General features: G+C 72.1%; 52 protein-coding genes and 2 pseudogenes (1 of these 54 only partly in view). 35 read left to right on the forward strand and 19 right to left on the reverse strand.

Going from position 1 to position 57,126, the window contains the following annotated elements:
- The 12 genes from ACFYMU_RS31465 to ACFYMU_RS31520 form a co-directional block, all read left to right on the forward strand.
- The coding region (locus ACFYMU_RS31465; RefSeq protein ID WP_388380596.1) for a phage tail tube protein at positions 1–508 on the forward strand (508 nt) is incomplete at its 5' end.
- A complete protein-coding gene (locus ACFYMU_RS31470) occupies positions 508–993 on the forward strand; it encodes a hypothetical protein (protein ID WP_388380599.1) in 486 nt (161 codons plus the stop codon). The genes ACFYMU_RS31465 and ACFYMU_RS31470, both read left to right, overlap by 1 nt.
- A 71-nt stretch (positions 994–1,064) precedes the next feature.
- On the forward strand, positions 1,065–1,202 hold the full coding sequence (locus tag ACFYMU_RS31475) for a hypothetical protein (protein WP_318319413.1): 138 nt from the start codon (positions 1,065–1,067) through the stop codon (positions 1,200–1,202).
- A gap of 49 nt (positions 1,203–1,251) precedes the next feature.
- Positions 1,252–3,480 carry a phage tail tape measure protein gene (locus ACFYMU_RS31480; protein ID WP_388380602.1) on the forward strand — a complete coding sequence of 743 codons (2,229 nt, stop codon included), beginning with the start codon at positions 1,252–1,254 and terminating at the stop codon, positions 3,478–3,480.
- A 2-nt stretch (positions 3,481–3,482) separates the two neighbouring features.
- Entirely contained in the window at positions 3,483–4,820 is a 1,338-nt protein-coding gene (locus tag ACFYMU_RS31485; protein ID WP_388380605.1) for a phage distal tail protein, read from the forward strand.
- 13 nt (positions 4,821–4,833) lie between these two features.
- Entirely contained in the window at positions 4,834–5,841 is a 1,008-nt protein-coding gene (locus ACFYMU_RS31490) for a hypothetical protein (protein WP_388380608.1), read from the forward strand.
- An 11-nt stretch (positions 5,842–5,852) separates the two neighbouring features.
- Positions 5,853–6,950, forward strand: coding sequence for a hypothetical protein (locus ACFYMU_RS31495; RefSeq protein WP_388380611.1), 1,098 nt, complete (start codon positions 5,853–5,855; stop codon positions 6,948–6,950).
- Between the two features lie 92 nt (positions 6,951–7,042).
- Positions 7,043–7,690 (forward strand): hypothetical protein, encoded by a 648-nt coding sequence (locus tag ACFYMU_RS31500; protein WP_388380614.1) that lies wholly within the window; start codon positions 7,043–7,045, stop codon positions 7,688–7,690.
- 183 nt (positions 7,691–7,873) lie between these two features.
- Positions 7,874–9,367, forward strand: coding sequence for a collagen-like protein (locus ACFYMU_RS31505; protein WP_388380617.1), 1,494 nt, complete (start codon positions 7,874–7,876; stop codon positions 9,365–9,367).
- A gap of 68 nt (positions 9,368–9,435) precedes the next feature.
- Positions 9,436–10,380, forward strand: coding sequence for an N-acetylmuramoyl-L-alanine amidase (locus ACFYMU_RS31510; RefSeq protein ID WP_388380620.1), 945 nt, complete (start codon positions 9,436–9,438; stop codon positions 10,378–10,380).
- A 78-nt stretch (positions 10,381–10,458) separates the two neighbouring features.
- Positions 10,459–10,713: a hypothetical protein gene (locus ACFYMU_RS31515; protein WP_388380623.1), complete on the forward strand. Its 255-nt coding sequence runs from the start codon at positions 10,459–10,461 to the stop codon at positions 10,711–10,713.
- A complete protein-coding gene (locus ACFYMU_RS31520; RefSeq protein WP_388380626.1) occupies positions 10,710–11,054 on the forward strand; it encodes a hypothetical protein in 345 nt (114 codons plus the stop codon). The genes ACFYMU_RS31515 and ACFYMU_RS31520 overlap by 4 nt, the downstream gene beginning before the upstream one ends.
- Before the next feature lie 60 nt (positions 11,055–11,114).
- Here ACFYMU_RS31520 and ACFYMU_RS31525 read toward each other — a convergent pair whose 3' ends face one another.
- Complete coding sequence (locus tag ACFYMU_RS31525; RefSeq protein WP_388380628.1) at positions 11,115–12,464, reverse strand: transcriptional regulator; 1,350 nt, start codon at positions 12,462–12,464, stop codon at positions 11,115–11,117.
- 226 nt (positions 12,465–12,690) lie between these two features.
- Between ACFYMU_RS31525 and ACFYMU_RS31530 the strand changes: the two genes are divergently transcribed.
- From ACFYMU_RS31530 to hemC, 5 genes are read left to right on the forward strand one after another with little or no spacing between them, the layout of a single operon-like run.
- Positions 12,691–13,059, forward strand: coding sequence for an ATP-binding protein (locus ACFYMU_RS31530; RefSeq protein ID WP_388380631.1), 369 nt, complete (start codon positions 12,691–12,693; stop codon positions 13,057–13,059).
- A complete protein-coding gene (locus tag ACFYMU_RS31535; protein ID WP_388380633.1) occupies positions 13,056–13,535 on the forward strand; it encodes a hypothetical protein in 480 nt (159 codons plus the stop codon). Before ACFYMU_RS31530 ends, ACFYMU_RS31535 begins: the two co-directional genes overlap by 4 nt.
- Positions 13,535–13,849: a hypothetical protein gene (locus ACFYMU_RS31540; RefSeq protein ID WP_388380636.1), complete on the forward strand. Its 315-nt coding sequence runs from the start codon at positions 13,535–13,537 to the stop codon at positions 13,847–13,849. Before ACFYMU_RS31535 ends, ACFYMU_RS31540 begins: the two co-directional genes overlap by 1 nt.
- A 26-nt stretch (positions 13,850–13,875) precedes the next feature.
- Positions 13,876–14,349 (forward strand): NUDIX domain-containing protein, encoded by a 474-nt coding sequence (locus ACFYMU_RS31545; RefSeq protein WP_388380638.1) that lies wholly within the window; start codon positions 13,876–13,878, stop codon positions 14,347–14,349.
- Positions 14,346–15,320 (forward strand): hydroxymethylbilane synthase, encoded by a 975-nt coding sequence (gene hemC / locus ACFYMU_RS31550; protein WP_388380641.1) that lies wholly within the window; start codon positions 14,346–14,348, stop codon positions 15,318–15,320. Before ACFYMU_RS31545 ends, hemC begins: the two co-directional genes overlap by 4 nt.
- Before the next feature lie 103 nt (positions 15,321–15,423).
- Here the strand turns inward: hemC and ACFYMU_RS31555 are convergent.
- The 6 genes and pseudogenes from ACFYMU_RS31555 to ACFYMU_RS31580 form a co-directional block, all read right to left on the reverse strand.
- Positions 15,424–16,101, reverse strand: a pseudogene (locus ACFYMU_RS31555) (AMP-binding protein); the annotation flags it as partial.
- Positions 16,102–16,161: 60 nt separating this feature from the next.
- Positions 16,162–17,322 carry an acyl-CoA dehydrogenase family protein gene (locus ACFYMU_RS31560; protein WP_388380643.1) on the reverse strand — a complete coding sequence of 387 codons (1,161 nt, stop codon included), beginning with the start codon at positions 17,320–17,322 and terminating at the stop codon, positions 16,162–16,164.
- A 102-nt stretch (positions 17,323–17,424) separates the two neighbouring features.
- Complete coding sequence (locus tag ACFYMU_RS31565) at positions 17,425–19,272, reverse strand: biotin carboxylase N-terminal domain-containing protein (RefSeq protein ID WP_388380646.1); 1,848 nt, start codon at positions 19,270–19,272, stop codon at positions 17,425–17,427.
- A 5-nt stretch (positions 19,273–19,277) separates the two neighbouring features.
- Entirely contained in the window at positions 19,278–20,876 is a 1,599-nt protein-coding gene (locus ACFYMU_RS31570; protein WP_388380649.1) for an acyl-CoA carboxylase subunit beta, read from the reverse strand.
- On the reverse strand, positions 20,873–22,675 hold the full coding sequence (locus ACFYMU_RS31575; RefSeq protein WP_388380652.1) for an acyclic terpene utilization AtuA family protein: 1,803 nt from the start codon (positions 22,673–22,675) through the stop codon (positions 20,873–20,875). The genes ACFYMU_RS31570 and ACFYMU_RS31575 overlap by 4 nt, the downstream gene beginning before the upstream one ends.
- Positions 22,672–23,547 (reverse strand): TIGR03084 family metal-binding protein, encoded by an 876-nt coding sequence (locus ACFYMU_RS31580; protein ID WP_388380655.1) that lies wholly within the window; start codon positions 23,545–23,547, stop codon positions 22,672–22,674. The genes ACFYMU_RS31575 and ACFYMU_RS31580 overlap by 4 nt, the downstream gene beginning before the upstream one ends.
- A gap of 399 nt (positions 23,548–23,946) precedes the next feature.
- Here ACFYMU_RS31580 and ACFYMU_RS31585 point away from each other — a divergent pair, with 399 nt between their 5' ends.
- The 4 genes from ACFYMU_RS31585 to ACFYMU_RS31600 all read left to right on the forward strand — a co-directional run bounded on the left by ACFYMU_RS31585 (position 23,947) and on the right by ACFYMU_RS31600 (position 27,029).
- A complete protein-coding gene (locus ACFYMU_RS31585) occupies positions 23,947–24,360 on the forward strand; it encodes a hypothetical protein (RefSeq protein WP_388380658.1) in 414 nt (137 codons plus the stop codon).
- A gap of 466 nt (positions 24,361–24,826) precedes the next feature.
- Positions 24,827–25,795 (forward strand): DMT family transporter, encoded by a 969-nt coding sequence (locus tag ACFYMU_RS31590; protein WP_388380661.1) that lies wholly within the window; start codon positions 24,827–24,829, stop codon positions 25,793–25,795.
- A gap of 259 nt (positions 25,796–26,054) precedes the next feature.
- A complete protein-coding gene (locus tag ACFYMU_RS31595) occupies positions 26,055–26,252 on the forward strand; it encodes a hypothetical protein (RefSeq protein ID WP_388380664.1) in 198 nt (65 codons plus the stop codon).
- Between the two features lie 150 nt (positions 26,253–26,402).
- Positions 26,403–27,029, forward strand: a complete 627-nt coding sequence (locus ACFYMU_RS31600) for an alpha-ketoglutarate-dependent dioxygenase AlkB (protein WP_388380667.1) — start codon at positions 26,403–26,405, stop codon at positions 27,027–27,029.
- 36 nt (positions 27,030–27,065) lie between these two features.
- Here ACFYMU_RS31600 and ACFYMU_RS31605 read toward each other — a convergent pair whose 3' ends face one another.
- Both ACFYMU_RS31605 and ACFYMU_RS31610 read right to left on the reverse strand, forming a co-directional pair.
- A complete protein-coding gene (locus ACFYMU_RS31605; protein WP_388380670.1) occupies positions 27,066–28,190 on the reverse strand; it encodes a lipid II:glycine glycyltransferase FemX in 1,125 nt (374 codons plus the stop codon).
- A gap of 280 nt (positions 28,191–28,470) precedes the next feature.
- The gene (locus ACFYMU_RS31610) at positions 28,471–31,425 is read right to left on the reverse strand and encodes an FAD-binding and (Fe-S)-binding domain-containing protein (RefSeq protein WP_388380673.1); all 2,955 of its coding nucleotides are present in this window, start codon (positions 31,423–31,425) and stop codon (positions 28,471–28,473) included.
- A 336-nt stretch (positions 31,426–31,761) separates the two neighbouring features.
- Between ACFYMU_RS31610 and ACFYMU_RS31615 the strand changes: the two genes are divergently transcribed.
- The 8 genes from ACFYMU_RS31615 to ACFYMU_RS31650 all read left to right on the forward strand — a co-directional run bounded on the left by ACFYMU_RS31615 (position 31,762) and on the right by ACFYMU_RS31650 (position 39,743).
- Positions 31,762–33,687, forward strand: coding sequence for an ATP-binding protein (locus tag ACFYMU_RS31615; RefSeq protein WP_388380676.1), 1,926 nt, complete (start codon positions 31,762–31,764; stop codon positions 33,685–33,687).
- On the forward strand, positions 33,684–34,091 hold the full coding sequence (locus ACFYMU_RS31620) for a roadblock/LC7 domain-containing protein (protein WP_388380680.1): 408 nt from the start codon (positions 33,684–33,686) through the stop codon (positions 34,089–34,091). The genes ACFYMU_RS31615 and ACFYMU_RS31620 overlap by 4 nt, the downstream gene beginning before the upstream one ends.
- Positions 34,088–34,435 carry a DUF742 domain-containing protein gene (locus ACFYMU_RS31625; protein WP_388380683.1) on the forward strand — a complete coding sequence of 116 codons (348 nt, stop codon included), beginning with the start codon at positions 34,088–34,090 and terminating at the stop codon, positions 34,433–34,435. Before ACFYMU_RS31620 ends, ACFYMU_RS31625 begins: the two co-directional genes overlap by 4 nt.
- Positions 34,416–35,033 carry an ATP/GTP-binding protein gene (locus ACFYMU_RS31630; protein WP_388380686.1) on the forward strand — a complete coding sequence of 206 codons (618 nt, stop codon included), beginning with the start codon at positions 34,416–34,418 and terminating at the stop codon, positions 35,031–35,033. The genes ACFYMU_RS31625 and ACFYMU_RS31630 overlap by 20 nt, the downstream gene beginning before the upstream one ends.
- On the forward strand, positions 35,030–36,253 hold the full coding sequence (locus ACFYMU_RS31635) for a cytochrome P450 (RefSeq protein WP_388380689.1): 1,224 nt from the start codon (positions 35,030–35,032) through the stop codon (positions 36,251–36,253). Before ACFYMU_RS31630 ends, ACFYMU_RS31635 begins: the two co-directional genes overlap by 4 nt.
- On the forward strand, positions 36,250–37,473 hold the full coding sequence (locus ACFYMU_RS31640; RefSeq protein WP_388380692.1) for a cytochrome P450: 1,224 nt from the start codon (positions 36,250–36,252) through the stop codon (positions 37,471–37,473). The genes ACFYMU_RS31635 and ACFYMU_RS31640 overlap by 4 nt, the downstream gene beginning before the upstream one ends.
- Before the next feature lie 234 nt (positions 37,474–37,707).
- Positions 37,708–38,826: a phosphoserine transaminase gene (gene serC / locus ACFYMU_RS31645; RefSeq protein WP_388380695.1), complete on the forward strand. Its 1,119-nt coding sequence runs from the start codon at positions 37,708–37,710 to the stop codon at positions 38,824–38,826.
- Between the two features lie 230 nt (positions 38,827–39,056).
- A complete protein-coding gene (locus ACFYMU_RS31650; protein WP_388380698.1) occupies positions 39,057–39,743 on the forward strand; it encodes a response regulator in 687 nt (228 codons plus the stop codon).
- Here the strand turns inward: ACFYMU_RS31650 and ACFYMU_RS31655 are convergent.
- From ACFYMU_RS31655 to ACFYMU_RS31665, 3 genes are all read right to left on the reverse strand, one after another.
- The gene (locus tag ACFYMU_RS31655; RefSeq protein ID WP_388380701.1) at positions 39,731–40,366 is read right to left on the reverse strand and encodes a hypothetical protein; all 636 of its coding nucleotides are present in this window, start codon (positions 40,364–40,366) and stop codon (positions 39,731–39,733) included. The two genes, ACFYMU_RS31650 and ACFYMU_RS31655, sit on opposite strands and share 13 nt — an antisense overlap.
- A 111-nt stretch (positions 40,367–40,477) precedes the next feature.
- Positions 40,478–44,365 carry a DNA-binding protein gene (locus ACFYMU_RS31660; RefSeq protein WP_388380704.1) on the reverse strand — a complete coding sequence of 1,296 codons (3,888 nt, stop codon included), beginning with the start codon at positions 44,363–44,365 and terminating at the stop codon, positions 40,478–40,480.
- A 123-nt stretch (positions 44,366–44,488) separates the two neighbouring features.
- The gene (locus ACFYMU_RS31665) at positions 44,489–45,475 is read right to left on the reverse strand and encodes a WD40 repeat domain-containing protein (protein ID WP_388380707.1); all 987 of its coding nucleotides are present in this window, start codon (positions 45,473–45,475) and stop codon (positions 44,489–44,491) included.
- A gap of 138 nt (positions 45,476–45,613) precedes the next feature.
- On the opposite strand from ACFYMU_RS31665, the gene ACFYMU_RS31670 reads away from it, so the two are divergent.
- Complete coding sequence (locus ACFYMU_RS31670) at positions 45,614–46,297, forward strand: GDSL-type esterase/lipase family protein (protein ID WP_388380710.1); 684 nt, start codon at positions 45,614–45,616, stop codon at positions 46,295–46,297.
- Between the two features lie 86 nt (positions 46,298–46,383).
- The gene (locus ACFYMU_RS31675) at positions 46,384–46,974 is read left to right on the forward strand and encodes a Uma2 family endonuclease (RefSeq protein ID WP_388380713.1); all 591 of its coding nucleotides are present in this window, start codon (positions 46,384–46,386) and stop codon (positions 46,972–46,974) included.
- 152 nt (positions 46,975–47,126) lie between these two features.
- Here the strand turns inward: ACFYMU_RS31675 and ACFYMU_RS31680 are convergent, their stop codons facing one another.
- Together ACFYMU_RS31680 and ACFYMU_RS31685 are read right to left on the reverse strand one after the other, a co-directional pair.
- Positions 47,127–48,119: an aldo/keto reductase gene (locus ACFYMU_RS31680; RefSeq protein WP_388380716.1), complete on the reverse strand. Its 993-nt coding sequence runs from the start codon at positions 48,117–48,119 to the stop codon at positions 47,127–47,129.
- Between the two features lie 80 nt (positions 48,120–48,199).
- Positions 48,200–48,796, reverse strand: a complete 597-nt coding sequence (locus ACFYMU_RS31685; protein ID WP_388380719.1) for a nucleotidyltransferase family protein — start codon at positions 48,794–48,796, stop codon at positions 48,200–48,202.
- 48 nt (positions 48,797–48,844) lie between these two features.
- Between ACFYMU_RS31685 and ACFYMU_RS31690 the strand changes: the two are divergent.
- A pseudogene (locus ACFYMU_RS31690) lies at positions 48,845–49,060 on the forward strand (aldo/keto reductase); the annotation flags it as partial.
- Between the two features lie 138 nt (positions 49,061–49,198).
- Here the strand turns inward: ACFYMU_RS31690 and thpR are convergent.
- From thpR to ACFYMU_RS31705, 3 genes are all read right to left on the reverse strand, one after another.
- Positions 49,199–49,771: an RNA 2',3'-cyclic phosphodiesterase gene (thpR, locus tag ACFYMU_RS31695; RefSeq protein ID WP_388380722.1), complete on the reverse strand. Its 573-nt coding sequence runs from the start codon at positions 49,769–49,771 to the stop codon at positions 49,199–49,201.
- Positions 49,772–49,898: 127 nt separating this feature from the next.
- Positions 49,899–51,350, reverse strand: a complete 1,452-nt coding sequence (locus ACFYMU_RS31700; protein WP_388380725.1) for an MFS transporter — start codon at positions 51,348–51,350, stop codon at positions 49,899–49,901.
- Between the two features lie 73 nt (positions 51,351–51,423).
- Positions 51,424–51,861 carry a MarR family winged helix-turn-helix transcriptional regulator gene (locus ACFYMU_RS31705; protein WP_388380728.1) on the reverse strand — a complete coding sequence of 146 codons (438 nt, stop codon included), beginning with the start codon at positions 51,859–51,861 and terminating at the stop codon, positions 51,424–51,426.
- Positions 51,862–52,055: 194 nt separating this feature from the next.
- Between ACFYMU_RS31705 and ACFYMU_RS31710 the strand changes: the two genes are divergently transcribed.
- On the forward strand, positions 52,056–52,238 hold the full coding sequence (locus ACFYMU_RS31710) for a ribbon-helix-helix protein, CopG family (protein WP_388380730.1): 183 nt from the start codon (positions 52,056–52,058) through the stop codon (positions 52,236–52,238).
- Between the two features lie 64 nt (positions 52,239–52,302).
- Here the strand turns inward: ACFYMU_RS31710 and ACFYMU_RS31715 are convergent, their stop codons facing one another.
- Positions 52,303–53,754 (reverse strand): NCS2 family permease, encoded by a 1,452-nt coding sequence (locus ACFYMU_RS31715; RefSeq protein ID WP_388380733.1) that lies wholly within the window; start codon positions 53,752–53,754, stop codon positions 52,303–52,305.
- A gap of 286 nt (positions 53,755–54,040) precedes the next feature.
- Between ACFYMU_RS31715 and ACFYMU_RS31720 the strand changes: the two genes are divergently transcribed.
- Together ACFYMU_RS31720 and ACFYMU_RS31725 are read left to right on the forward strand one after the other, a co-directional pair.
- Positions 54,041–54,325 (forward strand): DUF2530 domain-containing protein, encoded by a 285-nt coding sequence (locus ACFYMU_RS31720; protein ID WP_388380736.1) that lies wholly within the window; start codon positions 54,041–54,043, stop codon positions 54,323–54,325.
- A 260-nt stretch (positions 54,326–54,585) separates the two neighbouring features.
- Entirely contained in the window at positions 54,586–56,979 is a 2,394-nt protein-coding gene (locus tag ACFYMU_RS31725; RefSeq protein WP_388380738.1) for an HAD-IC family P-type ATPase, read from the forward strand.
- Positions 56,980–57,092: 113 nt separating this feature from the next.
- On the opposite strand, the gene ACFYMU_RS31730 is transcribed toward ACFYMU_RS31725, so the two are convergent.
- Positions 57,093–57,126, reverse strand: the 3' portion of a protein-coding gene (locus ACFYMU_RS31730) for a hypothetical protein (protein ID WP_388380741.1). It continues 866 nt past the right edge of the window; only the last 34 of its 900 coding nucleotides appear in the window; its start codon lies off the right edge, out of view; the stop codon is at positions 57,093–57,095.

A 57,126-nucleotide genomic window follows, 5' to 3' on the forward strand; every position in this document is an offset into this window, starting at 1 on the left:
CCGCTTCTTCACCACGATCGGCATCTTGTTGGGGGCGTACTTCGGCATCCGAACGTCTCCTTCCGGGGCGTTCGCAACCACCGATAGAACTCAAGCCGGCGCCACCCAGGAAACGTGGCTTCCGATCGCCGGACTCACCACGTTCACGCACAACCCCGGCGAGAACGAGGAGACGGCCGACACGACCGCTTTCGACTCGGAAGGCCACTACGAGCAGGACGTGATGCAGCGCGGCGCGACCCTCGAACTTGAAGGACAGTTCCGCATCGACAAGACCACCAAGGCCCAGGACCCCGGACAGGCGTACGTCGACAGCGAATGGTCCCAGCGACTCGGCATCGACTCACGGAACGCCGTCCGGTGGCGGCACGAGACACAGACCCAGTGGGTCGTGTGGGAGGCCACCGTCACGCCCGGCGAGCAGGGCGGAGGCACCAACGAGAAGACCAGTTGGTCGGCGACGATCACCCGTTGCGGAGCCCCGACCACCGCGGCGGTGTCCGGCTGATGACGACCGACACCACGACGTACGACGACGACCTCGACGAGCAGGCGCCGGCCGTCGGCGACCCCGCCGACTTCGACGCGTTTTTCGCCGAGCAGGACACCAGCCGCCCGCGGCAGGCGTTCACCCTGTACGGCACCCGCTACGTGCTCCCCGACTCCCTGCCCCTGATGTTCACCTTGCAGGCCGAGCGCGTGCAGGACAGCAACGACCCCGCGGACGTCCGCAAGATGCTGGGGACCCTGTTCGGGGGCGACACCCTCGACGTGTGGGCCGAGGCCGGCATGACCGACCGACAGTTCGGGATCGTGCTCATCTACTCGGCCGCGAACGTGCGCACCCCGGGCAGCGTGACCATGGAGCGCGCCGCCGAGCTGCACGACGACCAGGAGCGCGCCCGCGCCGCGGGAAAAGCCACGGCGCCGAACCGGGCGGCGCGCAGGGCGAAGCCGAAGAACGGGAAGCGGCGGAGTTCTGGCAAGCGGTAGTCCGCCACTGGGGCGCCATCGAGGGCGACCTGTCCCGCGAACACCAGGTGCGCGCCGATGAGTTGGCAGCCATGACGACCCGCCGGTTCGTCGCCCTGGTCGGCGCCCTGTCTCCCGACTCCCGGTTCGCCCGCGCATGGCGCCGCACACCGCGCCGCGCCGACTCCCCCGAGGACATAGCCCGGATCACGGGCCTACCGGCCCAGTAGCACCCGCACGCCCGGCACCACGGCCGGCACCACCCAAGGAGGTGAGGCCGTGGCGTTGACCGTGGGCGAACTGCTCGCCACGATCACCGTTGACGAGTCCGGGGTCGACGCCGGCCTGTCGCGCGCCGAGCAGGCCGTACGCGCGTCCGCGACGACCATCGCATCCGACGCCGAGCGCGCAGGCCGTCAGGCCGGCGACGCGCTCGGCGACGGCCTCGCCACGACCGCCGCAAGCGCAGTGCGCGACGCCGGCGGAGACGTGGCGGACGCCGGCGGAGACGTGGGCGAGGCGACCGGCGGAAGTCTCCGCGAACGCCTGTCGTCGAGCCTGAAAGTCGGCCTCGCCGGAATCGGCGTAGCCGCGGGCGCCCTGCTGATGTCTGGCTTCGGCCAGGCCCTCGAACAGGGGCAGATCACCGGCCGACTCGGCGCCCAACTTGGCGCCACCCCGGCGGAGGCCAAGAAGTACGGCGAGATAGCCGGCGCGATGTACGCCGACGCCGTCACCGAGGATTTCCAGGGTGCAGCCGACGCGATATCGGCGACCATGCGCGCGGGTATCGCTCCGCCGGACGCGACCAATGCGCAAATCCAGAGCATTGCAACGAAGGTCAGCGACCTTTCGAGCACGTTCGAACTGGATCTCGGCCAGACCGCGAACGCGGTCGGGCAGATGCTCAAGACCGGACTTGCGAAGAACGGCACGGAGGCCCTTGACGTACTGACCAAGGGTCTGCAAAACATGGGCCCGCGGGCCGACGATATCGCGGATACGTTCAACGAGTATTCGACGATTTTCCGGAACATCGGCCTTGACGCGACAACGGCCACGGGCCTTATGTCGCAGGGTCTACAGGCGGGCGCGCGCGATACCGACGTCGTCGCGGACAGTCTTAAAGAATTCCTGCTCACCGTTCAGGCCGGCGGGCCGGACGTCGATAAGGCTTTCGCGTCCATCGGCCTGAACGGAAAGGAAATGCAGGCCGCCTTTACGGAGGGCGGGCCGAAAGCGTCGGCAGCGCTGGACAAGGTCTTTGACGCCATGCGGCAGATCAAGGACCCGGCCGAGCGCAACGCCCTTGCCGTTTCGCTTTTCAAGACCAAGTCCGAGGACATGCAAGCAGCGCTGTACGCGCTGGACCCGTCCAAGGCAGTCGACACCCTAGGGCAGGTCGGGGGCGCCGCGGGCAAGATGGGCGACAGCCTGCGCGACAACGCGGGCGCCAAGATTGAGGCGTTCAAACGGGGCGCCATGCAGACGCTCACCGAGTTCATCGGTGGCACCGTTCTGCCTGTCCTGTCCTCCCTGTTCTCGTTCGTGAGCGAGCACTCAGGGGTTTTTACCGCCCTCGCCGCGGTAATCGCCGCTGTCGTGATTCCGGTGATCACCGCACTCGGAATTCAGTCGCTCATTGCGGGCGCGCAGATGGCGCAAGCGTGGATTGTCGCCATGGGCCCGATTGGATGGGTCGGCCTCGCTATCGCGGCCCTGGTCGTCCTGATCATCGCCTATTGGGACGACGTCAAAAAGTGGACGCTCGCCCTGTGGGATTGGTTCGTCGATAAGATCGTTTGGGCTAAGGATATGGCGATTAACGCCTTCCTGAACTTCACCCTTATCGGTCTACTGATCAAGCATTGGGCGACGATCAAATCCGGCGCCATCGCCGGATGGAATGCCGTAGTGAATTGGGTCAAGGGCGTTCCGGGGTGGCTGTATAACGCCTTCCTCAATTGGACGTTGCTCGGCCTGATCATCAAGCACTGGTCCGCAATCAAAACAGCCACGGTCAACAAGGCCGGCGAAATGGTCACGTGGGTGCGAGGTCTGCCGCAGCGAATTTCCGACGGAATCGGATCGCTAAAGCAACTACTGTACGACAAGGGAACCGACGTCGTACGCGGCCTGTGGAACGGCATTAAGTCCATGGGATCGTGGCTCAAATCCACGTTGATCAGTTGGGCTAAGGACCTGATTCCGGGGCCGATTGCAAAGGCACTCGGAATTCACTCGCCGTCAAAGGTCATGGCCAAGAGCGTTGGCCGCTGGATTCCCGCCGGCGTCGTCAAGGGCATCCGATGGGGACAGGCCGCCCTCGACCGGACCATGTCCAACCTGATCACCCCGCCCGCCGTCCCGGCCCTCGCCGGCGCCCCGGCGGGCGCCCTCGCCGCGCCGTCAAGCGGAGTGCACATCGAGCACTGGCACGCCGCCGAGAACGGCACCCCGGACGACAACGCCCGCGCGCTCGCGTGGCTGGCAAAGGCGAGGGGGTGACCATGGCTGATCTTGCAACGTTCAGTGCCGCCGGCGCCCTGGTCACCCGCCCCGGTCATGTCCAGTACGGCGACCTACTGCTCGGCCCCGGCACGCCGTACCGGTGGAAGACGCTCACCGGGTGGGAAGACCTCCCACCGCTCGACTCCGGAACGGTCGAACGGGCCGACGCGCACGGGGCGTTCCCCGGGCAGTTGCTCGCCCAGTCCCGCACGGTGGGCGTCGACGGCCTCATGGTGCGCGCCCCGCGCGCGCAGATCGGCGAGGTCGTCGGCGCCCTGTCCGCAGCGACCGCGCCGCGCCTCGACGAGATCCCTCTCGTGGCGTGGCTCGACGAGCGCGGGCCCCTGCTCGCGTTCGCCCGAGCGACCCGGCGCGCCGTCCCAACGACGCTCGGATACCGGGTCGGGACGATCACGGGCGGGGCGATCGAGTGGGTCGCCACCGACCCCCGCCGGTACGCCCTCGCCGAGCAGTCCGTACGGGCCATGCTCCCCGTGTCCGAGGACGGCCTGAAGTGGGAGGCCGCAGAAGTCGAGGTACTGCCCGCCAACCAGGCCGCCGGTATCGGCGAGGTCTGGCGATGGTGGTCCGACGGCGACCCCGTCATCACCGGGAACGGCACGGGCCCCGTGTCCGTGCAGCCGCTCACCGCCGCCGGCGAACTGGTGTGGTCCGCGCAGGCCAGTAACTACGGATGGACCGTCGCCGCCGGACAAGAGGTGACGTTCGCCGCGGACCTCGCCGCCCGGACGGCCGCGCTGATCACCCTTCGGTGGTGGACCGCGGCCGGCGCGCACGTCGCCGACTCGACCAGCGAGTCGAGCGCCGCAGCGTTCACCGCCGCCGCCCCGCCCGGCGCCGCGTTCGTACAACCGATCGTCACCTTCCCCGCCGCCCTCGCCGCACCGGTCACCGTCGGCACGTCCTCGCTACGCATCAGCACCACGGCGGGCGTGCTCGCGTGGCCGCTCAACTTCGGCACCCCAGGCAGCACCGGCCGCCTGTCCGCCGTCAACACCGGCACCGCGGAGACTCACCCGGTCGTCGAGTTCCGCGGCCCGGTCGCCATGCCGAGCCTGACGAACATCACGACCGGCGACGTCCTCGAATACGACCTCCCCCTCGCCGCCGGCGACGTCCTGGTCGTCGACACGCAGGCCGGCACAGTCACGCTCAACAGCACCGCCTCGCGGCTCTACACCGCGACGAGCAGGTCGGTCCCCGAGCAGACGTTCACGTTCCCGCCCGGCACCACCCCCCTGATGTTCCGCGCCGCGCCCGGCAGCAACGACCCGGCCGCGTCCGTCGCCGTGCGCTACCGCGCCGCCTACTGGTAAGGAGACACCGCCCGTGACCGTGCGCCCCGCATGGCTGCTGCCCCAGGGGCAGACCAGAGAAGACACGCGGCTCGCGCCCGTCGGCACGTGGTCGCCCGAGAGCGAGATACGCACCCGAGGCGGAGTGATCCCCGGCGGGAACCCGTTCGCCGCAACCGGCGCCGGCGCCATGACGCTGCAACTCGGCATCGGCCGTGCCACCGTGCAGGGCACCACCGCGCAGGGCGCGTACCCCGTCGCCGTCGACGCTCCCGAGACCGTCACGTTCACCGACGGGAACGCCCAGTTTGCGCGAATCGACTCCGTCATCCTGCGCGTGTACGACGGCCTGTTCGACCAGAGCAACAACGCCCTCGCCCGTATCGAGATCGTGCAGGGCGAGGCAACCGCCACCCCGACCGCGCCGACCCTGCCCGCCTGCTCGCTGCGCCTGTGGGACGTCACCGTGCCCGCCGGCACGTCCGCGGGCGTGGGCGGGATCAACTGGTCGAGCGCCCTCGCCGACCGGCGCCGGTTCACCGCCGCCGTGGGCGGGATCATCCCGCAGGGGTGGGGACTCAGTTTCGACGGCGCGTACGAGGGTCAGTTCCGGGACGCCGGCGGCATCCTCGAACGCTGGAACGCCACCACCGACGTATGGGAGACCTACCGGCCGCCCGAGCGGGCCGTCGAGACGACCAGCGGCGGACTGACCACCGCGAGCGGCTGGTCGCTCAGTTCCTTCAACGCCCGCCGGCGGAACGGCGTCGTGCAGGTGCTCGGCTTCTGGACCCGTACCGGCGCGAACCTGCTGTCGAACCCCAACCTTGCCGACACCCTGGTCGCCACGCTGCCCCCGGGGTGGCGCCCCGTCCTGCTGGTCGAGGCGACCGCCTCGAACGGCTTCGGTAGCGGCGCGTGCGCCATCGGAGCCGACGGCCTGATGACCATGCGGACGTGGGCCGGAGGCGGGCCGACCCGCACCGACAACGCCCTCGAAAAGGACACGAACTTGCGGATCTCCGCGACGTTCGTGCAGTAAGGGGGCCCCGCGTGCAGACCCCGTACCGGTTCCTGTTCACCGACCTACGGTCCGACCAGGTCGTCGACGCACTGCACGTGCAGGGTGTCGCCCTTGACGACTACATAGGCAAGACCGGCCGGCTCACCGGCAACATCCCCATTCCGAACCGAGAGATCGCCGAGCGCGCCCGCCGTGCCCTGCTCCCCGGCCGTACCGGGGTGTGGGTCGAGCGCGGGCGCGAGATCTGGTGGGGCGGCATCCTGTGGACGCTGTCCCTGTCCAGCAGCTCGCGCGGTTTCCTCACCGCCGGCATCCAGTGCGGCGGATGGGAGTCCTACCTATACCGCCGCCTGTTGCTCGACACCCAAGTCGCGCAGCAAGTCGACCAGTTCGACATAGTGCGCGGCCTGCTCGACTACGTGCAGTCGACCCCCGGCGGAGACATCGGGATCACGTACGACGGCGAGCCGTCCGGCGTTGTCCGCGACCGCGAGTTCTCTCGGTTCGATCTGCCGTGGGTCGGCGACCTGGTCGACCAGCTCGCCGCCGTCGAGGACGGTTTCGAGTGGCGTATCGCCAGTTACCGCGACGGCGACGGCCGCCGAGTCAAGCGCCTGATCCTGGGGCACCCCGTCATCCGGACCGGCGTCGCCGAGATCGTGCTCGACCACCCGGGCCCGATCCTCACGTACGCGTGGCCGCACGACGCGTCCGGCCTCGCCAACGGGTGGCAGTCCCGCGGCGCGACTATCAACGGCAACCAGGCCGCCGAGTCGTACCCGCTCATGTCCGAGCGCCTGGTCGCCGACGACGACCTCGCCGCAGGGTGGCCGCGCCTCGACGGATCGTCCGACTACACCACCGTGGAGCAACAGACCACCCTCGACGAGCACGCGCGCGCCGACTGGAACGCCGCCCGGCGCCCCGTGCAGATCCCCGAGGTCGAGGTGTTGCTCGGCAGCAACATCACGCCCGCGCTGCTCGGCGCGACCGTCCGCGTCCGCATCCGCGACCTGTGGCACCCCGACGTCCTCGACGCTCGATATCGCGTCGTCGGCATGTCCATCAATCCGCCCGAGCGAGGCCGCCCCGAGACGGCCAAGCTCTACTTGGAGGTAGCCGCCTAATGGCGTACGTCCCGCAAGACGTCCTCGACCGGATCGCCGCACTCGAACGCGAGGTGCGCACCCTTCGGGGCCGAGCACAGATGCGCCCCGCCATGAACCAGATCCTCGCCGGCGACGTTCGGATCGGCGAGGGCGGTCGCCTGATCTGCGAGGCCCCCGACGGAACGCGCATCTTCATGACCGGCCAGACGCCCGAAGGCGACTGGGCCGTCGGTATGGCCCGCGCGACCGGAGGCACCCCCGCCCTGACCGTGGGCGACGAGTCCGGCGTCGCCGGCCAAATGATCCGCATGTGGAACCGCGCCGAAGGCAACGAGTCCGACGTGATCGTGATGGACGACGGTTTCGCCGACCAGTTCCTCGGCCGGCCGTCCATGCCGATCCCGATGCAGTCGACCGCCGGCCAGGAGACCAGTAACACCGCCCTGACGACCGCATGGACCGGCGCAACGCGCCTGATGAATGCCGTTCTGTATGCGTCGTTCGAGACGTACACCCCCGCGGGCGTCACGGCCACTGTGCAGTTCGAGGACAACGACGGCGTGATCGAGTCGTGGACGGCCAACACCTCGAACGGCTGGACCGCTCACGAGATCACCAAGCCCGTGCGCGGCAAGTTCTTTGACCACCGCAACTACCGGTTGAAGCACAACGTCAAGACCGGTTCCGGCGCCATCCGCACGAACTGTCTCGGTGTCTACACCCGGAACACCTTCAGCGCGTCGGAGGCCCCCCAGTGAGCACACCCACCGCCCCGGACCCGGAGTCGAGCGGCTTCCTGCCCGCTCCGGGCCGCGACCCCATGACCATGACCCCGCCGAAGTTGGAGGCCGCCACCGATGCCCCTGCCCGAGTCGATTCCCACAGTCCGGGTGACGGGCCGGTATCTCCTCCCTGACGGAACCCCCCTCAGTGGGCAAGTCGTGTTCCGGGCCCCCAGCCTGATCACCTTCCCCGATTCCGACGTGATCCTCGGCGGGCCCGTTACCGCACTCCTCGACGCTCAGGGCGCGTTCGCCGTCACCATCCCGGCCACCGACGCCCCCGGCATGAACCCGACCGGCTGGTCGTACAGCGTGGCCGAACAGCTCGCCGGCGTACAGATGAACCGCGTCTATCAGGTGTTGCTACCCGCGGCGACTCCGGCCGTCGATATCGCAGACATTGCACCCACCGACCCGACGACGCCGACCTATGTAGCCGTGCGAGGTGACTCCGCGTACGAGGTCGCGGTGAAGCAGGGATTCGCCGGCACGGTTGCCCAGTGGCTCGCGTCCCTGATCGGCCCCCAGGGCGCCAAGGGCGACGCCGGCGCGCAGGGCCCCAAGGGCGACAAGGGCGACAAGGGCGACCGCGGCGACCAGGGCGTCGCCGGCACCGCGGGTGCCCCGGGCGTCGTGCAGTCCGTCAACGGCATCAGCGCCGCCGCGGTGACCCTGAACGCCGCCGCCGTGCACGCCGTGCCGGACACCGCGCCGGGCGCACCGAACGGCGTCGCCCAGCTCGACGCGACCGGCAAGGTTCCGGCCGCCCAGCTCCCCGCCAGCAGCGGAGGGGGCGCAGTCTCGACCGTCGCAGGCAAGAGCCCGGACGGTTCCGGAAACGTCGCCCTGGTCGCCGCCGACGTCGGGGCCATCCCCACGACGGAGAAGGGCGCCGCGTCCGGCGTCGCCACCCTGGGGACCGACGGCATCCTCACCACCGGCCAGCGCCCGACATACACCGCCGCACAGGTGGGCGCCCTCGCCACGACCGCGCGGGCCGCAGCGAACGGAGTCGCGTCCCTCGACTCGACGACGCGTATCCCCATCGCGCAGATGCCGACCGCGGTTGCCAAGAACTCATGGACCCCGCAGGCACTCGGTTTCGCCGCCTGGTCGTTCGACCCCGGAGGCGTGGCCAACCCTGCCGCGAAGTACCTCACGCCGCAGCGCCTGTACCTCACGGGCGTGAACATCACGGAGTCAACCACGGTCACCAAGGCCGTGATGTTCGCCCGCGGGTACGGCGGAGTGTCCACCAACCGGTACATGGCCGGCATCTACCGCGAGGACGGGACGCGCGTCGTCGCGTCGAGCGCCGTCGCGCTCACGCAGGCCGGCCAGGAGACCGGAGCGCTCCCCGGCATGGTCTCGAACCACATCGGGGCCGTCCCGCTCAGCTTCACCTCGACGACGCTCACCCCCGGCCGGTACTGGGTGGCGTGGCTGATGACCGTGGGCGGCACGGCCGATTTCTCGTTCTTCCACGTGCAGAACGAGGCCCCGGTCGCTACGGCCAACTTCTTTATGACCACGACGCCATTCCCGCGCGCCTGGTACATCGCGGCACAGAGCACGCTCCCCACCACGGTCAGCCCGACGGCCTCGACCGCGCTCGCCGACCATGACATCCCGATCGTGGCACTCGCCGCCTGATCACCCACACCACCCGTACGCCCCGGCACCGCGCCGCGGGCGTTTTTTCATGTCTGGAGACACCACCCATGGCACGTATGCCCGGCGCCGAGTGGCGCCCGATCGCCGTCAACTTCACCGACAACGGACAGGCCGAAGTGCGGGGCGTCGTCGTCCACATCATGGCCGGCACGTTCGAGGGGACCGACAGTTGGTTCCGCAACAGCAAGGCCCGGGCGTCGAGTCACTTCGGTACGAGCAAGACCGGCAAGCTCCGCCAGTGGGTCGACACCAGCGACCGCGCATGGGCGCAGGCCGGCGGTAACACGTCGTGGCTCAGCGTCGAGAACGAGGGGCAGGGGGGCGACGCGCTCACCGACGCCCAGCTCGACCGCGTCGCCGAAGTGCTGGCATGGGCGCACAAGACCTACGGTGTCCCGCTCCAGGTGACGAACTCCCCGTCGGGCAAGGGTCTCGGGTACCACGCGATGGGCGGTAGCGCGTGGGGCGGACACACGTCCTGCCCTGGTACGCGGATCGTCGCCCAGCTCGCCGAGATCGTCGCCCGAGCGAAGAAGCTCACCGGCGCCAGCACCGGCGGGGGCAGCACGTCGACCACGTACACCGTCAAGGACGGCGACACGCTGTCCGGCATCGGGGCGAAGGTGGGCGTCGCGTGGCAGACCCTCGCCACGCTGAACGGCATCAAGGCCCCGTACGTCATCCGCGCCGGCGAAGTCCTCAAGCTCAAGGCCGCGACCACGCCGAAGCCGTACAGCCCGCCCGCGTTCCCGGCCGGCCTCGCCCCGGGCAAGACCTCGCCGTCGGCGAAGCCCCTTCAGCGCGCGCTCAAGGCCGCGGGATTCATGGCGAAGTCGGTCGTCGAGGCCGACAACTACGGCCCGCAGACCGAGGCCGCGGTCGTGAAGTTCCACAACGCCTACCCGAAGTACCGCGCCGCCGGGAAGACCAGCGACCCGGCCATCGGCCCGCAGGGGTGGGCGTACCTGCACCGCCTCGCCTACGACAAGTAGGCCCCGCTCGACCCCCCATCCGCCCCGCCCCGCGGCACCGCGCCGCGGGGCGGGCCCGCACGAACAGGAGCACCCCGCATGAACGTCAAGAACAAGCGCGCCATCCGTACCGCGCTCCAGACCCTCGCCGCGGTCGCCGCCGTCCTCCCGGCCCTCGCCGCCCTGCTCGCCGACTCCGACCTCGCCGTCGCCGCCCCGTGGATCGTGGGCGCCGCCGTGTCCGCCGCGGGCGTTGCCGGCATCGTGTCCCGGATCATGGCGAGTCCCGCCGTCGAGGCCCTGCTCGACCGGTTCGGTCTCGGCCTGGTCGACGACGGAGGCACCGCCGAGTGACCACCAATCCGCCGCCGTCGGACCCGGCCGCGGTCGCCGTTGAGCTGGAACGCATCCGGCGCACGATCGAGGTCGGGTTCACCCGCACCGACGGCGCCCTCGCCCTGCTCATGCAGCGCCACGACCAGACCGACATGCAGATCAAGGACCACTCGACGCGGCTCGACGCTCACGACGGCCGGCTCGACACCCTCGAACGGGGCGACACCGAGCGGCAGAAGCGCAACGACAGCCGCCTCGCGGACCTCGAACGGGCACGGTGGCCGCTCCCGTCCCTCGCCGCCCTGGTCGCCCTGTGCGGCCTCATCCTCTCCCTGTGGCAGCTCGCCACCCGCACGTGAGAACGCCCCCCGCACGGCCGTCTGTGGCCGTTGTGGGGGGCGTTCTCTGCGTTCCGGCGCCTACGCCGCAGTGACCAGCTCGCGGGCCCGTTCGGAGAAGTCGGCGACCAGGCGCCCGCCGAAGGGCTGCATCCGCCGTTGCAGGTCTTGCACGGCCTCGACCGCCCGCGAGGACTTCACCTGTCCGGACAGCTTCAGCGTCCGCAGGCCGACCGAATACGCCTGGTCGAGATCCTTCCGTTGCAGGTGGGACACGGCGAGCGCAGCGTGAGACATGGCGCCCCGGCGGGCCCGGTTCTGCATCTTCGCGTGTTCGATCGAGCGGGCCGCGTGTTCCTCGGCCGCCGCAGCGTCGCCCAGGTCGCGCATGGTGTTGGCGTGCTCGCCGTGCAGGTACGCAGGGTCGATGAACGCCGCCCAGTCGGGTTCCTCGGCGAGGTCTGCCCGCGCGTACGCCCGTTCCGACTGAACGACCGCCCGCGTCGCCGCCGACTTGTCGCCGAGCAGGGCGAGGGCGCGCGCCTCCAGACACCACAGGTCCGCGAGGCAGGCCGGCGAGTGTGCTCGCGCCAGACCTTGACGGCCGGCCTGTGCCAGGCGCCGGCCCTCGGCAGGGTTGCCGAGTAGCGTCGCCTGATCGGCCATGCCCGCGAGGACGTGCGCGCCGAGCGCCGGATTGTGCGACTCCTCCGCGAGGCGTAGCGACTGGATCAAGTAGCGCTGTGCGACGGAGTGCTCGCCGTTGTCGTAGGCCATCCAGCCAAGTAGGTAGGTCTGTTCGGCCGCGGCCTCGCACAGCGCGCGCCGCACCTGGTCGTCATGCGACCGCCGCAACAGCGGGTAGACGTGGTGGTTCATGTACTCGGCGAGCACCAGGCGCCCGGACCCGCCGCCCTGTAGGACGTCCATTTTCTGGAACGTCCCGAACATGTTCTTCACGGCCAAGACGTCTTCCAGCCTCACCCGCGGGCCCGGTTCCGGTTCCTGGTCGAGGGTGTTCAACAGCCAGTCCCGCGAGGGACCGACACCGGCCACCGCGGCGAACGGCGCTGCTGCAAGGAACTGTCGACGGTCCACGTCGGCCCTCCCAAGGTCGGCGACTACTTCCACGGTAGCCGCGAACGATGGGTCGTAGGCGAGGCCGGCCTCGGCCGAACTTCCTTCCCCGAGGCCAATGTCGTACGTCGTGATGCGCCATCCGAAGTGATCGGAGAACACCCCGGCCAGAATGTCGGGGACCGGCGCGCGGGGCGTTTCACCTTCCAACCAGCGGCGCACACTGGTCGCGTTCGGGGCGACGTTCGGTTGTCCCCACGCCCGCGCCTTCGATTGCACACGCCGCGCCAGTTCCTTACGGCTGATACCCGAGCGTCCAACCCAGTACGCAAGTTCGTCGTTCGGCGTCTTCATTCCCCGCACCTCCGCGACCGTGGGCGACGAAAGCGACACCCTTCGACACCCCCCTCGACGGTACCCCCGGTTTCGTTACGCGTGTTGCCTAGTCAGGCAAACTCATTCGCTCGTGAAGCAGCCGCGAAACCCCCGTCGCGGCTGCCCGAAGGGGTTAGGCATGACCGAACCACCGCGGGAGCTGGCGCCCTGCGCCCCATCACCTAGCGCGCCCCCAGCGCAAGCGATGTTCCCCGCGCGCGCCGAAGCGTCGGCGCAGGCCCGCGCATACGTGCGCGAGGTCCTGGCGCACGACGACGAACCACTCGTCGAGGCAAAGCGCGACGACGTCTTATTGATCGTCGCGGAGCTGGTCACGAACGCCTACCGCTACGGAACGGAACCTGACGAGAAGCTACTCGTCGCCGTCCTGACGACCCCTGAGCTAGTGCGTATCGAGGTGCACGACCCCCGCCGCCGACGCCCCCACATGCGCAACGAATCGGGGGAGCGGGCCCGCGGCCGGGGCCTGCACATCGTCGACGCCCTCGCGGCGCGGTGGAACGTCGACGACAGACCGTTCGGGAAAGCCGTATGGGCGGAGGTAGACAGGTGACGACCGAAGTATCGTTCCGGGCCGTGCCCGGCCCCGGATTCGCCGCCGGCTGCACGGTGTCGACCTGGGTGCACGCGGGCGCCCTCGCGCCTCCCGTCGCGTACGTTCTGATCGGCCACGCACCCCCGCGGCGCCCCGGGGAGACGGCCGAGACGGTCGAGGACGGCCTGATGGGCATGGTCGACGCCATGAACTTACGCCCGGCCACCGAGCGCGTGCCGATCGTCGGCGCACGTCTCCTGATCCGCGGCCCCTTCGTCGCCCTCGACTACGGGCACCCTGCATTCGTCATGCGATTACCGACCCCGGGCGACGCGTGGCGCCGGCACGTTACCGCCGGCCGGCCTGCGTGCGTGACGATCGGCCTTGACCCCGTCCCCCCGGGCGCCGGCCCCGACATGGTCGAGCAGTACCTCGAACGCGTCGTCGCCACCAATCGCGCGTACATGGGCGCGACGACCCTCCGGACCCGCTGATGTACGAGGAACCGGGCGAGTTCGTCGAACGCCCCGTGCCGCCCCCATTCATGTTCGCGTGCCCCGACTGTGTGCGGTGGCTGCTGCGACTCGCCCGCACCTGGGACGCCCCCGAAGGGTGTTTCTGGGAACAGTTGCAGGTGGCTCGCCACATAGCCCAGGGCCACCCCGAGGACGTACCGCCCCAGCACCTCGACGACTGCGAACTGTGCGTCGGGTACGCCCGCCGCGACGACGGCGACGCGGCCCTCGTATGGGCCCAGCACCGGGCACGCGACCTGTTCATGCCGCCCTCGATCGCCCGCCTGTTGTGAGCCACCTACGCCGAAGGGATGCGCCCATGTCACCACTGGCCCCCGGCCACCCGGTGACAGCCTCAGTGCTGTTCACCAATCCAGACGACGACCTGTTCATCGTCCACCCGGCCAAGGCCGGCGCTCCGTGGCATCTGCCCGGCGGCATCGTCGAGCAGGGCGAATCCCCCGTCGACGCCGTTCGCCGAGAGGTGCGCGAAGAACTCGGCCTCGACAACCTCGACGTTACGGAACACGACCTGTTCGCCGTCGAGTGGCTGCAAGCCACCCGCCCCGGTCGCCGTGACCGGTTGGCGTTCCTGTTCGCCGGCCCCGTTTTCTCCCAGGCCGACACCGACCGCATCACCTTGCAGCGCGCCGAACTCGACGCATGGCGCTGGGCGCCCCGCACTGAGGCTCAAGAGCTGCTGCACCCCGCAATAGCCGTGCGGATCGTGGGGCCGCTCCAGACCCCCGGCAGCACGGTCTACCGTGAAACCAGACACGAAGGGACGTTATGACCTCCAACGACTTCCCCGCCCGAAAGCTGCGCATCGGTACGCGTAGCTCACCGCTGGCCCTTGCCCAGGTCGAGCAGGTGTCGGGCCTGCTGCGCAAGATCGAACCCGACCTCGACATCGAGGTCGTACCGGTGACGACCGAGGCGGACAAGTGGCAAGGCGACCTCGCGCAGCTCGGCGGGAAGGGCCTGTTCGTCCGCGAGATCGACCAAATGTTGCAGCGCGGCGAGGTGGACATGGCCGTCCACTGCATCAAGGACGTGCCGGGCGACGTCCCCATGCCGCGCGGCCTGATCTTCGCCGCCTACCTCCCCCGTGACGACGTGCGCGACGTCCTACTCGTCCCGGAGGGGTCCGACGTCCGGACGCTCGCCGATCTCCCGTCCGGCGCGTCCGTCGCCACTTCGGCCGTGCGCCGCAAAGCGCAGATCAGCCGCGTGCGTCCCGACCTGAACGTGATCAGGGTCCGCGGCCTGGTCGGTACCCGAATCGAAAAGCTCGACGGTCACAAGCCGATGGATCACAAGCTGGACGCGATGGTTCTCGCGCTGGCCGGCCTCGAACGCCTCGACCTGGGCGACCGCGCTCGGCAGGTGTTCGAGGTTGACGAGATGCTGCCGGCCGTCGGCGCGGGCGCCCTCGGCCTCGAATGCCGGAAGGAAGACGACCCGGTCGCCTACCTGCTCCAGCAGGTCAACCACGAACGCACCATGACCGAGATCACCGCCGAACGGGTCATGCTGCACGGCCTACGAGGGCACTGCAACAGCCCCATTGCGGGGCACTGCATCACGGAGCCTGACGGACAACTCAGCTTGCGCGGCATGGTCTTCTCGCGCGACGGCTCCAAGTTCGTTCACGCGCACTTCTGGGGCGAGAGCATGAACGACCCCGCCGTTCTCGGCTCGCGCGTCTGCGCTGAACTTCTGCGGCAGGGGGCCCGCGACATCATCGAGGGCATCCCCCACTGACGGCCGCAACGTCCGTCCGGAACTGAGCGGCCCCGGTACCTACCGTGAGGTACCGGGGCCGCTCTCTGTTCGCCGCGGGCGCCGACGCTCGCTGTCCTTTACCCCCACTGTCGTGAAAGAACGGCAGGACGGCGAGGAGCCGCTCGTCGGGTTCGGTCGTCGCCAGCGGTTCCAACTGCGCGAGGTTCGTGGCGATCGACCGGTGGGTGAGCATCACGCCCTTGGGGATGCCCGTGGTGCCCGACGAGTACGGCAGGGCCGCGACGTCCTGCACGGGGTCGATGTCGACGTGGGGCTCGGGCGCGGTCGTGGCCAGCATGTCGATGAGCGAGCGATGGCCGGGCGCGCTGTCGCAGACGAAGATCTCCCGTATGCCGCCCGCCTTCTCGGCGGCCGCGCGGGCCGTCTCCAGGAAGGGGGAGACGGTGACGATCCAGCGGGCGGCCGAGTCGCGCAACTGCTTGGCGAACTCGTCCGCCGTGGCGAGCGGGTGCACCGTCGTCACCGATGCTCCCGCTCGCGTGGCGGCGTAGAACGCCGTGGGGAAGGCGATCGTGTTGGGGCTGTGCAGGGCGAGGACGTCGCCCTTGCGCACGCCCGCCTCGGCGAAGGCCGCGGCCAGCCGCCGGTGGAACCGGTCGAGCTGCTCGTACGTGAGGGTGGTGCCGTCCACGCCGTCGATCAGGGCGGGCCGTTCGGCGAATTCGGCGGCCCGGCCCAGGACCGCCTCGTGGATGGGCAGTTCGACGGCCTGGACGTCTGCGTACTGGCTTCGGAACACGGTTCCTCCTCGTACGACGCTGTACGACTGCGGTACGGCTGCGGTGGTGGCCGCCGGGTCCTAGTACGACTTCGGCAGGCCGAGGGTCTGGTGGGAGACGTAGTTGAGAATCATCTCCCGGCTCACCGGTGCTATACGAGACACGCGCGCCGCCGTAATCAGCGAGGCGAGCCCGAACTCCCGGGTGAGGCCGTTGCCGCCGAGGGTGTGCACGGCCTGGTCGACGGCCTTCACGCACGCCTCCCCGGCCGCGTACTTGGCCATGTTGGCGGCCTCTCCGGCGGCGATGTCGTCCCCCGCGTCGTACAGGTGGGCGGCCTTCTGCATCATCAGACGGGCCAGTTCGAGCTCGATGTGCGCCTGGGCGAGGGGGTGGGCGATCGCCTGGTGGGCGCCGATGGGCTGCTTCCAGACGCTGCGCTCGCGCGCGTACTCGACGGCGCGGGAGAGCGCGTACCGCCCCATGCCGACCCCGAAGGCGGCGGTCATCACGCGCTCGGGGTTGAGACCGGCGAACAGCTGGAGCAGCCCGGCGTCCTCGTCGCCGACGAGCGCGTCGGCGGGCAGCCGCACGTCGTCCAGGGTCAGCTCGAACTGCTTCTCCGCGCTGGACAGCTCCATGTCGAGCTGCCGCCGCCCGAAGCCCGGCGTGTCGCGGGGGACGATGAACAGGCACGGCTTGAGCCGCCCGGTGCGGGCGTCCTCGGTGCGGCCGACGATCAGGGTCGCGTCGGCGATGTCGACGCCGGAGATGAACACCTTGCGCCCGGTCAGCACCCACTCGTCGCCCTCGCGGCGGGCGGTGGTGGTGATGCGGTGGGAGTTGGAGCCGGCGTCGGGTTCGGTGATGCCGAAGGCCATGGTGCGGGTGCCGTCCGCCAGGCCGGGCAGCCACCGTTCCTTCTGTGCGGTGGTGCCGAAGCGGGCGATGACCGTGCCGCAGATGGCGGGCGAGACGACGAGCATGAGGAGGGGGCAGCCGGCCGCGCCCAGTTCCTCCAGCACGATGGAGAGTTCGGCGATGCCGCCGCCCCCGCCGCCGTACTCCTCGGGCAGGTTCACGCCGAGGTAGCCGAGCTTGCCGGCCTCCGCCCACAGTTCGGTGGGGTGGCGGCCCTCCTTGAGGAGGGTGGTGACGTACTCGCGGCCGTAGCGCTTGCCGAGGGCGGCGACGGCCGCGCGGAGGTCCTTGTGTTCGTCCGATTCGATGACGGGGCTCATGTCGGTCTCCTGGTGCGGGTTCGGTGTGGTTGCTCGCGCCCGTGGTCGTTCGCGCCGCGCGGCGCCGGGCGGCGGGCCGCGCGGTCGTGCTGTCCCGCGCCCCTACCGGGGCGTGTCGTCGTCCACGACGGCCAGCAGCGTGCCCAGCTCCACCTGCCGTCCGGGGCTCGCGTGCAGGGCGGTGAGGGTGCCGGAGACCGGCGCCGTGATCTTGTGTTCCATCTTCATCGCCTCCAGCCACAGCAGGGGCTGTCCGGCGCTCACCGAGGCTCCGACGGCCAGCCCGTCGGCGACCCGGACCACCGTGCCGGGCATGGGGGCGAGCAGGGAGCCGGGGGCGTGGTCGGCCGTCGGTTCCGGGAAGCGGGGCAGGGCCGTCAGGGCGGTCGGTCCGACGTACACCCGGTCGCCGTAGCGGGCCACCTCGAACTTCCGCTGGACGCCGTCGACTTCGAGGACGACGAGGCCGGGGTCGGCGTGCACCACGCGCACCCCGTCCGCCGCCAGACCCTCGCGGGTGTGCCGGTAGCCGACCTCGTGCTCCTCGCCCGCCATGAGGTAGCGCTTGACCTGCGGCTGCGAGGGCAGGTTGCGCCAGCCCCCGAACCGTGAGCGGCCGTGCGCGTCCGCGAGCGCGGCGGCCAGGGGGGCGTACGGGTCGGGCGCGGACCCGGTCAGCCCGGGCAGGTGGCGCTCGTAGAAGCCGGTGTCGGCCCGGGCCGCCGTGAACTCCTCGTGGCGCAGGGACCGTACGAGCAGGTCCCGGTTGGTCACCGGACCGTGGATCTCGGCCCGCTCCAGGGCTCCGGCCAGCTTGCGTATCGCCTCCGCGCGGGTCGGGGCGTGGGCGACGGCCTTGGCGAGCATGGGGTCGTAGTGGACGCCGATCGCGTCGCCGTCCGCGTAGCCGGTGTCCAGGCGCACGCCCGGCGCGGCGAGGCGGTGCAGTGTGCCCGTCTGCGGCGCCCAGTCGTGGGCCGGGTCCTCGGCGTACAGGCGGGCCTCCACGGCGTGGCCGTGGGCCCGGGGCGGCTCGGCGCCGAGGGCGGCGCCCTCCGCGACCCGGATCTGCAGGGCCACCAGGTCGATCCCGAACACCGCCTCGGTGACCGGGTGTTCCACCTGGAGACGCGTGTTCATCTCCAGGAAGTGCGCCCGGCCGTCGGCGACCAGGAACTCCACGGTGCCCGCGCCCACGTAGTCGACGGCGCGGGCGGCCCGCTCGGCCATCGCGCACAGGGAGTCGGTCAGTTCGGGTGTCAGGCCCGGCGCGGGCGCCTCCTCGATCACCTTCTGGTGGCGGCGCTGGAGGGAGCAGTCCCGGGTGCCCAGCGCCCACACCGTGCCGTGCGTGTCGGCCAGGATCTGCACCTCGACGTGGCGTCCGCCCTCCACATAGGGCTCGACGAAGACCTCGTCGTCGCCGAACGCGGCGAGCGCCTCGGCGCGCGCGGCGGTCAGTTCGGCGTCCAGGTCCGCCAGGTCCCGCACGACGCGCATGCCGCGTCCGCCGCCGCCGGCCGCCGCCTTGACCAGCACGGGCAGGTCGTCGGCCGTGACGCTGGCCAGCGGCTCCAGGCCCATCAGCTTCTTCGCGCGGGTCTTGGAGGCCATCGCCTCGATCGCCTCCGGCGGCGGGCCGATCCAGACGAGGCCGGCGTCGCGGACGGCGCGCGCGAAGCCGGCGTTCTCGGACAGGAAACCGTAGCCGGGGTGCACGGCGTCGGCGCCGGCCGCGAGGGCCGCCTTCACGATCAGTTCGCCGCGCAGATAAGTGTCCGCGGGGGTCGCGCCCGGCAGCCGTACGGCCGCGTCCGCGACACGCGTGTGGAGCGCGCCGGCGTCGGCGTCCGAGTGCACGGCCACGGTCCGGATGCCCAGCTCGCGGCAGGTTCGGGCGATGCGGCAGGCGATCTCGCCGCGGTTCGCCACCAGAACGGAAGTAATCACGGGCCTCACATCCGGAAGACGCCGAATCCGCCACGCGCGCCCTCGTAGGGCGCGGTGTGGATCGCGGACAGGCACAGGCCGAGAACGGTGCGGGTGTCGCGCGGGTCGATGACCCCGTCGTCGTACAGCCGCCCGGACAGGAACATCGGCAGGGACTCGGACTCGATCTGCTGCTCCACCATGGCCCGCAGGGCGGCGTCCGCGTCGTCGTCGTAGGGCCGTCCCTTCGCGGCCGCCGACTGCCGGGCGACGATCGACAGGACGCCGGCGAGCTGCTGCGGGCCCATGACGGCCGACTTGGCGCTGGGCCAGGCGAACAGGAAGCGCGGGTCGTACGCCCGCCCGCACATGCCGTAGTGGCCCGCCCCGTAGGAGGCGCCCATGAGCACGGACAGGTGGGGGACCCGGCTGTTGGACACCGCGTTGATCATCATCGCGCCGTGCTTGATGATGCCGCCCTGCTCGTACTCCTTGCCGACCATGTAGCCGGTGGTGTTGTGCAGGAACAGCAGCGGGATGTCGCGCTGGTTGGCGAGCTGGATGAACTGGGCCGCCTTCTGGGACTCCTCGCTGAAGAGAACCCCCTGGGCGTTCGCCAGCACCCCGACCGGATAGCCGTGCAGGGTGGCCCAGCCGGTGCACAGGCTCGTCCCGTACAGCGGCTTGAACTCGTCGAAGTCCGAGCCGTCGACGACCCGGGCGATGACCTCGCGCGGGTCGAAGGGCACCTTGAGGTCGCCCGGCACGATCCCGAGGAGTTCGTCCGCGTCGTACTCGGGCGGGCTCGCCGGGCCCGGATCGGGGTGCGCCTTGCGGTGGTTGAGCCGGGCGACGACACGCCGCGCCTGCCGCAGGGCGTCCTGCTCGTCGACGGCGTAGTAGTCCGCGAGGCCCGACACGCGCGCGTGCATCTCGGCGCCGCCCAGGGACTCGTCGTCGCTCTCCTCGCCGGTGGCCATCTTCACCAGGGGCGGCCCGCCGAGGAAGACCTTGGCCCGCTCCTTCACCATGATCACGTGGTCGGACATGCCCGGGACGTAGGCGCCGCCGGCCGTGGAGTTGCCGAAGACGACCGCGACGGTGGGGATGCCGGCCGCCGACAGCCGGGTGAGGTCGCGGAAGATCGCTCCCCCGGGGATGAAGATCTCCTTCTGGGACGGCAGGTCGGCGCCGCCCGACTCCACGAGGCTGATGCAGGGCAGCCGGTTGGCGAGCGCGATGTCGTTGGCGCGCAGCGCCTTCTTCAGGCTCCACGGGTTGCTGGCGCCGCCCCGCACGGTCGGGTCGTTCGCGGTGATCAGGCACTCGACGCCCTCGACGACGCCGATGCCGGTGACGAGGGAGGCGCCGACGGTGTAGTCGCTGCCCCAGGCCGCGAGCGGGGACAGCTCCAGGAAGGGGGTGTCCGGATCCAGGAGCAGCTCGATGCGCTCGCGGGCGAGCAGCTTGCCGCGCCCGCGGTGCCGCTCGACGTACTTCTCGCCGCCGCCCGCGAGGGCCTTGGCGTGTTCGGCGTCCAGCTCGGCGAGTCTGGCGAGCATGGCGTCACGATTGGCGCGGTGGTCGGGGTCGTTGACGTCCACGGCCGTGGGCAGGACCGTCACGGGCGGGCCTCCGGGGGGTCGGACGGGTGATCGGACGGATGGTCGGAAGCGCGGTCCGGGGAGGGGTCCGGTGCGCGGTCGGCGGTCACCAGCAGGGCCTCCGGTATGTCGAGATGGCGGGCGCGCAGCCACTCGCCCAGGCCCTTGGCCTGCGGGTCGAAGCGGTGCTGCGCGGCGACGCCCTCGCCGAGGAGCCCCTCGACGACGAAGTTCAGGGCGCGCAGGTTCGGCAGGAGATGGCGTACGACGGCCAGGTCGGCCGTCTCCGGCAGGAGTTCGCGGAAGCGGTCGACGGTCAGGGTGTGGGCGAGCCACCGCCACGCCTCGTCCGTGCGCACCCACACCCCGACGTTCGCGCTGCCGCCCTTGTCCCCGCTGCGGGCACCGGCGATCAGCCCGAGCGGGGCACGACGCACGGGTCCCGGGGGCAGCGGCTCCGGCAGGGGCGGCTCCGGCAGGTCGGCGAGGGCCAGTGCGTCGCGGGCCGGGGGCACCGGGACGCGTGTTCCGTCGGGGAGCACCGCCGCGTGCGCCACGGCCGCGCGGTCGACGTGGGCGGCCTCGAAGACGCCGTACGGCGCGCCCTTGCCCGGCGGGGCGACCACATGGAAGCCGGGGTAACTGGCGAGCGCGAGCTCGATCGCGGCGCCGCTCAGCGCGCGGCCGACCGGCTCCTGACCGGGGTCGCGCACGACGAGCCGGAGCAGGGCGCTCGCGGTCTCCTCGGTCGGGGCGTCGGGGTGGTCGGTGCGGGCGAGGTCCCAGCGCACCTCGGCGGGGACGGACCCGGCCGCGTCCAGAGCCGCCTCCATCTGGTCCCGGACGAGTGCGGCCTTGGCCTCGATGTCGAGGCCGGTCAGCACGAAGACGACCTCGTTGCGGAAGCCGCCGAGGCGGTTCAGGCCGACCTTCAGGGACGAGGGCGGCGCCTCCCCGCGCACCCCCTCGATGCGCACCCGGTCGGGCCCCTCCTGGGTGAGGCGCACGGTGTCGAGGCGGGCGGTGACATCGGGGCCCGCGTACCGGGCGCCGGCCGTCTCGTACAGGATCTGTGCGGTGACCGTGCCGACGTCCACGACGCCACCGGTCCCGTCGTGCTTGGTGATGACGCTGCTGCCGTCCTCGTGGATCTCGGCGAGCGGGAAGCCCGGGTGGCGCAGCAGGGCGGGCGGGTGCTCGGTGAAGAAGGCGTAGTTGCCGCCGGTGGCCTGCGCCCCGCACTCCAGGACGTGCCCGGCGACCACCGCGCCCGCCAGCCGGTCGTGGTCGTCGGGTGACCAGCCGAAGTGGGCGGCGGCGGGCCCGGTGACGAGCGCGGCGTCCGTCACCCGTCCGGTGACCACGACGTCGGCGCCCGCGCGCAGGCACGCGGCGATGCCCTGTCCGCCGAGGTAGGCGTGGGCCGCGAGGGTGCCGGGGTGGGAGGCGGTGAGGTCGTCGCCCTCGACGTGGGCCACGCGCGCCGGGATGCCCAGGCGGTCGGCCAGCTCCCGTATCGCGTCGGCGAGTCCGGCGGGGTTGAGGCCGCCGGCGTTCGTCACGATCCGCACGCCCCGCTCGTGGGCGAGGCCCAGAGACTCCTCCAACTGGCGCAGGAAGGTGCGCGCATAGCCTCCGGCCGGGTTCCTGAGGCGGTCGCGGCCGAGGATGAGCATCGTCAGTTCCGCGAGGTAGTCACCGGTGACGACGTCGAGGGGACCGCCGGTGAGCATCTCGCGCAGGGCGTCGAAGCGGTCGCCGTAGAACCCGGACGCGTTGCCTATGCGCAGCGGCCGGGGGGCCGCCGGGGCGGGGGTCACGTGGCGGCACCCGTCGCCGTGCCGCCCTCGGTCTCCTGGCCGGGCGCGGCGGACTCCCCCCGGGACGGGCGGTCCGCGCCCGGCTCCCCCTGGGGGGCCCGGCCCGTTCCCGGCGGTCCCGCGAACGCCTGGGCGATGTCCAGCCAGCGGTCCGCGTCCGGCCCCTCGGCCCGCAGCGCGAGGTCGGCCCGGTGGGCGCGCTGGGTGACCAGCAGGCAGAAGTCCAGCGCGGGGCCGGTCACCCGCTGCGCGGCGTCCTCGGGCCCGTACGCCCAGACGCCGTTCCCCGACGGCGCGAGGAGCTCCACCCGGAACTCCTCGCCCGGCGTGCTCAACCCCCGTACCGCGAAGGCGAAGTCACGGGCCCGCACACCGATGCGGGCCACATGCCGCAGCCGGTCGCTGAAGGGGCGCACCACACCGAGCGTGTCGGCGACGTCCTGCCCGTGCGCCCATGTCTCCATCAGTCGGCCGGTGGCCATGGAAGCGGCCGACATGGGCGGCCCGTACCAGGGGAAACGGGTGCCGGACGGCGCGGCGCGCAGGGCGCGGTCCAGCGCGGCGCGCCCCTCACGCCACTGGGCGAGCAGCCGGGCGGGCGGCAGCGCGGCGCCCTCCGCGGCCGCGTCGTCGACCCATGTCTCGGGCGACCCGAGTGCCTTCTGCACCTCCGCCGCGAACGCCTCCGCGTCGGTGACGGCGAGCAGCGCGGCCCGGTCCGTCCAGGCGAGATGGGCGATCTGGTGGGCGATGGTCCAGCCGGCGGCGGGAGTGGCGAGCGCCCACTGGGCCTCCGCCAAGTCGGCCACCAGCCGGTCGAGTTCCTCGCTCTCCCGGCCCAGATCGTCGATGACGGACGACGCGTCGGACACGATGCGCTCCCCTCCGGGCACGACGGTGTGTGGGGGGAGCATGGCAGCGGGGACAGAAACAAGCAAGCATGCTTGCATGAATTTACGGAAGCTTCCCGCCGGTACGCGGTACGCGCTGTCAGCGCCCCTCGACGGCACCCTCCGCCGCCCTCACGACGGCGGGTCGGGCGTCACCTGCCGGATGGTCGGGAGTTCCGAGCGCGGCGTGATCATTCGACATCTTCCCGGGTCTGGAAGGCCCGGGATTCCCGCCTGTTCCCGCACAAGTCGTGCGGGCTGCTTCGGGTGGGTTCACCTCGACCGCTGTCGTGGTTCCGACGGCCCCGGTCGTAGACTGATCGGCCCGGCGCCGGCGTTCGCCGTCGGCCCCGCGCTCCTCTCGCCGGTTCTCAACTCCCCGTGGACGCCCACCGGAAGGACACCAGGTTCGTGCTCGCGTCCGTTGCCACCGGATGGCTGTGGCTGATGGCCACAGTGGCCTTCACGACCCACACCTATGCCATGGCGAGATGGATCCCGCTCCGGAAATTCTGGAAGCCGTACCCCTTCATCATGGCCGGCTGCGGGGTCGGCATGATCTTTTTCGGTCAGTGGCGCGGTTTCTCCCTGGCCGCCATGGTGACCGGGTATGCGTTCGCGCTCATCGGCCTGACGATCGGGATGTTCCCGACCCGCAAGCGGTTCACGGTGTGGGCCCATGAGATCGAGCAGGGGGTACGGCGCGAGAAATACGACTACCCGGCCTCGCACCTCGCCTTCTGCGGGGTCACCGTCGTCGCCGTGCTGGTCCTCGCGTTCGCCCTGACACAGTGACACGGCCACGGTGACACGCCATGTGACGCGACGCGCACCCGCGCCCCCGGCTGCCGGGCGGCGGTACCGAAGTCGACGCCCGTGGCCGGGACGCCTCCCCGACCGGGCCGGTAGGTGGTGACCGCGGTGGCCGTGCCGCCGGCGGTCGTGCCGGGCACCGGCAGAACGTGGACGAGCCGTGGGCGGAGGTCGGGCATCGAGCGCGACGCACCGGTCCTCGCCCCGGGCGAACCGGCCCCGGAGGTGCGTCGATCGACACGTTCGTCCCACCTCCGGATGCCGCGACAAGGCCGTTCCGGAGCCGCGAGCGCCACGGATGCGCCACTCGCGGTTCCTGCACCACCCAGCTCGCGGTACCGCACCGTACAGCTGTAAAAGGAGTTCACACACCTGACCAAGTCCACTACCCTGGACCGCCAGGTGCATCAAGCTGAACGAACTCGCGTCACATCCCCTGGAAGGCCCCGTGAACAGCCCTCGCCCCGCGTCCTGCGCCCCAGCCCCTGCCCCCGCCGCCGCCGCGACCCGGGCGGACCCCGCTCCCGCGACGGCCGGCGGGGGCCACCCGCGAGGTTCCCTGGGGCCCGTGGGGCTGGTCCTCGCCGGGGGTGTCTCCGCGCAGTTCGGCGGGGCGCTCGCGGTGACCCTGATGACACGGGCCGGCGCCCTCGGCGTGGTGAGCCTGCGACTCGCCACGGCGGCCGTCGTCCTGCTCCTGTTCTGCCGGCCCCGGCTGCGCGGGCACACCCGCGCCGACTGGGGCACGGTCGTCGTCTTCGGCGCCGCCACGGCCACGATGAACGGGCTCTTCTACGAGGCGGTGGACCGCATCCCACTGGGCGCGGCCGTCACCCTGGAGGTCCTCGGCCCGCTCGCCCTGTCCGTACTGGCCTCCCGCCGCGCGGTGAACCTGCTCTGGGCCGCCCTCGCCCTGGCCGGCGTCTTCCTCCTCGGTGGCGGGGGCTTCGGTGAACTCGACCCGGTGGGCGCCGCCTTCGCGCTCGGCGCGGGCGCCATGTGGGCGGCGTACATCGTCTTCAGCGCCCGCGCGGGGCAGCGCTTCCCCCAGGCCGACGGGCTTGCGCTCGCCATGGCGGTGGGGGCGGCGCTGTTCGTGCCGCTGGGCATCGCCGAGTCGGGCACCGACCTGCTCGTCCCCACGACGATCGCGCTCGGCGCCGCCGTGGCCGTGCTCTCCTCGGTCCTCCCCTACACCCTGGAGATCCTCGCCCTGCGCCACCTGCCCGCGCCCACGTTCGCGATCCTGATGAGCCTGGAACCGGCGCTCGCGGCGACCGCGGGCTTCCTGGTCCTCGACCAGTCCCTGACCGCCGCCCAGGCGCTGGCCGTCACACTGGTCGTCGCGGCGAGCATGGGTGCGGTACGGACCCAGGTGGGACGGAGACGGGCGGCGGGAGGAAAGCCGGACGCGTGACCGGGGCGAAGACGAAGGCGAAGGCGGCGAGCGGCGTGCCGCCTCCTCTGCACGGCAGTCGGCCCGGGATGTCGCAGGCCGGCGGGCTCGGCCCGGACCTCGTACGCCCCCGCGGGCAGCCGCACGGGACGGCTCCCGCACGGCGGAATGATCACGTCGACAAGGTATCTTCTCCCCGCGGCGCGTCGAGCGTCCCTCCGCGCCGCGTCAGGGAGGGAAGACATGGCGTGTCCTGGTCGGCACCGGCGGCTGGAACGTCATGAGCGCCTTCCTGGGCCTGGGCTACGTCAACGACGACGATCGTGCCGACCTCGTCACCATCACCGGCAGCAGCTACGTGGGCCAAGACTGCCGAGGCGTCGGCTGCCAGCTCGTGTACACGGGCCGCGGCACCGGCGGGCTGGCCCCGGGCGTGGTCGTGGACGGCGACTGGTGGGGCCTGAACGGCGCCTTCTGATTCCGGGAAGGGGCCTCCGCTGCCGAGCGGAGGCCCCTTTCGTCACGTCGGTGCGGGGCCTCGCCGGTGCCGGAGCGCGACGGGCGCCGGCGAGCGGAACAGCGTCACTCGCCCGTCGGCGCTGACACTGCCGCCGGTTAGCCTTCGAGGATGACGGAGAGGTCCGGACAACTGTTCTTCGACGCGGGTACCGAGGTGGGAGCCGTCTCCGTTCCGGGGTTGCGGTACGTGCCCGGCTGGCTCGGTCCCGACGCCGGCCGGGTGCTGCTGTCCCGTATCGACGCAGCGGAGTGGTCCGGTGAGCTCAGGCGGCGGGTCCAGCACTACGGCCACCGGTACGACTACGGGCGGCGCAGCGTGGCCGCGGACGCGCAGGCCGGCACCGCGGCCCCGCCGCTGCCCCCATGGGCACGCGAGCCGGCCGCGCGGCTGGTCGAGGAGGGCTTCATGGACCAGGCCGCGGACCAGGTCATCGTCAACGAGTACCAGCCGGGGCAGGGCATAAGCGCCCACGTCGACTGTGTGCCCTGCTTCGGTCCGGTCGTCGCCGCGGTCTCCCTCGGCTCCGGGTGCGTCATGGACTTCACCCACCCCGGGGACCGCACGAAGGTCGAGGTGCGTCTCGCTCCCGGCAGCCTGTGTGTGATGACCGGCCCGGCGCGGTACGAGTGGCGCCACGGCATCGCCGCCCGGAAGAGCGACCCCGGCTCCCCGGCCCGGGTGCCGCGCGGCCGACGGGTGTCGGTCACGTTCCGCACCGTCCTCCGGCCCGCCTGAGGCGAAACCCGCCGGACGAGCCGGTGACTGCCGCACTCACCGGCGCGACATGTACAGATCCAACGCCTTGTGCAGTACCCGGTTGAGCGGGTAGTCCCACTCGCCCAGGTACTCCGCCGCGTGCCCGCCCGTGCCCGCCTTGAAGCGGAGCAGGCCGAGGAGGTGGCTGGTGTCCTCCAGGGTGTCGGTGATGCCGCGCAGGTCGTAGACGGCGGCGCCCATGGCGTGGGCGTCGCTGAGCATGCGCCACTGGATCGCGGTGCTGGGCTGGACCTCGCGTCTGCGGGTGGTGGAGGCGCCGTAGGAGTACCAGACGTGTGTGCCGACCCTCAGCATCGTCGCGGCGGCCAGCACCTCGCCGTCGTGGTGGGCCAGGTACAACCGCATGCGGTCCGGGTCCTCCGCCGTCAGCGCGCTCCACATCCGCCGGAAGTACGGCAGCGGGCGCGGGACGAAACGGTCGCGTTCGGCGGTCTCCGTGTAGAGGGCGTAGAAGGCCGGCAGGTCGTCGTGGCCGCCCAGGACCACCTTCACGCCCGCCTTCTCGGCCTTCTTCACATTGCGGCGCCACTGCTGGTTGAGGCCGCGGTGGATGTCGTCCAGGGTCCGTCCCGCGAGCGGCACCTGGAAGACGTACCGCGGCTGGCCGGCCGCGAAGCCGTCCTCGCCGCCCGGCCGCGTCGGCCGCCAGCCCATGCGGCGCAGCCGCTGCGCGATCTCAGCCGCTCCCGGCTCGTGCCCGGTCGGCGGCACGTCCCGCAACCGCCGCGCGCCCGGGTCCGCGATCGCCGCCTTGACGGCGTCGGCGCTCCAGCGGCGTACGACCACGGGCGGGCCCATCTTCACCGAGAAGGCACCGCGGCCCTTGAGGTGGGCGAGCAGCGGCTCCAGCCAGCGGTCGAGGTCGGGGGCGTGCCAGTCGATCACCGGGCCCTCGGGCAGATACGCCAGACAGCGCTTCAGTTTCGGCAGCGGGCGCAGCAGCACCAGACCCGCACCGGCCGGCCGCTGCCCGCCGCCCTCGAACCAGCCGATGCTCTCCGCCCGCCAGTCCGGCTTCACCTCGCCCCACGACGGCACCTGCATATGGCTGACCGACGGGCGCGAGGCGATGAACGCGAGATGTTCCTCGCGGGAGATCGGGCGGATGCGCAGGGTCATGCGAGGGCTCCTGGGGGACGTAGACGGGGTGGGGATGGGGACGGGGACGGGGGACGGGGACGGGGGGACGTCGGGGGGCGGGGGCGGGGGCAGGAAGTCTGATGTCCGGCGCGGACGCCGGAGGACCGGAACGGCGCCCGGTGCCGGGGCATCACCACGTCACCGGTGGACGGCGTACGCCCTCGCCGGCCGGGCGGGAGCCCGCCCGGTCCCGCCTCTCCATCCTTCCGAGCCCCTACGCCCCCGCCACGCCGTGCGCGGGAGTTCACCGCGTTGGCCGTCACTCCTTCGTCGCGGCCCGCCCCTTCGCCGGTCCCTGCGGCGTCAGCCCTTCGGCCAGCGCCTCCGCCAGGTGGCACGCCCCGACCCCCGCCAGGTGCTCCAGCTGGGTGCGGCAGGAGTAGCCGTCCGCGAGGACCACCGCGTGGGGCGGGGCCGACCGCACGGCCGGGAGCAACTGGTCCTCCGCGCAGGCCCTCGACACCTCGGCATGGCCCTTCTCGAAGCCGAAACTGCCCGCCAGTCCGCAGCAGCCGCCGCTCAGTTCGCCCGTCAGGCCGGCCGCGGCGCGCAGCCGGCGGTCGGCCGCGTCGCCCAGGACCGCGTGCTGATGGCAGTGGGTCTGCCCGGCCGCCGGGCGGTCCAGCCGCGGTGGCGTCCACTCCGGGGCGTACCGCTCCAGGGCCTCGGCGAAGGTCACCACCGCCGCGGCGAGCCGGGCGGCGCGCGGGTCGTCGTGCAGCAGCTCCGGCAGGTCCGTGCGGAGCGTGGCCGCGCAGCTCGGTTCGAGGACGACGACCGGACAGCCGTCCGCCAGCAGCGGTTCCATCAGGTCGAGGGTGCGGAGCAGGACGGCACGGGCGCGGTCGAGCTGGCCGGTGGAGACATACGTCAGGCCGCAGCAGACGCGGCCGTGGCGGGCCGCCCGCCGCGGGCCACCGCCCGGCGCCGGCCCGGCGCGGCCCGTCGGCGGCAGGACCACCTCCAGTCCCGCCGTCTCGAGCACCCGCACGGCCGCCCTGCCGACCGACGGCGACAGGTGCTCCGTGAAGGTGTCCGGCCACAGGACGACCCTCGGCCCCGAAGGGGCCGTCCCGCCCGCCCGGGTCGCCGCGCCCCCGCGCGCCCGCCCGGCGGTCTCCCGGCGCCACCACCGGCTGAAGGTCTCCCGCGCCAGGCGCGGAAGCTCCCGCTCGGGCGCGATCCCGCCCAGCCGCTTGCCGAGCGCCGCCAACGGGCGCACCGACGCGAGGGCGTTGACCACCACGGCCGTACGGGTGCGGGCCACCGCGCGCAGCCACACCGGCAGCCGGCCCATCGTGTAGTGCGCCGCAGGTCTGCGCCGCCCCGCGTAGTGGTGGTGCAGGAACTCCGCCTTGTACGTCGCCATGTCGACGCCGACCGGGCAGTCCGTGCGGCAGCCCTTGCAGGACAGGCACAGGTCCAGCGCGTCCCTGACCTCCGCCGACCGCCAGCCGTCGGTGATCACCTCGCCGGCCAGCATCTCGTGCAGCAGCCGGGCCCGTCCGCGCGTGGAGTGCTCCTCCTCGCCGGTCGCCCGGAACGACGGGCACATCACGCCCCCGCCCGCGGCCGTCGCCGTACGGCACTTGGCGACGCCCACACAGCGCCGGACCGCCGCGGAGAAGTCGCCGCCGTCCGCCGGGTAGCCGAAGGCGACCGGCAGCGGCCGACGGGGCAGCGGCGCGAACCTGAGGTTGTCGTCCAGCCGGGCCGGGCGGACCAGCATGCCCGGGTTGAGCAGGCGGTCGGGGTCCCAGACGTCCTTGGCGCGCTCGAAGAGGGCCACCAGGTCCGGTCCGTACATCCTCGGCAGCAGCTCCGCCCGCGCCTGGCCGTCGCCGTGCTCCCCGGACAGCGAGCCGCCGTGGGCGACGACCAGGTCCGCGAGGTCCTCGGAGAAGCGGCGGAAGCGGGCGATGCCCGCCTCGGTCAGCAGGTCGAAGTCGATACGGACGTGGATGCAGCCGTCCCCGAAGTGGCCGTACGGCGCGCCGCGCAGGCCGTGGTCGGCCAGCAGGCGCCTGAAGTCCGCGAGGTACTCCCCCAGTCGGGCCGGCGGCACCGCGCAGTCCTCCCAGCCCGGCCACGCCTCGGTGCCGTCCGGCATCCGGGTCGCCGTGCCGCTCGCGTCCTCGCGCAGCCGCCACAGCGCGCGCTGCCCGGCCGGGTCGGTGACCACCACGGCGTCCGTCACGTCCGCGGCCCGGACGATCGCCTGCGCACGCGCGCGTGCCTCCGCCTCGGTCGCGCCGCCCGCCTCCACGAACAGCCAGGCACCGCCGCGCGGGAGTTCCGCCGACGGCGGCACCAGGTCGGCGGCCATGCCCTCCACGGTCAGCGGACCCTGCGCCAGCAGTCCCGCCGCCGCCCGGGCCGCCGCGCTCTCGTCCGCGTACGCCAGCACGGCGAGCGCACGCGCGCGGGGCGCCTCGACCAGGCGCACGACCGCCTCCGTCAGGATGCCCAAGGTGCCCTCGGAGCCGCAGAGGGAGCGGGCGACGTCCGCGCCGTGCTCCGGGAGCAGGGCGTCCAGCGCGAGCCCGGAGATGCGGCGCGGGAGGGCGGGGAAACCCGTGCGCAGGAGCGCCGACTCCGCCTCCACGAGGGCACGCAGCCCCTGGGGCGCGCCCCTCCAGTCCGTGCCCGCCGTCAGGGCCTCGCCCCGCGCGGTGAGCAGCGACAGCCCGCGCACGTTGTCCGCCGTGGTGCCCCAGGCCACCGAGTGGGAACCGCAGGCGTTGTTGCCGATCATCCCGCCCAGGGTGCAGCGGGCGTGGGTGGAGGGGTCCGGGCCGAAGCGCAGGCCGTGCGGGGCGGCGGCCTCCTGGAGGCGGTCGAGGACCAGGCCCGGCTGGACGACCGCCGTGCGCGCCCCGGGGTCCAGGGACACGATCCTGTTCATGTGCCGGGTGAAGTCGAGCACGACGCCCGTGCCGGTCGCCTGCCCCGCGATCGACGTGCCGCCGCCGCGGGCGACGATCGGCACACCGTGCGCCCGGCACACGCCCAGGGCGGCCGCCACGTCCTCGGCGTCCTGGGGGGCGACGACGCCGAGGGGCACCCGCCGGTAGTTGGACGCGTCCATGGTGTGCAGCGCCCGCGCCGTGGTGCCGAAGTCGACCGTGCCGCGCACCGCCGCGCGCAACTCGGCACCGAGTGTGACGGTGTCCACACCCGCTGCCCCGTGCCGCCGTTCCCCGAGATCCGTCATGGTTCCAGGATGCCTCCGGCCACGGACGGTGACCTCCCCGGAGGGCCGGTCCCCGACCGTTGGGCCCCCATCGGCCGAGCGAACACGGAGGGTGATCGAATTCGGCCGCACGGGGACCGGAGCCGACCGTCCGCGCAGGCCCTCCGCGGACCCGTGGCGCCCTCCGAAGCCGCCCCGGCGCCCCGTCAAATGGCGAGACCGGTACCGGAATCCGCACATTCCGATCAGGAAGTCTCCTATAGTGGCGCCCAATTGAGCACACGGGTCGCTGCTCGCCGTCCGGCCCCGCGCGGCACTCGCCCTGGACATGACCTAGGCCGACCGAGGACATCATTCATGACCGCCCCCACACCGTCAGGCGAACGGCCCGCCGTCCGCGCCGTCGCACCCGCCTCGCTGGCCACCGCCGTGGTGGCGGGCCTCGCCGTCACCGCCGCGGTCATGGCGGCACCGGAGGCGGTCCGCGTCCCCCTCGCCTGGGGTGGGGCCGCGGCGGCTCTGCTGCTGTGCGTGGCGGTCGGCTTCGCCGTCCACGGCGCCCGCGCGGCGCGGGTGGCGCGCCGCCGCCTGGACGCCGTGGCGCAGGACGCGAGCCGGATGCTCCAGGAACGGGCCCGGCTCGCCGAGGAGTTCAGCCAGGAGCGGGGGCGGCTGACGGACGGCTTCATCGAGGAACGGGTGCGGCTGAGCGAGGAGTTCGAGCGGGAGCGCGCCCGGCTCGCCCAGGCGTCCGCCCAGGAACGCGAGCGGCTCACCGACGGGTTGGCCCAGGAACGTGCCGCTCTCACCGAGGGGTTCGCCCAGGAACGCGAGCGGCTCACCGCCGACATCGCCCGGCTCATCGGGGAGAAGGCCCGCCTCACCCAGCGCCTGCGCCAGGCCGCCAACACCCGCGACGCGGCCATATCCGTCACCGCCAACGTCGCCGGCCGCATGCAGGCCCTGGCCACCGGCACCCTGGCCGACCTGCGCGCGATGGAGGACCGGCACACGGACGAGGACGTCCTGACCGACCTCCTGTACCTCGACCACCGCACCGCGCAGGCGGGCCGCCTCGCCGACTCCGTCGCGGTCCTCGCGGGCGCCCGCTCCGGCCGCCGCTGGGCCCGCCCCATCGTCATGGAGTCGATCCTGCGCGGCGCGATGGGCCGGATCAGCGGCTACCAGCGCGTCCGTCTGCACTCCTCCAGCGAAGCCGCCGTGGCCGGACACGCCGCCGAGGGCGTGATGCACGCGCTCGCCGAACTCCTCGACAACGCCGCCACCTTCTCGCCGCCGACCGCCGAGGTCCACGTCTACGTGGAGGAGGTGCCGGCCGGTGTCATCGTGTCCGTGGAGGACGCGGGCCTGGTGATGAGCGATGTGCAGCTGCGCCGCGCCGAGCGCGCGGTCTCCGGCGACATCACCGAGCTGGGCGGGCTCACCGGTACCCGGCTCGGCCTCGCGGTCGTCGGCCGCCTCGCCCGCAAGTACGGCCTGAGGGTGTCCTTCCGGCCGTCGGCGCGCGGCGGCACGGGCGTCCTGATGCTGATCCCGCAGGAGATCCTGTCGCAGCCGACGCTGCCGTCGTCCGCGGAGCCCGGCCACGCCCACGCCCAGGCCGCCGCCACCGGCGCGGACATCACCGGCCCGAACACCGTCACGCCGAACACCGACGACGCCATCGAGACGGCCGCCATCGAGACGGCCGCCGCCGATGCGGCCACCACCGGGCACCGGCCGTCGTACGCCGCCGCCCACGCCCCCCAGGACCTCGACCCCGACCCGGTCCCCACGCACGAGTCCCCGGCATCGGACGACGTGCGCCCCGGCACCCGTACCGGCACCACCACGGACGCGGGCACAGGCACAGGCACAGGCACAGGCACCACCACGGGCACGGGCACGGGCGCGACCGGCGGCGGACTCCCGCGCAGGCGCCGCGGCCAGGCGCTCGCCGCGGCCGAACGCGGCCGCGCCCACACCGTCGTCCCCGCTCCGCGGGAGCCGCTCACCGCCAAGGACGCCAAGACCCGGGCCGCCCGCTTCAGCAGCTTCCGCCAGGCGGTCCGCGGCGTGGTACCGGACCAGGCGGCGGTCCAGGGCACCACGGCGGAACCCCCGGCAACCGAGTCCCACGCGTCCTCCGCGGCCCGCACGCCGCACGAGCCCGCCGAGGGCCTCCTGCCGGACGCGTCGGCGCCCGGCCGCGCACCCGACCCCACCGCCGTACCCGAACCGGCCGCCACCCCCTCCCACCCGGAAGGCAAGACCACTTCATGACCGGCACCACGACCGCCGACGAGAAGCTCACCTGGCTCATCGAGGGACTCCTGGAGCGCACCCCGGGCGCCCGGCACGCGCTCGTGCTGTCCAGGGACGGGCTGAAGCTGTGCCGTACCCCGGAACTCTCGGTCGACCAGGCCGATCAGCTGGCCGCGATCGCCGCCGGCATCCAGTCGCTCTCGCACGGCGCGTCCGTGGAGTTCGGCGACGGCAGCGGGGGCGTGCGCTCGGCGATGACGGAGTTCTACGGCGGCGTCCTGTTCATCGTGGAGGCGGGCCAGGGCGCCCACCTCGCCCTGGTCACCGCGGAGGACGCGGACGCCGGGCTCGTCGGGCACCACATGAGCGAACTCGTGGAGCAACTCGGCGAGCACCTGAGCGCGCAGCCCCGGACGTCATGAGCCGCCCCGGCAGGGACGATGCGCCCGACCGGCTGTACACCCTCACGGGAGGGCGCAGCCGGTCGGACGAGGCCGCCCGGTTCGACCTGGTGACGCTCGTGGTCGCCGAGTGCGACCCGGTACCGGGCATGCAGTCGGAGCACGCCGCGATCCTGCGGCTGTGCGAACGGCCGACGGCGGTCGTGGAGATCGCCGCCGAGCTGCGGCTGCCCGTGAGCATCACCCGGATCCTGCTCTCCGACCTCCTTGCGACCGGCCGCGTCAGCGCCCGCCATCCGCGCATCGCCGCCCTTCCCGATCCCGACATCCTGGAGCAGGTGCTCGTTGGACTCCGCAACCTCTGACACCCGCACTCCGCTGGGTGCCCAGGCCGACAACGGCCTGAAGATCGTGGTCGTCGGCGGCTTCGGCGTCGGCAAGACGACCCTGGTCCGCTCGGTGAGCGAGATCCGCCCGCTCAGCACCGAGGAGACGATGACCCAGGCCGGAGAGACGGTCGACGACATCACCGAGGTGCGGGGAAAGTCCGCCACGACCGTCGCCTTCGACTTCGGCCGCATCACGCTGGACGCCCGCAACGTGCTGTACCTGTTCGGCGCGCCCGGGCAGGAGCGGTTCTGGTTCCTGTGGGACCGGTTGTTCTCCGGCGCGCTCGGCGCGGTCGTCCTCCTCGACACCCGGCGCATCGACGACTCCTGGTACGCCATCGACCGCCTGGAACGCCACGGGATGCCGTTCATCGTGGCCTGCAACGACTTCGGCGGCCCCCGGCACACGCCCGAGGAGGTCCGCGCGGCGCTCGACCTCGACCCGCACGTCCCGCTGGTCGCGTGCGACGCGCGCTCCCGGGCGTCCGCGAAGCAGGTGCTGATCGCGCTCGTCGAGCACGTCCAGCGCCTCCATGCCGGCCAAGCCCCCACATCCGAACAGGAGCTGGTGTGACCACCGCCCCCGTGCCCCTGAGCGGGCCCCGGTTCCAGACCGAACCCACCGCCCTGTACCGGGAGATGCGGCTCGAACACGGTTCCGTGACCCCGGTCGTGCTCGACGGCGGCGTACCCGCGTGGCTCGTCCTCGGCTACCGCGAACTGCACCAGGTGACCGGCGACCCGGTGCTGTTCAGCCGCGACTCCGACCTGTGGAACCAGTGGGACACCATCCCCGACGACTGGCCGCTGCTGCCGATGATCGGCCGCAGGCAGCCGTCGATCCTCTACACGGTCGGCGAGCGCCACCGCGAACGCGCGGCGATGATCAGCGATGCGCTGGAGGCCGTCGACCCCTTCGAACTGCGCCGCCACGTCGAACGCATCGCGGACGAGCTGATCGACGCGGTGTGCGCCAAGGGCGAGGCCGACCTCGTCGCGGACTACGCGATGCTGCTGCCCGTCCGCGTCCTGGCGATCCTCTACGGCTTCACGGAGGAGCAGGGGCCGGGCCTGGTCACCGCCCTCAACGACATGATCGACGGCCGGGAGCGGGCGCTCGCCGGCCAGACGCACCTGGCCACCTCCATGACCGGCCTGCTGGCCGCCCGGAAGGAGCACCCGGCCGACGACGTCGTCTCACGGATGCTCGCCGACCAGAGCGGCTTCACCGACGAGGAGATCGTCCAGGACCTGATGGTGATGCTGGCGGCGGGCCACCAGCCGACCGCCGACTGGATCGGCAACTCGCTGCGGCTGATGCTGACCGACGACCGCTTCGCGGCGTCCCTGTTCGGCGGCCGCAACAGCGTCGCCGAGGCCATGAACGAGGTGCTGTGGGAGGACACGCCCACGCAGAACGTGGCGGGCCGCTGGGCGTCCCGCGACACCCGCCTCGGCGGCCGCCACATCCGCGCGGGCGATCTGCTGCTGCTCGGCCTCCAGGGCGCCAACAGCGACCCCCAGGTGCGCACCGACGGCTCCACGCTGACCGGCGGCAACAACGCCCACTTCTCCTTCGGTCACGGCGAGCACCGCTGCCCGTTCCCGGCGCAGGAGGTGGCCGAGGTGATCGCGCGCACCGGCATCGAGGTGGTCCTGGACCGCCTCCCGGACATCGATCTCGCCGTGCCCGCCGAGACGTTGACGCGCCGCCCGTCGCCGTGGCTGCGCGGCCTCACGGCGCTGCCGGTGATGTTCACCCCCACCCCTACTCTTGGGAGCCCTTCCGCATGACGTCCAGCGACATGGCCCCGATAGCCCTCGACCCCTTCGTCTCCGACCTCGACGCCGAGAGCGCCCGGTTGAGGGAGGCGGGCCCGCTCGCCGCCGTGGTGCTGCCCGGCGGCGTCCCCGTGTGGGCGGTCACCCACCACGCCGAGGCCAGGCAGCTGCTGACGGACCCCCGGCTGGTCAAGGACATCAACGTCTGGGGTGCCTGGCGGCGCGGCGAGATCGCGCCCGACTGGCCGCTGATCGGTCTCGCCAACCCCGGCCGCTCCATGCTCACCGTGGACGGGACCGACCACCGGCGGCTGCGCACGCTCGTCGCCCAGGCGCTGACGCCGCGCCGGGTGGAGGAGATGCGGGAGCGGATCACGAAGCTGACGCAGGGCCTGCTGGACCGGCTGCCGGCGGACGGCGGCGTGGTCGACCTCAAGGCCGAGTTCGCCTATCCGCTGCCCATGTACGTCATCGCGGACCTGATGGGCATGGACGAGTCCCGGCTGCCGCGGCTGAAGGAGCTGTTCGAGAAGTTCTTCTCGACGCAGACCCCGCCTCAGGAGGTCGTCGCCACGCTCACCGAGCTGGCGGGGATCATGGCGGACACGGTGGCCGCGAAGCGCGCCGAACCGGGTGACGACCTCACCTCCGCCCTGATCCAGGCGTCCGAGGACGGGGACCACCTCACCGACGAGGAGATCGTCTCCACGTTGCAGCTGATGGTGGCGGCGGGCCACGAGACGACCATCTCGCTGATCGTCAACGCGGTGGTCAACCTGTCGCTGCACCCCGAGCAGCGGGCGCTGGTGCTGTCCGGGGAGGCGGACTGGTCGGCGGTGGTCGAGGAGACCCTGCGCCACTCGACGCCCACCTCGCACGTGCTGATCCGGTTCGCGACGGAGGACGTCCCGGTCGGCGACCGGGTGATCCCGGCGGGCGACGCCCTGATCGTGTCGTACGGCGCGATCGGCCGGGACGAGCAGGCGCACGGCCCGACCGCGGGCGTCTTCGACATCACCCGGGAGACGCGGAACCGGCACATCTCCTTCGGTCACGGTCCGCACGTGTGCCCCGGGGCGGCCCTGTCCCGGCTGGAGGCGGGCGTGGCCCTCCCCGCCCTGTACGCCCGCTTCCCCGAGCTCGACCTGGCGGTACCGGCGAGCGACCTGCGCAACAAGCCGGTGGTGACGCAGAACGACCTCTTCGAGCTGCCGGTGCGGCTCGGCGGCTGATCCGTTCCGCCGCCGGGCGGGCGGGCCGGCCCCGGTCCGCCCGCCCGCCCGGCGCACGGGACGGCCCCGCCGAGGGAGTCGCGGTGCGGCCGTTCGGATGGACCGGGTTCGGGGCGGAGGCCCCCGGGGTCGGCCGCACGCGGCCGGTGTCCCGGGCGATGGCGGCACGACACCCCCGTCTCACCCGACGGACCCCGTTTCGCCCAGGTTTCGATCACCGGCTACGCTCGCCCCGTGGCTGATATCCAGATCCCTGCTGACATCAAGCCCGCGGATGGTCGTTTCGGCGCGGGTCCCTCCAAGGTGCGGGTCGAGGCGCTGGACGCCCTCGCCGCCACGGGTCGCTCCCTGCTCGGTACGTCCCACCGCCAGGCCCCGGTAAAGAACCTCGTCGGCAAGGTACGGGAGGGTATCCGCGAGCTCTTCCAACTTCCCGACGGCTACGAGGTCGTCCTCGGCAACGGCGGCTCCACCGCGTTCTGGGACATCGCGACCCACGGCCTGATCGAGGACAAGTCGCAGCACCTCAGCTTCGGCGAGTTCTCGTCGAAGTTCGCGAAGGCCGCGAAGCTCGCCCCGTGGCTGGCCGAGCCCTCCGTCATCGCCTCCGACCCCGGCACCCACCCCGAGGCGCAGGCCGAGGCGGGCGTCGACGTGTACGCCTTCACGCACAACGAGACCTCCACCGGCGTCGCGATGCCGATCAAGCGGGTCGCGGGCGCCGACGAGGGCGCCCTGGTCCTCGTGGACGCCACCTCCGGCGCCGGCGGCCTCCCGGTGGACGTCGCCGAGACGGACGTCTACTACTTCGCCCCGCAGAAGTCCTTCGCCTCCGACGGCGGCCTGTGGATCGGCGTCTTCTCCCCGGCCGCGATCGAGCGCGCCGAGCGCGTCCACGCCTCCGGCCGGCACGTCCCGGAGTTCTTCAGCCTGCCCACGGCGATCGACAACTCCCGCAAGAACCAGACGTACAACACCCCGGCCCTCGCCACCCTGTTCCTGCTCAACGAGCAGTTGGAGTGGATCAACGGCCAGGGCGGCCTCGACTGGTCGGTGCGCCGCACCGCCACGTCCGCGCGCACGCTCTACGGCTGGGCCGAGGACGTCAAGTTCGCGACCCCGTTCGTCGCCGACCCGGCCAAGCGCTCCCAGGTCATCGGCACGATCGACTTCTCCGACGAGGTCGACGCGGCCGCCGTCGCCAAGGTCCTGCGCGCCAACGGCATCGTCGACACCGAGCCGTACCGCAAGCTCGGCCGCAACCAGCTGCGCATCGCGATGTTCCCGGCGATCGACCCGTCGGACATCGAGGCGCTGACGAAGTGCATCGACCACGTCATCGAGAAGCTCTAGTCCAGCGGTTCCCGTAGGTCGAGGGGGCGCCCGGCGCAGGCCGGACGCCCCCTCGCCCGTACGGCCGGACGCCCCCCTCACCCGTGCGGCCGGACGCCCCCTCGTCCCTGCGGCCGCACGGCTCACGCGGCCGTGCCCGAGCCCGTGGTACGGCTCCGCCCCCCTCCCCCGCATGTTCACACTGGTCACGGGTCACCCTGAACAAACAAAAGGGGCGGCAGACTCGAGGCATGGGGGACACCACAGTCTTGATCGCCGATGACCACGAACTGATCCGGGCCGGGCTCGCCGCGCTGATCCGCACCGATCCCGGCCTGCGGGTGGTGGGGGAGGCGGGCGACGGGCCCGAAGCAGTGGACCGGGCGGCCGCGCTGCGGCCCGACGTGGTCCTGCTCGACATGCAGCTGCCCGGCCTCGACGGGGCCGACGTCTGCACGCGCATCCGGTCGGCGCAGCCCGAGGAGACCGCGCCGCGGATCCTCGCGATCACCGCGGGCTGCCCCGGCGACGCGCACATCCGGGCCGCGCTGCGGGCGGGCGCCTCCGGCTTCCTGTCCAAGGAGGTCCGGCCCCGCCAGCTGCTCGCGGCCCTGCACGCGGTCGCCGCCGGGAACTGCCTGTTCGCACCGGCCGTCACCCGCCGCCTGCTGCGGGCCTACACCCGCGGGCACCCGTGGGCCGACGAGCCGGAGCCGGCGCTGAACCGGCTCACCCCCCGCGAGCGGGAGGTGCTGCGGCTCGTCGCCACGGGCGCCCGCAACGACGAGATCGCCGGCCTGCTCACGGTGAGTGAGGCCACCGTCAAGACCCATCTGAACCGGGCGATGACCAAGCTCGGCCTGTACAGCCGGGCGCAGGCGGTGGTGCTGGCCTACGAGTCGGGACTCGTGGTGCCGGTCCGGGCTCAGGAGACGTAGAGCTTCTTCGGCATGGGGTAGCTCGACCGCAGGTCGCTCAGACGGCGGATGTCGGCCGGCTTGAGCTTGATGCAGCCGTTGGAGCGGTAGTCGCTCGCGCCGTCCCAGCGGTAGGGCTCGGAGCTGCCCTGCCTGCCGCTGGGGAGCATCTCGCTGTGGATGAACAGGTCAGTGCGCCAGGTGCCGTTCGAGCACTTGTGGTCGGAGATGTGCCAGGCGATGCCGTTGACGCCGTGCGCCCCACCGTTGTGGTGCTTGGTGAAGTCGAGCATCTTGTAGGTGCCGTTCGGCAGCCAGCCCCTGTTCTTCAGGCAGGAGTTGGTGCTGCCCGACCCGGATCCCGCCCGCCAGCTGGCGACGGTGAACACGTGGTGGCGGTCGCCGTTGTCCTGGACGAAGACGAACTCCAGCCGCGAGTTGGCGGGGTTGCGGCTGTTCTTCCTGAACCACAGGTAGCTGTAGTTGCTGCTGGCCGCCGCCGGCTTCGCCGCCACGCGGGTGGCGGTGTGACCGGGCAGCGCCTGAGCCGCCGTCGGCACGGCGGCCCCGCCGGCGGCGGCCAGGGCCGCGGCCACCGCCACCGACTTCAGGACTCGGTGCTTCTTCCCCCGTACAAGAACCATGGGACGTTCCCTTCTGGTGTGGTGTCTGTGCCGACACCGTAGGAAACACAGGGCACTCGACTCATCCCGCAGTGGTGTGAGTTTCGGGGTCAACCTGGGGTGCAGTGGGCCTCAACCACCGGTGCAGGTACGGCGGTAGGGCACGTCCGGCAGGTATGTCCGCCACGCCGCCCGGCTCAGGCCGCCCCCCGCGCGGGCACAGACCCGCGCGGCGAGGCCCGCCGGGGACAGGCCGTAGGTGCGCAGGACGGCGTGGATGCCGGAGGCGTACAGCCGGTGGCCGTCCGGGGAGAAGGCGAGGGCCACCACCGGGTCTCCGGGCGTGGGCAGCGCGGAGCCGAAGGGCTGGTTGGCGAAGACGTTCCACAGCCGGACCGTGCCCGAGGCGCCCGCCACCGCGAGGGTCCGCCCGTCCGGGGAGAAGGCCAGCGCGCTCACCCCGTCGGCCGCGCCCGTGGCGTCCGCCGTGCGGGTGCCGGAGAGCACGGCGATACGGCTGCGCAGGCCGCCGTCCCAGACGGTGACCCGACCCAGGGTGTCGCCCACGGCGAGGGAGGAGCCGTCGGGACTGAAGGCGAGGGCGCTGGCGGGGTTGTCGCCGAGGGTGTGGGTGGTGGCGCGGGAGCCGTCGGGTTCGGCCGAGGTGCCCTGCCAGGTGAGGAACGTGCCCGGTCCGGGGCGTACGGCCACCAGACCGCCGTACATGTCGTGCAGCGTCCGCAGGCGCAGGGGCCTGCCCCGACGGCCGACGTCCCAGACCTCCACGGACTGCACGCCCTCCGTGGTCTCCGTGGTCGTCGTGCCCCGGGCCGTGCGCGTGGTCTTCTCCGTGGTCACGGACATCACCAGCCGGCGGCCGTCGGCGCTCAGGGCCAGCGCGTCGACCGAGGTGGCCCGCGGGAGGGCGACGCTCACGGCGTCCCGGCCGCCCGTGAGGTCGCGGACGACGACGCCCCGTGGCTCCCCCAGGGTGTGGGCGAGGTGACCGCCGTCGGCGCTGAAGGCCAGAGCGTCCGTGCACAAGGACTCCTCCCACGGCTCCGGCAGGGACGCGGTGCCCGCGGCGGAGCTCGACATGCTCGCCGCCACCCGGTCCGAGTCCGAGGCGGGCAGCTCCCAGGGATCGTCGCCCGCCCCCAGGTCCTCGTCGGCTGTGCAGGGCCTGCCGGGGAGTTCGTCGGTGACGCGGCCGGTACGGGTGTCCAGCAGCCGGTAGCCGGGCCGGTGGACGCCGCCCGCCCCACCCAGCACGGCGAGGGTGCGGCCGTCCTGGGTGAGCCGCGCCAGGGTGTTCCGCGTCCGCAGCCAGCCTCCGGTCACCACGCCGGTCACGTCGAGCGAACGCACCGAGGTCCCCGCCGAGTTGAGGTAGCGCAGGACGTGGTCGGCGGAGTCGGCGCGGACCTCGCCCGGCGTCTCGCCGACCAGAGGGTGCCGGAACACCGGTGCGGCCGGGAAGGTGCGCCGCCACAGCAGCAGCTCGTCGTCCCGGGCGGCGGTGACGAAGCCGCCCGGGACGAAGGCGGGCGAACGCAGCCCCGCGCCGCCGCCGTCCAGCGCGGACAGTTCACGGCCCGTGCGGAGGTCCCACAGCCGGATGCGCGACCCGGTGGCGGCGGCGAGCGTCCGGCCGTCCGGGGAGAAGGCGAGCCCGTCCCCCTCCTCGTGGCAGGAGCCCCGCGGCAGGCCGTGCAGCCCGAGCCGGCGCCGGTGGGCGATGTCCCACACCCGCAGCGGCTCCCCCTCGCCGCACACCGCCAGCCACCGGTCGTCCCGGCTGACGGCGAGGTCCTCGGCGTAGGACTCGGCCGGCCGGCTCCGGGGCACGTCGAGCAGCACCCGGTGCCGGGTCACGTCCCAGACCCGCACCAGCGGCTCACCGACCGGGACGTCGATGTCCTGGTCCTGGTCGAGCGCCACGGCGAGGGTCCGAGCGGACCCGAAGGCCGTCAGCGACGCCGGGCCGTGGAACGTCGCGGTCACCCGTCCGGCCCGTACGTCCCACAGCCGCACGTCCTCCCCGGCCAGGGACAGGGTCCGGCCGTCCGGGCCGACCACGGCCGAGTAGGCGTCGCGGGCCGCCTCGCCCACGCCGGGATAGGTGTGGGTGAGGCGGTGGGTGCGCACGTCCCAGGTGCGGATGCGGTCCGCGCTCACGGACATCACCGTCCGGCCGTCCGCGCTCAGATGGGCCTGGTCGAGGGCCTCGGGGTCGCCGGAGTCGGCGCCCGACGCGTGGTGGGGCAGATCCAGGACGTCCCGCTCGGGCCGGTAGCGCGCGGTGAGCAGGGCGGAGCGGGTCTCGGCGGTGTCCGCGAGCCGCCACGCGGCGACGCTGAGGCGCATCGCGGTCACCGGGTCCGACAGCCGCACCCCGTCGGCGAGCGCGGCGACGCGCCGGGCCTCGGCCTGCAGCTGCCGCCGGTGACTGGTCTCGCTCTGCCGCCAGGCGACGGTGCCCGCGAGCAGGGACAACGCCACCAGACCGGCAAGGGCGCCGGTCACCAGACGGCGGCGGCGCCCCTCACCGGTGCGGGCCGCCCGGCTCGCCGTCAGGAACGCCCGCTCCAGCGAGTCGAGCTCGGCCTCGACCAGCCGCTCCTCGGCCATGGCCAGGCGGGTACCCCGGTACAGGGACCCCGGGTCGCGGCCGAGTTCGTCCCAGCTCCGGGCCGCTTCCGTGAGCCGCCGGTGCACACGCAGCCGCTCCCGGTGCTCGTCGATCCAGCCGGACAGCCGGGGCCAGGAGGTGATCAGCGCCTCGTGGGCGAGGTGCACCGTGTCGTCGTCGAGGGTGATCAGCCGGGCGCGGGACAGTCGGTCGACGACGGGGTCGATGTCGGCGGCCCGGGCGAAGTCCAGCTCGGCCCGGCTCACCGGGCGGCGGGTGTCCTGGGCGCCCTCGCCCGGGGTGATCAGCCGCAGCAGCAGCAGGCGGGCCGGCGCCCGCTGTGCCGGGGACAGACCGCCGTACGTCTTCTCGGCGGTGCGGGCGATGGCGCCCCGCAGGCCACCGGCCGCCTCGTACGCCTCGGTGGTCAGGGTGCGCCCCCGGCGCCTGAGCCAGGTCTCCCGCAGGACGTGCGACAGCAGCGGCAGCCCGCCGGGCTCCCCGGCCGTCAGCTCCACCAGCCGCTCGGCCAGCTCCCGCTCCACCTGGAGCCCGGCCCGCTGAGCGGGCCGTACGACGACCTCGCGCAGTTCGGCCGGTGTCATCGGGCCGACGAGGAGGCCGGCGCCCCCCAGGGCCTCGGCCAGCCGCCGGTGCTCGGCGCAGCGGCCGTAGAAGTCGGCCCGCACGGCGATCACGACCCGCAGCCGGCCGGCCGGCTCACCGGCGGCCAGCAGCCGGTCGATGAACTCGGCGCGCTCGGTCGCGTCCTGGCAGAGAGTGAAGACCTCCTCGAACTGGTCCACCACGACCACCGTGTCACCGGGGCCGTCCTTCGCCCGCAGCACCGCGCCGTGGGTGCGCAGCGGCCGCGCGCCCGGGGTGAGGATGCGTACGGCGGCCGGCGCACCGTCGGTGACGCTGCACAGGGCGGGTATCAGACCGGCCCGCAACAAGGAGGACTTGCCGCTGCCGGACGGGCCGACGAGCGCGGTGAACCGGTCGGTGCGCACCCGCCGCAGCAGCGTGCCGGCCAGTTCGTCACGGCCGAAGAACCGCTCGTGGTCGCCGGGTTCGAACCGAGCGAGGCCCTGGTACGGCGCGTCGGTGTCGTCGTCGGCCCGCTCCTGCCCCGCCACCTCGCGCCAGCGCCGCTCCCACCGCACCGGGTCGCCGTCACAGGCCCGTACGTACGCCAGCGCCACGGCCAGCGACGGAAGCCGGTCCCCGGCCGCCGCCTGGGACAGCGCCGAGACCGAGTAGCCGGCTCTGCGGGCCATCTCCCGGTACGGCGGACCGCCCGCCCGGTGCCGCAGGTCGCGCAGGTCGTGCGCGAACCTCTGCACCGGCCCCGCCGCCGGATCGACCGGACGCTCCCGACGCCCCACGACGCCTCCCCCGCAAGCCGTCTGACGCTCCCTGACACCGCGCCCTCTATCACACCTCTCCTGTCACCGCCGGTTCCCGCCCGCCCGATCCGGCCGGGACTCCCTGTGTGCGCCGACGCGGCACTACCGCGGATCGCGGCGCAGCAGGCGCTTGATGCCGAGGACGAGGGCCAGGCCCACGGCGAGGGCGAGGCCGCCGACCTTGTAGTCGGCGTTCAGGGTGGCGTCGCCCCCGGACCCCCCGGACCCTCCGCTCCCCTTCCCGGAGGACGAGGCGGAACCGCCGTCCGCGCGGCCGGGCACGCTCCCCGACTCCACCTGACTGTCCTTGCCCTCGCTGCCGTACAGGAGCCGCGACCCGTCGGCGGTGTACGTGACCGACTCCCCCTGGCCCTGCAGGGGCACGTCGAGGCGGGCCCGCCGCTTGATCCTCCCGCCGTTCCAGTCGTACGCGATGCCGCCGAAGTAGCCGCGCACGGCGAGCTGCCTCCCGTCCGGCGAGAAGGCGGCGTCGGTGGCCCACAGGTCGACGGCGGCGACGGGCCGGAAGACGTTCGTGCCGGAGGCCGACAGCCTGGCCGGGCCCTCGTACAGGTGCCCGCCGTCCTCCTTCTTGTCGATGATGTAGACGCGCCCCGTCGTGGGATGCACCACGAGCGACTCGGCGTCCCGGGGGCCGTCGGCGTACTTGACGACGTACTGGGTGGCCCGGACCGTCCGGTTCCCCAGCACCTTCGGCTCGGGCAGCTTGTAGATCCACACGTACGGCCAGGTGCCGCCGAGGTTGTCGCCGATGTCGCCGAGGTAGATCTCGTTCCCGGGACCGATGGAGACGGCCTCGACGTCGCGGGGCGTGCCGATGCCGCTGAGGGTCAGGGTGGCGACGGTCCTGCCGGTGCGGCCGTCCACGGCGTACAGGTAGGGGCCGTCGTCGCTGTCGTTGTGGGTCCAGTAGATCCCCGGGTGGAGGCGCGAGGCGGCGAGCCCGCTGGACTCGGTGATCCGGGGGTCCTTGACGGTGAAGCCGCCGTCGTCGGCGGACGCGGGCGCCGGCACGGCGAGCGCACCGATGAGAAGGGCCCCGGAGAGGAACGCGAGCGATCGACGCATGCCTCCAAGACTGCCATCCGCCACGGCCGTTCACCGTGCCTGCCGCGCGTGCCGGCCGTCGGCCCGGCGCCGTGGGGCGTGTCGATCCTCACACCGGGCCGCCCTCTACGCCCCACGGTGATCGTCCATGATGAGCGGATGCTCAGGTTCATGCCCGTAGGCGACTCCATGACGATCGGGAGCGCGGGCGAACACACATGGCGCTATCGGCTGTGGCAGCACCTGTGCGCCACGTACGGCGGCCCGTTCACGATCGTGGGCCCCCGCGAGACGCTGTACGACAAGGTGGCGGGCGAGCCGACGTCGCACGCGTACGCCGAGCCGGACTTCCCCCGCGCCCACCTGGCGGGCTGGGGCGAGGGCTGGACGCACATGGCGCCGCTGATCGCCGAGGCCGTCCGGGAGTCGCGGGCGGACGTGCTGCTCGTGTCGCTGGGCCTGATCGACCTCGGCTTCTACACGAACGCGGAGCAGACGGCGGAGAACGTGCGCGGCTTCGTGGCCCGGGCCCGGACCGCGAATCCGCACATCCGCATGGTCCTGCTCCCGGTGATCCCGAACGTCCGCGCGCAGGAGGACGCCCCGTTCGCGGCCCAGGTCACGCTCTTCAACGAACTCCTGGGGAAGGCGGTGGCGGACCTGGACGAGCCCCGCTCCCCGCTCCTGCTCGCGTCGTCCCCGCCGGCGTACGACATCCATGGGGACACCTACGACGGCACACACCCGAACGCGAGCGGCGAGCACAAGATCGCGGGGGCGTTCGCCGAGGCGATGTACCAGGGATGGGGATTCGGACAGCCGTACGCGGCCGGAACGGATTGACCGGATTCGGGCGCGCCCAGGTCACCGTGCGTATCGTTGTACCGCGCGGCCGCACTCGTACGGGGCGGCCGGGGAGGAGCGCCACGATGACCGTCCTCGACGACAGGATCGCGATGGCCGAGAGCGACAACACGCGCCAACTCGACGAGATGTTCGAGCGGCTCGAGAACATGCCGGTCCCCGAGGGATACAAGGTCGAGATCGTCGAGGGGGCCGTCTACATGTCGCCGCAGCGGGACACCCATTGGGAGATCATCCGCCGGATCGTGCGGGCCCTCGAGGACAGGTTCGGGATGGACGTCAGAGTCCTCTCGGACGTCCGCATCGACTTCCCCGGACACGAGAACGGCTTCTGCCCGGACGTGGCCAAACTGGCCGACGCCGCGGAGAAGGACGGCGAGGGCCGCTGGCGCCACGAGGACGTCGAGTTCGTCGCCGAGGTCGTCTCCCAGGGCACGGCCTCCAACGACTACGGCCCGAAGAAGGCCGCGTACGCACGCGCCGAGGTGCCCGTCTACCTCGTCGCCGACCCCTACCAGGGCAGGTGCCACATCTTCACCCATCCCAAGGACGGCGACTACGCGACCGAGACGAAGGTCGTCTTCGGAGAGGACCTGGACCTCACCGGCACCGTGGTCGGCCTCACCCTCACCACCCGCGAGTTCCCCCGCGACTGACCCGCCCCCGCGCCCGATCCCCCTCGCCCAGGACGCCATCCGGCAGGGCGGCCCGTGCCTCCTCACACCCCTGTCAGTGGTGGCCGCCGAATCCTCTCCGAGTACCGGCCGAGGCCGCAGCGGCCACCACGTCGAGCCGCCCGCTCAAGACGTCACCAGGCGAACGCTTCCGGGGACGGTCCAGGGCCCGGGAAGATCTCGTCGAGGCCGGCCAGAAGTTCGTCCGACAACTCCAGCTCCACCGCCCGCAGCGCGGACTCCAGTTGTTCGGCCGTGCGGGGGCCGACGATCGGGCCGGTCACACCGGGGCGGGTCAGCAGCCAGGCCAGGGCCGTCTCACCCGGCTCCACGCCGTGCTTCTCCAGCAGGTCCTCGTAGGTCTGGATCTGCGCGCGTGCGGTGGGGTCGGTAAGGGTGTCGGCGGCCCGTCCGGACGCCCGGCGTCCGCCCTGGACCTCCTTCTTGATCACCCCGCCCAGCAGGCCACCGTGCAGCGGCGACCAGGGGATGACCCCGAGGCCGTACTCCTGCGCGGCCGGGATGACCTCCATCTCGGCCCGGCGCTCGGCCAGGTTGTAGAGACACTGCTCGCTGACGAGACCGATCGTGCCGCCGCGCCGGGCCGCGATCTCGTTGGCCTGGGCGATCTTGTAGCCGGGGAAGTTGCTGGAACCGACGTAGAGGATCTTCCCCTGCTGCACCAGCACGTCGACGGCCTGCCAGATCTCCTCGAAGGGAGTGCTGCGGTCGACGTGGTGAAACTGGTAGAGGTCTATGTAATCGGTCTGCAGCCGCTTCAGACTGGCGTCGACGGCCCGCCTGATGTTCAGCGCGGAGAGCTTGTCGTGGTTGGGCCAGGACTCGCCGTCCGGGGCCATGTTGCCGTACACCTTGGTGGCGAGGACGACCTTGTCGCGCCGGCCGCCGCCCTTCGCGAACCAGTTCCCGATGATCGATTCCGTACGGCCCTTGTTCTCGCCCCACCCATACACATTGGCCGTATCGAAGAAATTCAGTCCCGCGTCCAGAGCGGCATCCATGATGGCGTGACTGTCGGCTTCGTCGGTCTGCGGTCCGAAGTTCATGGTCCCGAGGACCAGCCTGCTGACCTTGAGCCCCGTGCGTCCGAGCTGCGTGTACTTCATAAGTCTCCAGCCAACGCCTTCGAGTCCGCTCAAGGCAAGGGCCCCACTCGGCGTTCGAAAATCCCGGACAGCACGAGCGTTCAGCTCGGCCATGGCAGCACTGTGAGTTCCGGCCACTGACTCTTCCAGCGTGCGGCCTTGGCCTCATAGACCTCCTGCGGGGCGAGGACCGGATTGGGGCGGATCACAAGGTTGAACATGTCGGAGAGCCCATGGGGCGCGTACACGCGCCACTCTCCGGTCGGTTCAAGCCGCACGCCCAAGCAGCACGTGGTGGCCGCGAAGCAGTCGATCGCAGCCTCGGCCGAGTCGTGTGGCGGGCAGGGCTTCCCGAACTTCTGCTCGTACCAGAGGTGGACACGCGCCTGGTTGCGGATCTCCACCTCGGCCGGCAGGCCGTGGAACACCTCTCGTCCTGCCTCGATCACCTCATCCTCCGCCGTCCAGGACAGGTCCGTGCTGTCGAAGTAGAAGAGGTCGTAGTCCTTGATGCCGGTGGTCGGCGGTCGGTCGGTGACCATGTTCCACACAGTCTGGAAGAGACACCCCGCCGTGACATACCAGCCGGGCAAGGACATCGTCGCCGCTCTGCCCAGCACCTCCGCCAATACGTCGTTGCGGGAGAGCGCAGTCTGCAGGACGCCGAGCTGCTCATCGAGAGGAAGTCGACCAAACATCGATCCTGCGTATCACGACCGGATGCATGAGACGAGTCGACGAGAAGCGACCTGCTCGACAAGCACGGGCTCGAACCCGGCGAGGCCGCCCCCGCCCGGCTGCTGACCCGCCCCGGGGTCACCGGCCCCCTCGTCGGCCCGCGCACGGCCGATCAGCTCGACTCGGCACTGCGGGCCGTCGAACGGGAGCTGTCGAAGGAGGTCCTCGCGGGCCTGGAGGAGATCTTCCCGGGCACGGGGCCTTCTCCCGAGGCGTTCGCCTGGCAGGGCACCGCCCTCGTGCGGCGGCGGTCTACTTTCCGGCCGCCGCCGCCAGCGCCACCACCGCGAACATCAGCACAAGAACACCGGCCATGATCCGGTTACGGGTCTTCGGGTCCACGCATCGAGCGTAACCGGACCTCAGGGTGCCCCGGTGCCGAGCCCCCATCGCTCCACCGTCTCGTAGCGGGGCTGCTCACCCGGTGTCCCGGACCGCGGCAGCAGGCTGCGCACGAGAGTGAGCTCGCCCACCGTCCATTCCTGCCCCGAGAACGCCTTCAGCGCCGTGGCGTACGGCCGCAGGTCCGCGCGCCCCACGCCGCGGGCCAGCGTCAGATGCGGACGGTAGTCGCGGTGCTCGCCCATCTCCAGGCCCGCCCTGCGTGCCGCGGACTCCGCGCGGTCCGCGAGCAGCCGCATCGTCCGCAGGTCCCCCAAGGCGCCCACCCACAGCGTCCGGCTCCCGAAGTGCCCGCCCCCGGCCAGGGCCAGCGGAAACGGCGGGGTGCGCCGGACCGCCCGCGCCAGCCGCTCCGACAGGTCCGGTACGACGTCCTCGGCCACCTCCCCGTAGAAGGCGAGCGTGAAGTGCCAGCTCGGGCGTTCCGTCCAGCGCAGCCCCCGCGCCCCCGGCAGCCCCTCCAACCCTCGGACGACCGAGGTGAGTTCCCGGATCGCGTCCGGGGGCGGCAGCACCGCGGCGAACAGTCTCATGACCTCACCCTTCCAGGGAACGGATCGCGCCGCACGGCGGCCGGCGGCCCGGACGGGTGCGGGCGCGGTGTCTGCGACAGCGCACCCGGGGCCCCGCCCCGGGCACCCCGCCCAGGGGCCACGGCGGTCAGGCGGACGCCGACTCCGCCCGCTCGCGCGGCACGAACCGCACCCGCGGGCGCCCGTGGTGCCAGCCCACCGCCAGACGCAGTCCACCGGCCCGCGCGAGCACCAGGCCGACGGTCGCGGCGGCCGCGACCGAGACCACACCGCCCGCGGCGAAGCCGACCCGGGCGCCGTACGCGTCCGTGATCCACCCGACGAGGGGCGCCCCCAGCGGCGTACCGCCCATGAAGACCATCATGAACAGGGCCATGACGCGGCCGCGCATCGCCGGGTCCGTGCCCATCTGGACGGCCGTGTTCGCGGTGACGTTCACCGTCAGGCCGAAGATCCCTATCGGGACCATCAGCAGCGCGAACAGCCACAGTGACGGCGCCATGGCGGCCACCACTTCCAGCGTGCCGAACGCGGCCGCCGCCGCGATCAGCACGCGCAGCCGGGTCGTGCCGCGGCGGGCGGCCAGCAGCGCGCCGGCCAGTGAGCCGGCCGCCATCAGCGTGTTGAAGAGGCTGTAGGCGCCGGCGCCCGCGTGGAAGACATGGTCCGCGTACGCCGACAGCCAGACCGGGAAGTTGAAGCCGAAGGTGCCGATGAACCCGACCAGCACGATCGGCCAGATCAGCTCCGGCCGCCCGGCGACATGGCGCAGGCCCTCGCGGAGCTGGCCCTTGCCGCGCGGCGCGCGCTCCACGACGTGCAGCTCGCGGGCCCGCATCAGCAGCAGGCCGGCGATGGGGGCGAGGAAGGACAGGCCGTTGAGCAGGAAGGCCCAGCCCGTACCGACGCCGGTGATCAGGACGCCCGCCACGGCCGGGCCGATCAGGCGGGCGGACTGGAAGTTCGCCGAGTTCAGGCTGACCGCGTTCTGCAGCTGGCGGGGGCCGACCATCTCGGCGACGAAGGTCTGGCGGGCCGGATTGTCGACGACCGTGGCGAGTCCGACGGCGAAGGCCGCGAGGTAGACGTGCCAGACCTGGACGTGGCCGGAGAGGGTCAGGAAGGCGAGGACGAGGCCCGTGGCCCCCATCGCCGACTGCGTGAACAGCAGGGCCGGGCGCTTGGGGAGGCGGTCCACGAGGACGCCGCCGTACAGGCCGAACAGCAGCATCGGCAGGAACTGCAGCGCCGTGGTGACACCGACGGCCGTGGCGGAGCCGGTCAGGCTCAGCACCAGCCAGTCCTGCGCGATGCGCTGCATCCAGGTGCCCGTGTTGGACACGACCTGGCCGGCGAAGAAGAGCCGGTAGTTGCGGATGCGCAGGGAGGAGAACATCGATGAGGTGCGGCGCCCGCCCCGTTCGACGGGTTCGGCGGGTTCGGCGGGCTCCTGCCTCTCGGCGGCCGTGGCGGTGCGGGGGGCCGCGGAGGTCCGGTCGGCCCGGGGGGTGCGGTGGGTGGACGGGGAGTCGTGGGTGGCTGGTGCGGGGGCGGAAGCTGCTCCGGTTCCCGTACTCAAAGGGGTTCGCCTCCTTACGATGACGGCTTCGTACGCACGCGGGTGGGGCCGCGTCTGTCACGGTGCGCCCCGGTCACAGGTGCGCGAGTTTCTCCAGCACGGGGGCGGCGGCGCGCAGGGTCGCCCACTCGTCCTCGTCCAAGCCCTCGACGAGCCCGGCCAGCCATGCGTTCCGCTTGCGGCGGCTCTCCTCGAGCATCGCCTCGGCCCGCTCGGTCTGGGTGACCACCTTCTGGCGCCGGTCCTCGGGGTGCGGTTCGAGGCTGACCAGCCCCTTGCTCTCCAGCAGCGCCACGATGCGGGTCATCGAGGGCGGCTGGACGTGCTCCTTGCGGGCGAGCTCGCCCGGTGTGGCGGAGCCGCAGCGGGCCAGGGTGCCGAGCACCGACATCTCGGTGGGGCTCAGCGATTCGTCGACCCGCTGGTGCTTGAGTCGGCGCGACAGGCGCATCACGGCGGAGCGGAGGGCGTTCACGGCGGCGGCGTCGTCGCCATGGTTCAGGTCAGCCATGCTCTTTAGCATAACTCATTACTTTCCCTAAAGACCAACCCCCCGACGCCCGCCGTTCGGGTGACTCAGACCACTCCGGGCCGCATCCTCCCCGGGACCCGCGGGAACCCCCGAGCGACACATATCACCCGTACGGGTGATCCGGCGGCGGAACGTGACGCGCCGCCCGTCCGGGTCCGGCGACCCTCGTACGCATGGGGACCAGCGTGCTCAGCGTGCGGATGGACGGGGAGCTGCTCGAGCGGCTCCGGCTGCACGCCGCGAGAAGAGGAATGAGCGTCCAGGACTATGTCGTCCGGACGCTCGTTCGGGATGACTTCGACGAGCGGTTCCAGGCCGCCGTCGAGGAGACGGAGAGGTTCTACGGGGTCACCTGACCTCGGCACGGCCCTCCGCCGGGGCGGCACGCCCCGGCGGATCAGGTCGGGCCCAGCGCCGGCATCAGGTCAGACCCAGCGCCGGCATCAGGTAGTAGAAGGCGAAGACCGCCGACACCACGTACATCGGGACCGGCACCTCCCGGCCCCGCCCGGCGGCCAGGCGCAGGATCACGAAGGTGATGAAGCCCATGCCGATGCCGTTCGTGATCGAGTACGTGAACGGCATCATCAGCATCGTCACGAAGGCCGGGATCGCGATCGTGTGGTCCGCCCAGTCGATCTCCTTGACGGAGTGGGACAGAATCAGGAAGCCGACCGCGATCAGGGCGGGCGTGGCGGCCTGGGACGGGACCATCGTGGCCACCGGGGTGAGGAAGAGGGCCACCGCGAAGAGGGCCCCGGTGACGACGTTCGCGAAGCCCGTGCGGGCGCCCTCGCCGACGCCCGCCGTGGACTCCACGAAGCAGGTGGTGGCGGAGGAGGAACTGGCGCCGCCCGCCGCGACGGCGATCCCGTCGATGAACAGGACCTTGTTGATGCCGGGCATGGTGCCCTCGGCATCGGTCAGCCTGGCCTCGTCGCTGATCCCCATGATCGTGCCCATGGCGTCGAAGAAGCACGACAGCAGGACGGTGAAGACGAAGAGGATCCCGGTCAGCAGCCCGACCTTGTCGAAGCCGCCGAACAGGCTGACCCGGCCGATCAGGCCGAAGTCGGGGCTCGCGGCCGGGTTGCCGGGCCACTTCGGGGTGGTCAGGCCCCAGGAGGGGATCGCCGCGACGGCGTCCAGGACCAGCCCCAGGACCGTCATCGCGACGATCGAGATCAGGATCGCGCCCGGCACCCGGCGGACGATCAGCGCGAACGTGAACAGCGCGCCGAGGACGAACACCAGCACCGGCCAGCCGGTCAGATGACCGTCGGCGCCGAGCTGGAGCGGGACCGTGGTCCCGGCGACGTCGGGGATGCGGGTGACGAAGCCGGAGTCGACGAGACCGATCAGCATGATGAACAGGCCGATGCCGATCGCGATGCCCTTGCGCAGCCCGAGCGGCACGGCGTTCATCACGCGCTCCCGCAGACCGGTCGCGACCAGCAGCATCACCACGAAGCCGGCGAGGACCACCATGCCCATCGCGTCCGGCCACGACATGCGCGGCGCGAGTTGCAGGGCGACGACCGTGTTGACACCGAGACCGGCGGCGAGGGCGATCGGGACGTTGCCGATCACGCCCATGAGCAGGGTGGTGAAGGCGGCGGTCACGGCGGTCGCGGTGACCAGCTGGCCGTGGTCGAGGTGGTGCCCGTACATGTCCTTCGCGCTGCCGAGGATGATCGGGTTCAGCACGATGATGTAGGCCATCGCGAAGAAGGTGGCGAAACCGCCGCGGACCTCGCGCGACAGCGTGCTGCCGCGCTCGGAGATCTTGAAGTAGCGGTCGAGGGGGCCGGAGGCGGGCCGGGTGCCCGGCTGCTGGGGGGCGGTGGCCTTGGCGGGGGCCGAGGTGGGCATGCGGGGACCTCAAGGGTGCGGGGATCTGTGCGGGGGTCCGTGCGAGGGATCCGTGCGGGGGCGAGCAGACGTGATCGAGTCCCGCCGCCGCCCGATCGCCGGCAGGCTCCCCCTGCGCCCTGTTGGCGTTTCGTACGAACACAAGCCGCCGGACTCGACTTGTTTCAGTATGAACAGATGACCGGAAAATCGCTATCTCCGCGCGTAGATACTCGTCTTCGCCTTGATATGCAAGGTCTGGCGGGGTCCCCACCACGCCAGTGGGAGCCCCTCGTAAGCTGTGCCCATGGCGAAGTGGACCCCCAGGCACGAGGCGCCGGAGCCCCTTGAGGGCCCCGTGGTCGCCACCATCACCGGCGGCACGATCCTCTGGTTCGTCCTCTTCCTGGTCCAGCTCCCCTTCTACGGCTGGTTCGCCGACCACGGCCACACCTGGTGGCTGTGGACCTGCCTGGCCGGCGCCGGGCTCGGCTGCATCGGCGTCTGGTACGTGCGCAGGCGCGACGCGGCGATCAAGCGCGACGCGGCCGTCCGACGCGCCGCCGACGGAAGGGTCCCGTCCACCGAGTAGTCGGCGGCACGGTCCCGTCCGCCGAGTAGTCGGCGGCACGGTCCCGTCCACCGAGTAGTCGGCGGCACGGTCCCGTCCACCGAGTAGTCGGCGGCACGGTCCCGTCCGCCGAGCGGTCGGCGGCACGGTCCGTCCGCCGGGTGGCCGGCGCGGCGGCGCGCCGCCCGCGTACTACCGTCGCAGGAGACCCGTCCTCCCCTGGTCGGATCTTTGGGACCCTCGGCGGGTGTGGGCCCGGGTCCGCACGTACCGTCGAATGCATGACCCACATCGACGCGGGCGCCGGGCTCGACCCCGTGCATCCCGCCGCGCCGCCCGGGCGGACACGGGGACTGACGACCGCCGAGGTGGCCGAGCGGGTCGCCCGCGGTGACGTCAACGACGTTCCCGTCCGCAGCAGTCGCTCGCTGAGCGAGATCGTCCGCGCGAACGTCTTCACCCGCTTCAACGCGATCATCGGTGTGCTCTGGCTGATCATGCTGTTCGTGGCGCCCTTCCAGGACAGCCTCTTCGGATACGTGATCATCGCCAACACCGGGATCGGCATCATCCAGGAGTGGCGCGCGAAGAAGACCCTGGACTCGCTCGCGGTGATCGGCGAGGCACGGCCGACGGTGCGCAGGGACGGAGTCGCCGTCGAGATCGGCACGTCGGAGATCGTGCTGGACGACGTCATCGAGGTCGGACCCGGCGACAAGGTCGTGGTCGACGGGGTCTGCGTCGAGACGGACGGGCTGGAGATCGACGAGTCGCTGCTGACCGGCGAGGCCGACCCCGTCCTCAAACGGCCCGGCGCCCCCGTCATGTCCGGCAGCTTCGTCGTCGCGGGCGGCGGCGCCTTCCGGGCCACCAAGGTGGGCCGCGAGGCCTACGCCGCCCAGCTCGCCGAGGAGGCGACCCGGTTCACGCTGGTCCACTCCGAGCTGCGCACCGGTATCTCCACGATCCTCAAGTACGTGACGTGGATGATGCTCCCGACCGCGGTGGGCCTGGTCATCAGCCAGCTGTGGGTCAAGCAGCACGGCTTCAAGGACTCGGTCGCCCGCACGGTCGGCGGCATCGTGCCCATGGTCCCGGAGGGACTGGTGCTGCTGACGTCCGTGGCCTTCGCCATCGGGGTCGTCCGGCTGGGGCGCAAGCAGGTCCTCGTCCAGGAGCTGCCCGCCATCGAGGGGCTCGCCCGCGTCGACACCGTCTGCCTGGACAAGACGGGCACGCTCACCGAGGGCGGGATGGACGTCACCGAACTACGACCGCTCCAGGGCGCCGACGAGACGCGGATACGGAAGGTGCTGGGCGCGCTCGGCGAGTCGGACCCCCGCCCCAACGCCTCCCTCCAGGCGATCGTCGACGCCTACCCCGACGACGGGGACTGGCGCTGCGTCGAGTCGCTGCCCTTCTCCTCCGCGCGCAAGTACAGCGGCGCGTCCTTCAGCGAGGGCGACGGCGAGTCCAGTACGTGGCTCCTCGGCGCCCCGGACGTCCTGCTGGGCGCCGACGATCCCGCGCTGGCCGAGACCGAGCGGCTCAACGAGCAGGGGCTGCGCGTGCTGCTCCTGGCCCGCGCCACCCGGGACCTGGACGACGCCCGGGTCGGTGACGGCGCCCGGCCCACCGCCCTGGTCGTCCTGGAACAGCGGCTGCGCCCGGACGCCGCCGACACCCTGCGCTACTTCGCCGAGCAGAACGTGCAGGCCAAGGTGATCTCCGGCGACAACGCGGTGTCCGTGGGCGCGGTGGCCGCGAAGCTCGGCATCGTCGGCGACGTGATGGACGCCCGCCGCCTTCCGCAGAACCAGGCCGAGATGGCGAAGTCGCTGGACAAGGGCACCGTGTTCGGGCGGGTCACCCCCCATCAGAAGCGGGACATGGTGGGCGCGCTCCAGTCGGGCGGGCACACCGTGGCGATGACCGGCGACGGTGTCAACGACGTGCTCGCGCTCAAGGACGCGGACATCGGCGTCTCCATGGGTTCGGGCTCGGAGGCGACCCGTGCCGTGGCCCAGATCGTGCTGCTCGACAACAGCTTCGCGACGCTGCCGTCGGTGGTCGGCGAGGGCCGGCGGGTGATCGGCAACATCACGCGGGTCGCCACGCTCTTCCTGGTGAAGACGGTGTACTCGGTGCTGCTGGCCGTGCTGGTGGCGTGCTGGCAGGTGGAGTACCCCTTCCTGCCCCGGCACCTGACCCTCCTGTCGACCCTGACGATCGGCGTGCCGGCCTTCTTCCTGGCGCTGGCCCCCAACACGGAACGCGCACGACCCCACTTCGTCCGGCGGGTGATGCGGTACTCCGTCCCCGGCGGAGTGGTGGCCGCGCTCGCCACCTTCGCCACGTATCTGCTCGCCCGCCACGCCTACACGGGACCGGGCGCCCTGGACGCGGAGACCAGTGCGGCGACGCTCACGCTCTTCCTGATCACGCTCTGGGTGCTGGCGATCATCGCGCGCCCCTACACCTGGTGGCGAATCACCCTGGTGGCCTCGATGGGCGCGGCCTTCCTGCTGGTCCTGGTCGTCCCCTCGCTGCAGCACTTCTTCGCGCTGAAGCTGGTCGGGGTGACGGTCCCGTGGATCGCGGTGGGCATCGCGGTGGTGGCGTCGGCGGTACTGGAGTTCCTGTGGACCTGGGTCGACCGCCGGTTCCCCGCCTAGAACCAGGTCACCCTGCCCGCCCGGAGGAACGGGAGATCTCCTCCGGGTCGGCGCGCACAGGACGGCGGGGGTGCCGGCGTCACCGGCACCCCCGCCGTTCGTGGTGTGCGGTCCTACTTCACGTCGACGAAGTCGCCCGCGGCGTTC

The sequence above is a fragment of the Streptomyces sp. NPDC007264 genome (assembly GCF_042869095.1).
GTDB lineage: Bacteria > Actinomycetota > Actinomycetes > Streptomycetales > Streptomycetaceae > Streptomyces.

Coding starts and splice junctions, on each gene's coding strand:
- ACFYMU_RS31470 (WP_388380599.1), top strand. CDS start 508: ATGACGACCGACACCACGACGTACGACGACGACCTCGACGAGCAGGCG.
- ACFYMU_RS31475 (WP_318319413.1), top strand. CDS start 1,065: ATGACGACCCGCCGGTTCGTCGCCCTGGTCGGCGCCCTGTCTCCCGAC.
- ACFYMU_RS31485 (WP_388380605.1), top strand. CDS start 3,483: ATGGCTGATCTTGCAACGTTCAGTGCCGCCGGCGCCCTGGTCACCCGC.
- ACFYMU_RS31500 (WP_388380614.1), top strand. CDS start 7,043: ATGAACCAGATCCTCGCCGGCGACGTTCGGATCGGCGAGGGCGGTCGC.
- ACFYMU_RS31510 (WP_388380620.1), top strand. CDS start 9,436: ATGGCACGTATGCCCGGCGCCGAGTGGCGCCCGATCGCCGTCAACTTC.
- ACFYMU_RS31515 (WP_388380623.1), top strand. CDS start 10,459: ATGAACGTCAAGAACAAGCGCGCCATCCGTACCGCGCTCCAGACCCTC.
- ACFYMU_RS31525 (WP_388380628.1), bottom strand. CDS start 12,464: ATGAAGACGCCGAACGACGAACTTGCGTACTGGGTTGGACGCTCGGGT.
- ACFYMU_RS31530 (WP_388380631.1), top strand. CDS start 12,691: ATGTTCCCCGCGCGCGCCGAAGCGTCGGCGCAGGCCCGCGCATACGTG.
- ACFYMU_RS31540 (WP_388380636.1), top strand. CDS start 13,535: ATGTACGAGGAACCGGGCGAGTTCGTCGAACGCCCCGTGCCGCCCCCA.
- ACFYMU_RS31545 (WP_388380638.1), top strand. CDS start 13,876: ATGTCACCACTGGCCCCCGGCCACCCGGTGACAGCCTCAGTGCTGTTC.
- hemC (WP_388380641.1), top strand. CDS start 14,346: ATGACCTCCAACGACTTCCCCGCCCGAAAGCTGCGCATCGGTACGCGT.
- ACFYMU_RS31560 (WP_388380643.1), bottom strand. CDS start 17,322: ATGAGCCCCGTCATCGAATCGGACGAACACAAGGACCTCCGCGCGGCC.
- ACFYMU_RS31595 (WP_388380664.1), top strand. CDS start 26,055: ATGAGCGCCTTCCTGGGCCTGGGCTACGTCAACGACGACGATCGTGCC.
- ACFYMU_RS31600 (WP_388380667.1), top strand. CDS start 26,403: ATGACGGAGAGGTCCGGACAACTGTTCTTCGACGCGGGTACCGAGGTG.
- ACFYMU_RS31605 (WP_388380670.1), bottom strand. CDS start 28,190: ATGACCCTGCGCATCCGCCCGATCTCCCGCGAGGAACATCTCGCGTTC.
- ACFYMU_RS31610 (WP_388380673.1), bottom strand. CDS start 31,425: ATGACGGATCTCGGGGAACGGCGGCACGGGGCAGCGGGTGTGGACACC.
- ACFYMU_RS31615 (WP_388380676.1), top strand. CDS start 31,762: ATGACCGCCCCCACACCGTCAGGCGAACGGCCCGCCGTCCGCGCCGTC.
- ACFYMU_RS31620 (WP_388380680.1), top strand. CDS start 33,684: ATGACCGGCACCACGACCGCCGACGAGAAGCTCACCTGGCTCATCGAG.
- ACFYMU_RS31625 (WP_388380683.1), top strand. CDS start 34,088: ATGAGCCGCCCCGGCAGGGACGATGCGCCCGACCGGCTGTACACCCTC.
- ACFYMU_RS31640 (WP_388380692.1), top strand. CDS start 36,250: ATGACGTCCAGCGACATGGCCCCGATAGCCCTCGACCCCTTCGTCTCC.
- ACFYMU_RS31650 (WP_388380698.1), top strand. CDS start 39,057: ATGGGGGACACCACAGTCTTGATCGCCGATGACCACGAACTGATCCGG.
- ACFYMU_RS31655 (WP_388380701.1), bottom strand. CDS start 40,366: ATGGTTCTTGTACGGGGGAAGAAGCACCGAGTCCTGAAGTCGGTGGCG.
- ACFYMU_RS31665 (WP_388380707.1), bottom strand. CDS start 45,475: ATGCGTCGATCGCTCGCGTTCCTCTCCGGGGCCCTTCTCATCGGTGCG.
- ACFYMU_RS31670 (WP_388380710.1), top strand. CDS start 45,614: ATGCTCAGGTTCATGCCCGTAGGCGACTCCATGACGATCGGGAGCGCG.
- ACFYMU_RS31675 (WP_388380713.1), top strand. CDS start 46,384: ATGACCGTCCTCGACGACAGGATCGCGATGGCCGAGAGCGACAACACG.
- ACFYMU_RS31680 (WP_388380716.1), bottom strand. CDS start 48,119: ATGAAGTACACGCAGCTCGGACGCACGGGGCTCAAGGTCAGCAGGCTG.
- ACFYMU_RS31685 (WP_388380719.1), bottom strand. CDS start 48,796: ATGTTTGGTCGACTTCCTCTCGATGAGCAGCTCGGCGTCCTGCAGACT.
- thpR (WP_388380722.1), bottom strand. CDS start 49,771: ATGAGACTGTTCGCCGCGGTGCTGCCGCCCCCGGACGCGATCCGGGAA.
- ACFYMU_RS31705 (WP_388380728.1), bottom strand. CDS start 51,861: ATGGCTGACCTGAACCATGGCGACGACGCCGCCGCCGTGAACGCCCTC.
- ACFYMU_RS31710 (WP_388380730.1), top strand. CDS start 52,056: ATGGGGACCAGCGTGCTCAGCGTGCGGATGGACGGGGAGCTGCTCGAG.
- ACFYMU_RS31715 (WP_388380733.1), bottom strand. CDS start 53,754: ATGCCCACCTCGGCCCCCGCCAAGGCCACCGCCCCCCAGCAGCCGGGC.
- ACFYMU_RS31720 (WP_388380736.1), top strand. CDS start 54,041: ATGGCGAAGTGGACCCCCAGGCACGAGGCGCCGGAGCCCCTTGAGGGC.
- ACFYMU_RS31725 (WP_388380738.1), top strand. CDS start 54,586: ATGACCCACATCGACGCGGGCGCCGGGCTCGACCCCGTGCATCCCGCC.